Genomic DNA, 57,671 nt, shown 5'->3' on the forward strand with positions numbered 1-57,671 from the left:
AATGATAATATGTCAAAGTTAAGTGAAATATTAGGAGAACATTTTAAACAAATACCTGAAGAATTACAAACTAAATATAAGGATATAGATTTAGTTGATAGTTCAAATTATGTTGATAAAGAAAAGTTTGATACTTTAAATCAGCAACTTAAAACAGCTAATGATACTATTACTACTTTAAAGAAAGATAATAAGGACAATGAAACTTTACAAACTAAAGTAGGAGAGTATGAAACTAAAGTTAAAGATTATGAAAACAAAATAAAAGAAATGCAATTTAATTACGCATTGGAAAAAGCTTTAGGTAAAGCTGGAGCAAAGAATAGTAAGGCAGTTAAAGCTTTATTAAATAACGAAAATATAAAATTAGATGGTGAAACATTAATAGGATTAGATGAACAGCTAAAAGGCTTAAAAACATCTGATCCTTATTTATTTTCAGAAGAGCAAAAAACTAAGTTCACAGGAATAAAACCTACAGATGGAATTAAAGTATCTCAAGGATATAATCCATGGAAAAAAGATTCTTTTAATTTAACAGAGCAAGGAAAAATATTTAAAGAAAATCCAGAACAGGCTAAGCAATTGGCATCTGAAGCTGGAGTAAATATATAAGAAAAGGAAAGGTGATAAAATATGGGAACAAAATTAAGTGATGTTATAGTACCAGAATTATTTAATCCATATGTAATAAATAAAACAATGGAGAAGTCAGCACTGATACAGAGTGGAATTATAACAAATAACAGTGAATTTGATAGTCTAGCGTCACAAGCAAGTCCACTAATTAATATGCCATTTTTTGAAGATTTAACAGGAGAATCAGAGCAAATAATTGAAGATGGAGATTTAGAAGCTGCTAAGATTACTTCTAAAAAAGATGTCGCAGCAATCCTTAGAAGGGCAAAAATGTGGAGTGCAACAGATTTATCAGCAGCAATGTCAGGTAAAGATCCTATGGGAGCAATAGGACAATTAGTTTCAGGATTCTGGGCAAGAGATATGCAGAAGGAGTTAATAGCAATTCTTAATGGTATATTCAGTGCTACAAGTATGAAAGATAATTTACTTGATATATCATCTTTAGAAGGAGATAAAGCTAAATGGAGTGCTAGTGCATTTATAGATGCTCAACAAAAGCTAGGAGATGCACAAGAATTATTAACTGGTGTTATGATGCATAGTGCAGTTAAATCAGAACTTAAAAAGCAGAATTTAATTCAAACTATAAGACCTTCTGATAGTCCAGAATTTGATGTTTATCAAGATAAAAGAGTTATAGTAGATGATGGTTGCCCAGTAGATTCAAGTGGAATATATACTACTTATTTATTTGGACAAGGTGCCATTGCATTAGGTAACGGTAATCCAGTAGGATTTGTACCAACTGAAACTGATAGAGATAAGAAAAAAGGTTCAGGAGTAGATTACTTAATTAATAGAAAAACATATATTTTACATCCAAGAGGAATTAAATTTACAAATACCAAAGTTGCTAAAACAGAGGGACCAAGTAGAGCTGAATTAAAAGAAAAGACTAACTGGGAAAGAGTATATGAACCTAAGCAAATAAGAATAGTAGCATTTAAGCATAAAATATAAGAAGGTGTAATTATGCTTAAACTTGATAAATTAAAAAGTCTTTTAGGTATATCATTAGATGATAACACTAAGGATGTTTATTTAGAATTTGTATTAGATGATGTGTTTCAGATAATAAAAGATTATTGTAATATAAAAGAAGTCCCAGAAGAATTAAATAATATAGTTATAAAAATGGCTATAGATTCATATAGAAATCAGAACTTAGGGGAAGAAGAAACACCTCTAGGTTCTATTTCTTCTATAAGTGAAGGTGATATATCAATAAGTTACAGAAGTTCAGAAAATGAATTTAAAGATAATTTACTTAAGGATTATAAATCTCAACTTAATAAATATAGGAAGTTGGTGTGGTAATGCTAAATAAAGCACTTAAACAAGCTAAAAAAGTAGTAGAAAGTCTGTATGATTGTAAATGCATCATAACTGGTGGTAAAGAAAAGATTAAGGATCCTGTTACCAAAGAAACTAAATTGGTATCTAAAATGAAATATGAAAATAAGCCTTGTAAAGTATCAAAACAAACTCTGAGTAAAAATAGTCAGAGTGATACTATAAATCAAGTTGCTTATGAGCTTAAGCTTTTTTTAGGTCCAGAATTAACTATTAATCAAGGTGATACCATAACAGTTTTAAATAAATTTGGAGAAAAAGAATTATATAAAGCTGGAGAAGGATTTAAATATAATACACATCAAGAGATTATTTTAAGTAAAGAGGGTAAAGCTTAATGAGTAAATTAGGTAGCTTTGATTATTCACAGTTTAAGAATATGGCAAATAGTTTTCAAAAAGCTTTAGATGAAAGAATAATTGAAAGATGGATAAGAGAATTCCTATTAGAAATGGCTTTTAGAGCTGAAAGAAAAATAAAAAAACGTACTCCAGTTGGAGTTTATTCTAATAAAGCAGGAGGAAATTTAAGACGTAACTGGCAAGTAAGCAATGTAGAAAAAAAGGGTAATTCTTATGTGGTAGAAATATTTAATAATACTGAATATGCTTCATTTGTTGAGTATGGTCATAGGACTAGAAATCATAAAGGTTGGGTAGAGGGTAGATTTATGGCCACAATATCTATGCAAGAAATAGAGAGGCAACTACCTAAGTTTTTAGAGAATAAGCAAGTAGAATTATTAAATCAAATACTAAATGGTAGGTAACAAACATGATAACTAATGATTTGAAAATAGGGATTAATAATACTTTAGATAAAGAATTTCCTAACATAAATATATATGGTGAAGAGATAGTACAAGGTTTTGAGGAGCCTTGTTTTTTTATTAAGATTTTAGATTCAGAACAGAATAAAGAATTAAATAAAAGATACAAAAGATATATCTCATTTGATATTCATTATTTTAGTGATAAAGAAGATATAAATTCAGATTGCTTAGATATGGCTGATAAATTTTATGAATTACTTGAGTATATAGAAGTTAATGGAGATTTATATAGAACTATGAATATGAAACATGAAGTTGTAGATAGTGTTTTACATTTTTATTTGAATTTTAATTTTACTGTTATTAAGAAAGATAAGGCTGTTGATTCAGTTAAAATGCAAAAATTAACACAGGAGGTAGTAGAAAAGAATGGATGAAAATAAGTTCACTAAAGAACAAATATTAGAATCTAAACAGTTTTCTGTAATTGAAAAAGATATTTTACAAACTCTTTTAAATGAAAATGAGCAATATTCAATTGAAGAATCTAAAGAAAAATTAAAAGAGTTTAATGAAAAGGAAGTGAATTAAATGGCAGGTGGAACATGGACCAAACAAAATAAAATTAGACCAGGAGCATATATAAATTTTAGATCTAAAAAAGAAACAATATCACCTATGGGTGAAAGAGGTATTGTAACACTTCCATTAAGTTTACCATGGGGACCTGAAAAGAAGATTATTACTATACATGCTGATGATGATTTATCTTCTGTACTAGGTATAAATATAACTGATGAAAGTGTACTTTTAATAAGAGAAGCTTTTAAGAGAGCTAAAACATTATTACTTTATAGACTTAATGAAGGAAAAAAAGCTACTGCAACCTTAGATAATTTAACTGTAAATGCTAAATATACTGGAACTAAAGGAAATAACATTACTATAGTAATTCAAAAAAATATAGATGAAGCTTCAATATTTGAAGTAATAACTATGTTTGAAAATAATAAGATTGATAGGCAGTTAGTAAAGTCAATATCAGAATTAAAAGGTAATGATTATGTTGAATTTAAAGGTAGTGAATTAAAGGTAACTGCTGGATTACCACTTACAGGTGGAGAAGATGGAACAGTTACTAATCAAAATTATACAGATTATTTAGCAGCAGTTGAAGCTTATGAATGGGTTACAATGGGTATTCCAACCAAAGATGCATCTATAAAATCTATAGCTACAACCTTTATAAAAAGACTTAGAGAACAGGAAGGAAAAAAAGTACAGGTAGTTTTAGAAAATTACCCACAAGCAGATTTTGAAGGTGTTATAAGTGTTAAAAATGGTGTTTTACTAGAAAATATAGAAATAACATCAGATAAAGCAGTGGCGTTTGTAGCTGGAGCAACTGCTGGAGCTACTGTAAATCAATCTAATACTTATTCAGTTTATGATGGTGCTATTGATGTAAATACTAGATATACAAATAAAGAAATTATAGAAGCATTAAAAAATGGCGAAATAGTATTTACTATAAATAACGGTAAAGTAGTAATTGAACAGGATATAAATACTCTTAAGTCATTTAATGATATTAAATCAAAGGATTATAGAAAAAATAGAGTTATAAGAACATTAGATGAAGTAAATAATTCTATAAAATCTATATGGGATTTAAATTATATAGGTAAGGGTAATAACAATAATGATGGAAGAAATTTATTCAAAAAAGATATAATTAAACTTTTGGAAGTTTTACAGGGTAAAAATGCATTAGAGAATGTTGTACCAGAGGATGTTGTAGTTTTACAAGGAGAAGAGAAAGATTCTGTTATTGCCAATATAGGAGTTCAACCTATAGATTCTCCTGAAAAATTATATATGAATGTGGAGGTGAGATAGCATGTCTTATATGAAGTTTAGTGATACTATAAGTGGACAAGAAGCTAGAGCTTATATAACCATAGATGGAAGAAATGAAGAACTATTCTATGCAAAAAAAGTAGAAGCTAAAGTTAAGAAAAAGAAAACAGAAGGTAAGACTTTAGGTAAAAGAGGTACACAGCATAAAGCTGCTGGATGGAGTGGAGAGGGAACTCTTACAGTTCATTACGCAACATCTTTGTTCAGAGAAATTATGATTAAATATATGAAAACAGGTGTAGATACTTATTTTGATATGGCAGTAACTAATGAAGATCCAACAAGTACCATAGGTAAGCAAACAACTATATTAAAAGATTGTAATCTAGATGAAGTGCCTATGGCCTTATTAGATATTGATAAAGAAGTTTTAGAAGAAGATATGGCATTTACATTTGAAGATGTAGATTTATTAGATAAATTTAATAAACCAAAGAAATTTGGAGAATAAAAAAATAATAAAATAGTAGGAGTGAATTAATAATGGGACAATTCGAAGAGTTTTTAATAGATAGTTTTGAGGAAACAGAAGAAATAGAAAAGGAAATAACTTTAGGTGGAAAGAAAAGAAAAATGAAATTTAGACCTATAAGTGCTGAAAAGGGTGATGAAATAAGAAAGAAATGCAGAAATATTAGCTTTATAAAAGGGCAGAAAATTGCTGAAACTAACCAGGATAAATATACAGCTAATCTAATTATAGAAACAACAGTATGTCCTGATTTAAAAAATGCTGAACTTCAGGCTAACTGGGGTGTTATGGGAGCAGAAGCTCTTTTAAATGCTATGAAATCAAAAATGATGGATGGTGAGTATGCTGAATGGTCTAGTATTGTAAGTACTGTAAATGGCTATGATAAAAATATGAAGGAGTTAATGGAAGAAGCAAAAAACTAATAAAAGGAGATGATGGTGAAGCTGTCTATGCTCACTATGCTCTCCATAAACTTAAAATACTTCCTAGTACATTAGTTAAAATGTCAAGAGAGGAAAAAGCTTTTATATATGCCAGTATTGATTTAAAAGTCGAATTAGAAAGTAAATCCATGAAAAAGATAAAATATTAGTATAATATTGAGATTTTAGACAATATTTGCTATTATTAGATTTAGAAATGGGGTGTACTTTATGCATAAAAAAGCAAATTTATTTTTGACTTTAGCTATTCTAGTAGGATTTTATATTATATATGGAGTTATTAGTATAATAAAAAATATAGGAAAATATAGTGTATCAGATTATATAGTCGTTAGCATACTATATATTTTGTTAGTATTAGTAAATATATTATTCTTTAAGAAATATAAAAAATATAGTAGTGCAGAGTATATAAAGCAAGAAGAAAAGAAAAGACAAGAAAAGAATATACAAAAAGAACAAATTAAGAAAAAACTAACTAAAAAAGTAAATAATAATCCATATATGAATGAAGATGGTTATTCTAGTATTGATTCTGGACAATTAATAATTATACAAACAAATGATTTTATTTATAAGCCAAATGAAAAATGTTATTATGCTTCTAATGGAACACGATTAATAACCAAAAATGAAACAGTTGGATATACAGGTAAATCATCAGGAATAACTTTAAGAATTGCAAAAGGATTAAGCTATAGAACTGGTGGTGGAAGATCAAGACCTATAAAAGGAAATGTAAATTATTTTTTTGACGGTAGTCTATTTATAACTAATCAAAGAATTATTTTTATTTCTCCTAAAAATGGATTTGAGATACCTTTAAATAAAATAACAGCAATACAAATTGCTAAAGATGGATTAAACTTTCAAGTGAATGGAAAAAATTATTTGCTCATATTAGAAAAGCAAGAATATCCCTATACTATAATAAATATATTAATTAAAGAAAATAGAAGCTCCGGCACTCTTAAATAGAGTGCTTTTATTATGATTAAAAGAGGTGATAGTTATAGCAACAGTATCTACAGCTTTAAAAATGTTTGATGAAATGACAAGACCTCTACAACAAGTTACACAAGCTTTAAATTTAACAATAAATGCTATGGATCATTTAAATAATTCAGCAAATAGAGATATAAAAACCACTAATTCATTAAATGCGGCAAAAGGAGCAATTATAAAAGCAAATGCTGCATTTAATGAGTTGATTAATGCACAAGAAAGAGCATCAAGTTCACAAGAAAAGTTAAATAACTCATTAAATAAAGGATGTAATGTAAGTGATAATTTAATAGGTAAAGTTAAGGGATTAGTAGCTGGATATTTAGGATTTCAAGCAGTTAAAGAGGGAATTAAGGCCACAATTGGTGGAGCAATGGGGTTGCAGCAACAATTATTTACCCTTCAGGGAATTATGGGAAACAAAGAAGTTGCTACTGCATATTTTGATAATTTGCAGAAAAAGGCTAATGAAAGTGTATTTGGATTTGAGGATTTTGCAGCTAATGCTAGAAAGTTTATGCAGTTTACTAAGAATACAGATAGTCTTGATAAATTAGCAAGTTTATCAGAAAGATTAACTCTTATGGATCCTACACAGGGGCTACAAGGTGCTGGATTTGCAATGAAAGAAGCTATGAGTGGTGACTTTGTTTCTTTAAAAGAGCGTTTTGGGTTTGGTAAAGCAGATGCTGAAATTTTAAAAGCATCGAAAGATATGGGAGATTTTATTAATAAGTTTGATGAACTATTAAGCAAAAAAGGATTTACTGAACAAATGCTAGAACAATATAATCAATCAGCAGCAGCTCAATTTGATAATCTGCAATCAAATATTAAAACATCTTTAGCACAATCAGGTGAAGATGCTTTAGAAGCTTTAAGTCCATTAATTTCAGAAATTAATAATGCATTTTCTAATGGTAGTTTTCAAACATTTTTTGATGGAATATCTTTAGGATTATCTATAATAGCTAATTTAGGAGTAGGTGTAATAAATGTCTTTGAGTTTATTGGACAGGTAGCAATTAATAATTGGTCAATAATAGAACCTATATTAATAGCTGTTGCTATTTATTTTATTACATTAATAATTCCAGCTCTTTGGGATACTATAACAACTTTAGCAGCTATGGCTATTGGATGGATGATGGTGAACTGGCCAATAATGTTAGTTATAGGATCTATAGCATTATTTATATATATAATGATGCAATGTGGTGTAACAGCAGAACAAGTTGTTGGATTTATAGGTGGATGTTTTGGAGTTTTATTTGCTTTTATATATAATAAGATAGCTTTTGTGTGGAATGGATTTGCTAGTTTAGCAGAATTTTTGGCGAACGTATTTAATCATCCTTTATATTCTATGCAAGCTTTATTTGCTAACATTTGGAATAATATAGTTTCTTTTGTTGGTAGTGCATTAGATTCTATAGTAGGTATGGTTAAGAAAATACCATTTTTAAGTGATTTAATAGGAGATTTTAGTTCCAGTTCTTTAAAGATAGATATTGGACCTCCACCTGAAGATTACTGGACTGCTCCTAAAATGGAAATGAAGGATTATGGAAATGAATTTAATTATGGATATAGTAAAGGTGCTGGACTTGTAAGTGGAATAAAAGATATGTTTGGTGGTTTAGGAACAGTACCTAATCCTAATAAAATGGTAGCAAATAATGATCAAATTAATGCATGGAATGCAGCACAGGGACCAGGAACATTAGCTATGGCTCCAGATAAAAATAAATTAGGAAAACATGCCAAAGGAGCTCACGATCATCTTAAGAATATAGATGATAAAATGGATGTATCAAATGAACATCTTCAAATGCTTAGAGATTTAGCAGAGCAGGAAAGTATACAAAACTTTACAACATTATCTCCAAGTGTACAGATTACTACTGGAGATATTAAAGAAGAAGCTGATATAAGTAAGATAATATCTAAAATAGAATCTTATATGGAAGAAGAACTTGCTAATAGTGCAGAAGGGTTGTATGCATAATGGGTTATAAAATGTATTTAGGTATAAATAATGGTGAGGAAGGTTTTATAATTCCAGTACTTCCTGAAAAAATAGAGATTAGTGAAAATAGTAATAATAAAATATATAACTTAATTAATCTAGGTGATATAAATATAATAAATAAACCAAAATTAACGGAAATAAGTTTTGAAAGTTATTTTCCTAAACATAAAGGACCATATTTAAGCTCGGAACAATTATTTGAACCGAGTTTTTATATTTCCAAAATTAGAGAATGGAGAGAAAAGAAACAAAAGATAAGATTTATATTTGTAGGAGGAGCTTTAGAAGTTAACGACTTATTTACTATAGAAAATTTTAAATTAAATGAAAATGGTGGAGAAGTAGGAGATATCTATTATAATTTAGAACTTAAAAGATATCAAAAGTATGTAGCAAAAAAAGTAATTATAAAAACTAATAATAATTCAAGTAATAATAGTGTTGTTACTAAAATTACAAACAATAATATAAGGCAAAGTAGTCCTCAAACTCCTAAAATTCATACTGTTGTTGAAGGAGATACTCTTTGGCATTTAGCTAAAAAATATTTAGGAAATGGTAATAGATGGCCAGAAATCTATAACATAAACAAAGATAAAATTAAAAATCCTAATATTATTTATAATGGACAAGTTTTAAAAATTCCATAGGTGGTGACTATATGCATATTCAATTGTTATTAGATGATAAAAAAGGGAATATATTTGATATAAGTGATTTAGTAAGTGAAATAACTTGGAAAACTAAAAGAAAAGGAAAGCCTTCTAGTTTATCTATTAAACTTATAAAAGATGATTTAATTAAAATAGAAAATGGTTATGTAATTAGCTTTAAAGTAGATGGTAATAAAGTATTTTATGGTTATTTCTTTGAAAATAGTGGAGATGATGGCCAAGAAATAAAAATAACTGCATATGATCAATTGAGATATTTATTATTTCAAGATACTTATGTTTTTGAAAATAAAAAGGCAAGTAATGTAATAACTCAAATTGTAGAAGATATTAATTTAAGACTTGGAACTATTGAGGATACTTTATATACTATTCCAGCTTTTACAGAAGATAATAAAAAACTTTTAGATATAATTTATAGTGCTTTAGATAAAACCCTTACTAGCACAAAGCAGACATATGTACTATATGATGATTTCGGGTATATAACTCTTAAAAATATAAATAATATGAGACAGGAAGCGGTAATAAGTGATGATAGTAATTTAGGAAAATATGAATATAAGAATAGTATTGATTCTGAAACATATAACAGAATAAAGATAGTAAGAGATAATAAAGAAACTAAAGGAAGAGATGTTTATATAGAACAGGATAGCAGTAGTATAGCTAAATGGGGAAGACTTCAATATTATAAAAAAGTTGATGAAAAAATGAATCCAGCACAGATTAAGCAAATGATTGATTCTACTCTTAAATTAAAAAATAGAGAAAAGAAAACACTAAAGCTTAAAGATGTTATAAGTACAGATATAAACGCAGATTTAAAACTTAGAGCTGGAGCAGGAGTATATGTGGAAATAAAGGAAAAAGGGATAAATCAATTCTATTTAATAGAAGAAGCTACACATAAATTTTCTAAAGGACAACTTGTAATGGATTTTGATTTAAAGGTGGTGTGATTATGGGTATGATAGAAACTATAAAGAAGGCTGGACTGGGAGCAGTAAACGCTACTAATCCAGTTAATATTTTATTTGGAGAAGTATTAGATATAAAAGATTTTAAGATAAAGATAGATCAAAAAAGAATATTATCAAAAAAGTTTTTTATTATTCCTGAAAGTTTAACTAGGTATGAAATAGATTTTTCTCATATGCATAATTTTACTGAAGGTTTAACATCTATTTCATTAGGTAAAGTTGTAATTAGAGAAGGACTTAAATCTGGTGATAAGGTAATACTTCTTAGACTTCAGGGCGGAGATGAGTATCTTATTTTAGATAAGGTGGTGTGAAATATATGAGTGAAGTTAATATATTGCCACAGGGAGCATTATTAAATGAAGATATAAAAATAAAAGATAATTATATAGAACCTTCTAAAACATATAAGATAGATTTTGATAGTGGAAAAGTTGTAGGCTTTTGTGATAAGTTAGATGCTTTAAAACAGTCTATATATTTAATTTTGAATACAGAAAGATTTGAATACCTTATATATAGTAGTAATTATGGAAGTGAATTAAAGGGACTTATAGGAAAGGATAGAGATATTGCTGAAAGTGAATATAAAAGAAGAATTAGAGAAGCTTTAATTCAAGATGATAGAGTTAGTAATGTAGATAATTTTATATTTGAATATAACAAGGATAGTATGCTAGTAAAGTTTACTGTCTTTTCTTTTTATGGAGATTTTGATATAGAAAAGGAGGTAATGTAATGTTTGAAGGCCAAACTGAACAGGTTATTTTAATGAGGATGTTAAATAAAATACCTGATGATTTAGATAAAAGAGAAGGTTCTATTATTTATAATGCATTAGCTCCAGCAGCACAAGAAGTAGCAAGAATGTATTCAGATATGGATTATTTTTTAAAATGTACTTTTGCAAGTCCTGATATGCCACTAGAACTTTTAGATTTAAGAGTAGCAGAAGAAGGAATGAAGAGAGAAGATTCAACCTATGCAGTTAAAAAAGGATATTTTTATGACCAAGATAATAATTTAATGGATATACCTTTAAAATCAAGATTTTCTATAGGAGATTTTAATTTTATAGCTATAAAAAAGATTTCTACTGGTATTTATGAAATGCAATCAGAAAGTAAAGGAATTGAAAGTAATTTTATAACAGGATTATTAATTCCTATTGAATATATAGAAAATTTATCTATAGCTAAACTCCAGGATATTATATTTCCAGGAGAAGATTTAGAAACAAATGAAAGTCTTTTTAATAGATATATAGAACATCTTAACGAGAAAGCATTTGGTGGAAATATAGCGGACTATAAAGTTCGTACTAGAGCAATAGAAAGTGTTGGAACTGTTAAAGTTTTTCCTATATGGAATGGTGGAGGTACTGTAAAGATAATATTTCTAGATAGTGATTATAATGTGCCTACAACAGAATTAGTTAATAAAGTGCAAACAGTTTTAGATCCAGTGCAAAATAAAGGAAAAGGATTAGGACTTGCTCCAGTTGGGCATGTAGTTACTGTAAATGGTGCAAAAAATATAGATATAACTATAAATACTAAACTTCTTTTAAAGAGAGGATTAACTATTGGACAAGTACAAGAAGATATAAAAAAGATTATAAATGATTATCTTAAGGAACTTAGAAAAAAATGGGATACAGAGGATAATACAATAGTTAGAATAAGTCAAATTGAAGCAAGAATATTAAATATTGAAGGCATTGCTGATTTATTTAATACTTCAGTCAATGGGAAAGAGGAAAATTTGTCTTTAGGTCCTGAAGAAGTTCCAGTATTGAAAGAGGTGGGACTAAATGAAAAAGAAATTAATTGATTTTTTGCCACCTGAAATATCTAAAATACAAGATTTTAAAGTAGTAATGGATGTAGAAAATTATGAATTAGAAGATTTAGAAAAAGGACAAAAAAGAATTTTATATGAAAATTTTATAGATACAGCTACAGAGCAGGGAATAAAACATCAAGAAAAGCTTTTTAAAATTAGAGCTGATTTAGAAAATGAAACTTTAGAGTTTAGAAAGCTAAGAATTAAAAATAGAAAAATGGATAAGATGCCTATAACTCATAGATCTCTTGAATATAAACTTAAAACTTTATTTGGCGAAGGTAATTATAAAGTTGAGGTAATTAATAATGAATATATATTAAAGGTTGAAATAAATACTTTTGATTGGAACGCTTTTAATGAAATAGTTGATAATTTCAGATATATAATTCCTTGTAACATAATTTTAAAATCAATTTTGATAAATAAAATAAAGACGAATCTATATTATGCATGTGCAAGTTTAGGAGGAGAGGAACTTACTGTATATCCATGGAGTCCTAAAGATATAGAAAGTAAAGGTAAAGTAAATGTGGCTATAGGGAATAACACAGGAATAGATATTACTACAATTTATCCTAGAAGGGAGGACTAATTTTGGCAGAACAATTTTATACTATATTAACTGCAACAGGTAAAGCAAAAATAGCTAATGCTAATGCATTGGGTACTAAATTAAATATAACCAAATTACAGGTTGGAGACGGAGGAGGAACTTACTATAATCCAACAGAGGACCAAACAGAACTTAAACATAAAGTTTGGGAAGGAAATGTAAACTCTATTTCAGTAGACAAAGAAAACCCTAATTGGATAGTAATAGAAACATTATTACCTGGAGATATTGGCGGATTTATGATTCGTGAAGCTGGTGTTTTTGATAATGAAAATAATCTTATAGCTATAGGAAAGTATCCTGAAACATATAAACCAGTTACAAGTGAGGGTAGTCTTAAAGATTTAAAAATTAGAATGATACTAGAAGTTAGTAATGCAGCTAATGTTACTTTAAAAGTAGATCCTACAGTTATTCTTGCTACGCAGAAAGACTTACAGTTTTTACAAAATAAAATAAATGAAACAAATGAACAAGTGAAAAATATAGAACTTACAGCTGAAAAGGTTAGTATTAAGGATTCAAGCAATAATTTTTCATCTAAAAACGTAGAAGGAGCTTTGGATGAACTTTTTACATTTGCCGATAACGGTAAAAAATTGTGGGTAGACGTTATCGGAAATCCTTTAAGTAAAAGTGACAGTTTTTCTACCCTAAAAAATAAAACTAATAATATTAAAAGCAACTTTGTAACGAAGTTAGCATCTAAAGGTATTTATAAAAATTATAATGACAATCTGCAAAGTTTAGTTGATAGCATAGATAATATTAAAGCATTAAAAACTTTAAAAGGTTCATCTGGTTTAACTTCGTGGGAAACTTATAGCTCAGGTGCTAGTTGGACAGCAATGAAAAATTTAACTTTTAACATAACTACAGGATTTCAACCTAAAATGATATTAATAAATGGAGAATATAAAGGTCTTCGTTATATTTATCCTTTTAGACTTATGATTTATGTGGAACAAAATAAATATGTAAAAGTTTCTAGCTATAACAATGTAGAAAATGCAGTATTCTATTATAATGCTGACCATGAAACCCTTATAGCGGAAATTACACCTAATAGTAACGGTTTTATTTTTAAAATTACAAATGAATCTTGGCCTGCTAATTTTGAATATAAAGATGCTTTTAAAATTGACTATACAGTAGTAGGAGGTTAGGCTAATATGGATGTGAAAAAAATAGGATATAGATTAATTTACAATAAAGAAAATGGAAATATACTTAACGGCACTTTTGGAGAAATGGAGGGTACTATTCCAGATTGGTTTAGACCTAAGGAATTAGGAATCTTAGATTTACCATTTGCTTATAATGATAATAATTTTAGAGAAGCTTTAGAATATCATATAGATGTTACAAAAGTAGGAAAATCTGAATTAAAATATATTATTGTTATAACAAAATATAAAGAACATATAGAAACAGAAGAAGAAAAATTAAGAAAAGAAAATAAAAAATTAGAAAATCAAATTTTATTACAAAATGATAAAGAAGTAGGAGGTATTTTATAATGGAAGTTAATATGGTAGTTGTGGAGATAGCAGCAAGAAGAATAATGGAGAAGGGAGAAAATCCTAAAACACATAAGACATATGTTATAGATGATGTAACTAATCAAGTTTATAGAAAAGCTATAGAAAATTATATATTAGAGCATACAGAGGGAATCATATAGGTCATATATTAGAGAAATAGATGAGGACTTTAGATAGTCTTTTTTATTTCTCTTTTTATAATGTATAAAATCTAATTTATTAGTCAATTATTATAGATAGTAATAAAATTGGAGTGATTAAAGTGTATGCAATAAGAAAAAATCATATTTATAAAGCAATTAAAATTAAACCTAATAAAAGAGAAACTGCTTTATGGTGTAGGTTAGATAATAGTAATAAATATTATTTAATATCAACGAAAAATTTATTTAACAATTTTATAGATGCTTTTAATCATTTAAAAAGAAAATAATATTTAACAAGTTAAGGCGATTCAACGTCTTTGGTTAGAGGATTATATCACTCGGCAAAAGGGTTAATGTATGTCAATATGTTACCGACATACTATTCTAAAAAATAATTTTGCAGTAAATCAAATTTTCATTAAATATGCCTTAAAGTTAGTTGCATCAATATATTACATGTATTTTTAATTTTGTTAATAAAATATTACTATAGAATTACTGCAAAAACTTTCGTTTTAAAGATGAATAATAGCACTATAACTATATTTACATTAGGGTAATAACTTAACTATATAGAATATGAATTATGCAAATGAAAGTTTATATTAAATTAATTTTAAAGTAATAACTTAACTATATAGAATATGAATACACCTATCTTTGCCCATTTCACAATTTCTTGCAAAGTAATAACTTAACTATATAGAATATGAATGCGTCTTTTGCAGATAATCCAAAAGCTGTCAACGTATGTAATAACTTAACTATATAGAATATGAATTACAAATACATTTCAGCTACATCAGAATTAACTTCAGTAATAACTTAACTATATAGAATATGAATTTTTAAACAGGGGGATTAAATGAGAAAAGAAGATATGTAATAACTTAACTATATAGAATATGAATAAGAAACTAGCTACTCCACTACCTGCTTTTATTAATCGTAATAACTTAACTATATAGAATATGAATGTACGTGGAGCAAGTATTAATTTAAAAGAAATATAGTGTAATAACTTAACTATATAGAATATGAATCATTCAAAGATTTTTATATACGAACTGATTTATAAATTAGAAATTTAGCTATATAAAAGGAGTACTTAATTTTGATAACAGTTAGAAAATTAAAATTATCTATAATGGCAGATGAAGAATTAAGAATACAGCAATTAAAATGGATAAAAGATGAGCAATATAACCAATATAGAGCATTAAATAATGGAATGGCATTTTTAATAGCAGATCATATGTTAAATACAGCAGAAAGTACTAAAATTATTTATAAAAATAATGAAATTAATAAAAAAAAGAAAAAAATTTATTATATGGAAGATAAGATAAAAAAAGAAAATAATAAGCTAGAAGAAGAGAAAATTTTAAAATTTGAATCAGATATAAATAAGTTAAAACATGAGATAAAAATATTAGAAAATGAAAAAGTAGAATTAGAATTAGAAACTAAAAACTTATCAGAGCAATTTAAAAATCATTATGTGGAAGATATGTATACAAGGCTTGATGAAATTCCATTTCAATATAAAGATAATAAATCATTAGTGCAAAATAGGTTGAAAAAAGATTTTGATTTTTATCTTAATAATGGTGGAAAAAGAGGTGAAAGAAAGCCTACAGCTTATAAAAGAGATTATCCGTTATTGATTAGAGGAAGATTGCTAAATTTTTATTATAATAAAGATAATGTTTTTATTAAGTGGATTGCAGGAATAACATTTAAAGTGGAATTGGGCAATAAAATAAAAAACAATATAGAATTACGTCATACATTACATCAATGCATGAATAATGAAAAATACAAAGTATGTGATAGTTCATTACAATTTGATAATAAAAATAACATAATACTAAACTTAACAATAGATATACCTATAAATACTTCTGAAAATAATTTTATAGAAGGAAGAGTAATGGGAGTAGATTTAGGAATGAAAATTCCTGCATATGCTAGTTTTAATGATGTAGAATATTGTAGAGCATTTGGAGATATAGAAGATTTTCTTAGAGTTAGAACTCAATTGCAATCTAGAATGAGAAAATTACAGATGGCATTAACTTTAATTAAAGGGGGACATGGAAGAGGAAAGAAGTTACAAGCTCTAAATAGATTAAAGGACAAAGAAAAGGATTTTGTTAACACATATAATCATATGATTAGTAAGAGAATAATTGAATATTCAATAAAAAATTGTTGTGGTGTTATAAATTTGGAATACTTATCATTAGCAGCTAGAGAAAAAGATTTATTTTTAACTTTACAACCTCAAAAAAGTAACAGAATAAAAAGAAATTGGAGTTATTATGATTTACAAACTAAAATTGAAAATAAAGCAAAAAAATATGGAATAATAGTAAAAAAGATTGATCCATATCTTACATCACAAACTTGCCATATTTGTGGAAATTATGATGAAGGTCAACGCATTTCTCAAGAGCAGTTTGAGTGTAAAGCGTGTAATAGAAAGTTTAATGCAGATTATAATGCAAGCAAGAATATAGCTCTAAGCACAAAGTATATTAATAATATTAATGAAAGTGAATTCTTTAAGAGATATAAAAATAATTAATAATAAGGAACAATTAAATTTTTACTAATATTGAGTAGTTAAATACTACTCTTTTTTTATGCTCAATTATAGAAAGGACGTGATTATTTGGATACGGAATTATGGAAGATGGTAGTAAGTCAAGGAATATTCGCTTGTCTATTTACTTATTTACTGCTTTATGTTCTTAAGACTAACAGCAAAAGAGAAGATAAATATCAAACAACTATAGATAAGAATCAAACTATAATTCAAGATTTAGCAAATAAATTTAATGTTATAGAAAAAGTTCAGAAGGATGTAGAAGATATAAAAAATAAAATAGAAAAATAATTTTAAGGAGATGTTTTTATGGATAATATAATTAAATTTGTACCTGAACAGTTATTAATTTTAGTAGCTGCACTATATGTGATAGGAGTATTTTTAAAATCTACTCCTAAAATACAGGATTGGTTTATTCCTTGGATAATATTAATTCTAGGTATAGGTTTTAGTATATCAATTATGGGAATAAATCCTACAAGCATATTACAAGGTATTATATGTGCATTTGGAGCCATAGGAACTAACCAATTAGTAAAGCAAACAATAAATAAATAAAAATTCAGGGAGCAAATAAGCTCTCTTTTTTAATCTAAAAGGAGATGTTTTTTATGATTATAGGGAAAAGAGCAGGTCATAGTGATAATTGTATAGGAGCTGTTGGTATTGTTGATGAACACCAACAAATGAAACAATTAGACTATATTACAACACAAATATTTGAAAAATATGGACATACGGTTATTAACTGTAATAGCAATAAATATACAGCTAATGAAGAATTAGTGGAAGGTGCTAGAGAAGCAAATAGACAATATATTGATATATTCTTAAGCTTGCATATGAATGCTTCGAATGGAGAAGGTCATGGTACAGAATGTTGGGTACATAGTCCATGCTGTAGAGCTGAAAATACTGCTAAAAAATTAGTTAATAATTTATCTAAATTAGGTTTCTATAACAGAGGTGTTAAATATAATAGCAGATATTATGAAATGAGAGCTATTGATGCACCTAACATAATAGTAGAAACTTGTTTCTGTGATTCTCAAAAAGATATAGATGTTTATAATAAATATTCTTGGGAGCAATTAGGATATGCTATATGTAATGCTGTAGATCCTAATATCCCATTTGAACCACCAGCTGATAATACTAAATATTATATAGAAACAAAAATATTTAATTGTGAAAAATATGGGGTTTATCTTCCGTATGTTTTACCTTATTTTAAGGGGTTTAGTACATATGCACTTAGCTATAGTAAAAATATATGGATAATAACTCAGTATTTATCAGATGAGCAAATAGAAAAATTAAAAGTTGATTTAGGAGACTTATATTACGATACAAGAAGTGATGATAATGGTAAATGGATTATCACACAATACCTTCCATATGGAGAATGGGGTGTGTATTTACCTAGTATAATGAAATATTTTGAAGGAATTAACTGCTATTTAATGGCAGATAACAAAGAAATATGGTTTGATACTCAATGGTTAAATAAAGAAGAATGTGAAGATTTAAGGAATAGCCTAACTACATGGGTAAATGATGTTAAATCTGAATAATTAATTTATATTTAGATATAAACCCTAAAACCTCTAGAATAAAATTCTTCTAGAGGTTTTAATTATATAATTACATATATTGATAATCATCAGTGTGCAATTAAGGTTAAAGTTCCTATATCTGATTTTATAATATTATTGGTTTATAATTTAATATTTTATCTGCAATTTCTTCAGAAGATAGCTCAGTATAAAATATTAAATTAATTGGATCTGGATAAATAACATTTTCTTCTAATTTAAATATTAATTTATCAACCATATCTTCTGACCATTCATCTTTAGGATTCTTTATAGAATTTATTAATTCTATAATTTCTTCTCTATTAAGCTTTTCCATTTTAATTACAACTCCTTTTAATAAAATAATTAATCTATCTTGAATTCACCTCTTTGAAAGTGGTAATCTTTATCTAAATTATATGTAATAAAAACATATATTTATAAAAAAATTATCGTTTCATATTATTTCTATATAATGTTTATTACATTTAAAGTAACATATATAAACATTATGTTATATTTGATATGAATCTAAATAATTTCTAACATACTCAATCAGTTCTTTTTTTATCCATTCATTTTCATATAATACTCCAGCTTCTCATATTTTCTACTTAAGTATATTTATTTCAATATGTAAATTTTAACATATATAAAATGTAAATATAATACCTTAATTTCATTTATATGGTATATTGTCCAATTTATTAATATATTGTAAAATAAAAAAGAACCTATCACATTTTACTATAGGATAAGTTCTTTAAAATAAAATTATTCTCAATTATATATATTATACCATATGTTTTTTGAGATAGAAAGGATACATATGACAGCAAGAAAATTTAAAACTAATTATTTTTATGCAATCACAGAAAATGGTAGAGGGGAGCAAAGGTTGGTAAATTTGACTATCATATTTAATCAATTGGTTAAAATACCTCCTCAAGATCGTATATTAATAGAGGGTGAAGGAAATATACAATTAAAAGAAATTAAGTATAATGAAAAAATAAAAAGATGGTCATTATGCTTTTTGAGGAATAAAATAGATGCTCCATTCATAACGAAGCTAAGTGATAAAACAAATCAGGCTGAATCATTAGATGATGATGAATTTGTTGGACAAGAATGTTGTATGCTATATGATGAAAAAAGTAAAATAATAGCATTACAAAATAATAGGGCTAGTATATCCTTTACTGGAGTTTCACATTTTTTATCTGATTATATTGAAGATAAAATTAATTTATCTGCTATAGTATATAAAGATAAGTATACAGATATTTCTTATGATGAAAATATAAATTATAAAAGTGTTATAATAGGTTATACTGATATTAAAAAGATATTAGAATTAGATAATATGGAAGATGATGAAAGTATAGAATTTTTAGCAAAGATAGCTAATAATTTATCTGCAATTAATGGGAAAATAGAATTAAATGTTGGTAGAACAAAAAAATTTTTAGGAAAAGATAGTTTAAAATCAATAGTAGATTTTTTTAAAAGAAATAAAGATGTAACTAACACTATAAAAGTTAAAATGGTAGAACATGATAATGTTAGATTAATTGATTTAATTAATAATAAAGTTTATGATAATATATCAATAGAGATATCAAAAAATGATCCTAAAACTTTTAATAAAATATTAGCAGCTATGAATATACGTTTAGATGAGGCATTAATGAAGACTTTTGATAAATGCAAAAAATTCACTGAAAACTAAAAATAACTAGGAGGTAGATCTATGAAATATAAAAAATATTTTAAAAATTTTATGACTTATAATATTTTTTTAACTATTATCATTATAATTTTTTATAAACTAAATTATAATGATAAAATAATAAAATATATATTATTTAATACAAGTATAGTAAAATTTCAAGATCTACTTACTGTAATAATAACAATTTTATCTATATTTGTTGGTGCAGTGATTACTGTAGCAACAGTTTTAATTTCAATGTGTGATAAAAGAATTTTAAAACTTATAAAAAAATATAATAAAGTTAAATACTTAATATCATCTATAAAAATTGCTATATCTACTGGAATTTTAACAATTATTTTCTTGGCAATAATATATAGTAATTGTGATTTTAAAATAATATATATTAGATTATGTTTACTGTATATTTCAGGATTTCTTATATATATTTTTATTAAGAGAAGTATGTTATTAATTAATTTAGTTATTAAACTTCTAAATAATTCATTTTATAATGATGATACATTAGAACAAGAAGTAAAATTAAAAGATAAACAATAATATAAATTTATTTATTGTAATAAAAAGAACCTTAAATTAATAAGGTTCTTAAAAAATAATAGGGTGTAATCACATACTAAAACTATAAATAATCTTAATTTTTTTGCTGAGATTTTGTCAACTTTTTTGTGATTTTTTCAAATAAAGTATCCTTCAGCAACTTAGGACTTTTTTCAAACCAAAAGAAATGGATAAGATTTTATAATCTTACCCTTCTCTTTTATAGTTTAAATCAATATTCATATAATTCCCTAAAGTTAATGGTATAATAATATTAACAAACTAAATTATATTAATATTATTTTTATAAAAAGTTATAATCATTAAGTTATTCGAACATATTAATTGTTCCCCATATAAACATTCCATAAAAATTCAACCATTTATATTAATTTCATTTTTAAAAGATATATTATTAAGATCCTCAAAAAGAATCGGTCCCCCCGATTCTTTTTTTGCAAATATCTAATGAATATTTTAATATTATATATCATATTATAGTTGTAAGCATACAAACTAATAATATTGTTCTACTTATTAAATCCTAGAAAGTCGGTAGTAATATATTCCCCTGCCGACTTTTTGTTATAATTAAATAGAGGTGATTCTATGAAACTTATACAAATAGCTGAAAACAAATATAAGATTATAGATCATAAAGGAAATTTAATTATGGAGTTGGAAGGAAATTTTACAGAAGAACAGCTTCAGGAACAACTTAGAAATTATCACGAATCTTATATAATAAATAAATCATGATTAATTCCATGCTTTATTTATACATGTAATAACTTCTAATATTCAAATAGATATTTTAAATGGTTAAATAAAATATTTACAATTATTTATATTTTATGATATAATTGTAAATATACTATATTAATATTTATTTATATAAATATTTCAAAATCTAACTGTTTTTATATTAATTAAATCTTTTAAAATTTTGTAAAAATATATTACGGAAATCCTAAAAAAGAATCGGTACCCCGATTCTTTTTTACAAATAGATAATTTTCTATAAAGAAATTTATAGTAATACATTATCCTGGAGTAAAATTGCTCTAGGATATTTTTATAATACATCCTTCATATATATTGTTTTAATTTATTTTAAGTTCATAATAACTTTTTGCATGCATTAACATTCTTATCATATTTCTTAATTTTAATTATAAAAATATAATTTACATTGTGAATTTAATTTTTTTCAGTTATATCATTCTTTCCATTTTCAAATTTTTTATTTAAACTCTTATATCAAATCTTTATCGTTTCTATATAATAAATCAATAAAATTTTTCTAAAGTTATATAATAGTTTTATTTTTCAAAAGGATATTCTTAAACATATACTGCAAATTTATAGTATATTAAAAAAATTAATATTAAACAATATTTATTGGAATTATAATCCATAAATGAAGTATAATAAAAATGTAAAGTAGATAATTACTATATTAGATAAATAATAATTTGATAGGAGGATTTTAAATGAATATTGCTCTTTGGATTGCGATAGGTGCTACTTTTTTATGCGTTTTTTATGTTTTTGTTGTTAACAATAAAAACGGTAAGAAGAGATAAATTCCAATTTATCAAGTAGATTATAATTTTATATTTACACATATGTTAAAAATGTAAACTATTAATTAATATTTAATAAAAAAATTACTACTATTATATATATCTATTATACATATTTATATAGTAAATATTTTTTTAATAAAAATAATTAAAAGACACTTAGTTAAGTGTCTTTTTTAATTCCAAAAGTTTCTCTACTATTATAATAGAATTTCTATCAGTTAAAAATCCTTGCTTATATTCAGCTATCACGTATTTTTTATTGAAAAGATATATTGATAGATCTTCATCACTTTTAAAGCCCATATAAGCTCTTATCTTTAATAATACATCATCTATTGTTTTTTCACTCATTGTTTTTAAATTTAAATATTTTATGTGATCCACATTGAATAAATTACATATCAACTTGTAATAATTATACTTATAAGCAGTGTTTAGAGTTCCTTTTTCTATTTTAGCTAGTGTAGTAGTAGAAATATTTGTTTTAGAAGCTACATATTTTAAAGTCACGTTATTTTTTAATCTTAGATTTTTTAACTTTATACCTATTTTTTCTTCCAAGGTATTAAAGTTATCAACTTTAATGTTTGTATGCATGCCCTTGTGGAAACTTTTTGAATTTTTCAAAGGGGAAACAATGTACTTGTACAGAAAGTGAAAGAAATAAATATTTAAATAAGTTGTCAAAGGCTATAGTCGATAGAATGGATATATTTACAAATGTTTCTTATATAGATTTTAGTGAAATGCGGGGGAAAGCTTTAGAAGAATCTTCAGATAAAATAAAAGAAAGAGTTGAAAAAGTTAGAGAAATTCAAAAAATAAGATATAAAAATGAAAGGGTAAGTTGCAATTCTCAATTAAATCATAATCAAATTATAAAATATATAAATCTTGATTCAAAAGCAGAAGAAATATTAAAGCTCTATTGGAAAAAGTGGTCTTTAAGCAATAGAGCAATAGATAAAATTTTAAAATTATCTCAAACAATAAGTGATATGGAAGAAAGTGAAAAAATTTTTACAAAACATATATACGAAGCTTTTAATTATAGAAAATATGTAAATGGAGAAATCATGTAGAGGTAAGGGAGAAAGTGATGGATTTTTATAAGCTATGGTTTGCTAATTTAGATATATCATATAAGGTTAAAAAGGAAATATATACTAATTATTCTGAAGAAAAATGTATATTTTATGACAGAAAAAATATATATTTGAGAAAAAAAGCAGTTGACAAAAAAATAGATAACATATTAAATGATATTAATGCATCAATAAAAAATATAGTAGAAAAGGAAGATATTAAAGTAGTAGGAATAAAAGATAGTGATTATCCAAAAAACTTAAAAGAATTAGAGAATCCACCTATATATTTATTTTATAAAGGTAATATAAATATTTTAAATGAGAAAAATAATATAGCTATTGTAGGTTCTAGAAGGTGTACTTCTTATGGAGCAGAAGTGACAAAGATTGTATCAAAAAATATTTCAAATAATAATTTAAACATAGTAAGCGGAGGAGCTTTAGGTATTGATTCTATAGCTCATAAAACTGCTTTAGAAAATAAGGGTACTACCTCAATAGTTTTAGGATGTGGAATCGATGTGATTTATCCTAAGTATAACAAAAACATATTTAAAGAAGTACTAAAAGATGGCTGTATATTATCAGAATTTCCTATAGGAACTCCACCTATTAGTTATAATTTTCCTATAAGAAATAGAATAATAAGTGGACTTTCTAGGGCTATAATTATAGTGGAAGGAACTAATAAAAGTGGTTCTATGATTACTGTTAAATATGGCCTAGAACAAGGAAAAGATATTTTAGCTGTACCTGGTTCTATATTTTCTTCTATGAGTGAAGGGCCTAATAGCTTAATAAAAGATGGAGCTTTAGTTTTAGATTCTATGGAAGAGTTAAATTCTTATTTTAATTTTTCAAAGATAGGAGAAAAGAACGAAAGTATAGTGGATGGAATAAAAGAAAGAATATTAAAGTTTTTAAAGGATGGACCTATGCATATTGATGAAATAATAAGACATATTGATGTTGACACATCTGACATTTATAGGTTATTATTTGAAATGCAATTTGATAATAAGATAATTAGTTTTTCAGGTAATTATTATGGTAAGATAAATTAGTATTTTAAGGGGGTGAATACTCTGAAAAGATATTTTTCAGAGTTTTATAATGGGTCAAAATCTTGTAATAGTTGAATCACCAGCTAAAGCTAAGACAATCGGTAAGTATTTAGGCAAAAATTATGTAGTGGAAGCTTCAATGGGCCATGTAAGAGATTTACCTAAAAGTCAATTAGGTGTTGATATAGATAATAATTTTAATCCAAAATATATTACTATAAGAGGTAAAGGCGAACTTCTTGATAAATTAAAAAAGCTTGCTAAGAAAAGTGATAAGGTTTTTCTAGCAACGGACCCTGATAGGGAAGGAGAGGCAATATCTTGGCACTTAGCTTATGCTTTAAAGATTCCAGAGGATAAAAAATGTAGAATAGTATTTAATGAAATAACAAAAACTGCAGTTAAAAACTCCATAAAAGAAGCTAGAGAAATAAATACTAATTTAGTAGATGCTCAGCAAGCAAGAAGGGTATTAGACAGATTAGTAGGTTACGAAATAAGTCCACTTCTTTGGAGAAATGTTAAATGGGGTTTAAGTGCTGGTAGAGTTCAATCAGCAGCTCTTAAATTAATTTGTGATAGAGAAGAAGAAATTAATAATTTTAAACCTCAAGAATATTGGACTGTAGATTGCAAACTTAAAAAAGCAAATAAAAAATTTGATGTTAAATTAGCAACGTATAAAGGTAAAAAATTTGAAATATTTACTGAAGAGGAAGCCAATAAAACAATACAAGAATTAAAAGAAAATGATTTTGTAGTAAGTAAGGTTAAAAAAGGAGAAAAAACTAAAAATCCATTGCCACCTTTTACTACTAGTACACTTCAACAAGATGCAAGTAAGAAATTAAACTTTATGACAAAGAGAACTATGTCAATAGCTCAACAACTTTATGAAGGTGTTGAAATTAAAGGATATGGTACAGTAGGTTTAATAACTTATATGAGAACAGACTCTGTTAGAATATCAAAAGAAGCTCAGGATAAAGCAGCAGAGTTTATAAAAGAAAGTTATGGAGAAAGTTATGTACCAGAAAGCTTAAGAGTTTATAAGAGTAAGAAAAATATACAAGATGCTCATGAAGCTATAAGACCTACTTATATTGAAATAACTCCAGAAATAGCTAAAGATAATCTATCCTCAGAGCAATATAAGTTGTATTCTTTAATTTGGAAAAGATTCGTTGCAAGTCAAATGGCTTCTTGTATATTAAACACAAACTCTATTGAAATAAAAAATGGAGATTATAAACTAAGAGCAAATGGATCTACTATAAAATTTGATGGATTCATGAAAATATATGAATACACAAATGATGAAGATAAAGATGGAATTATATTGCCAGAAATAAAAGAAGAAGAAATTTTAAAAGAAGATAGTATCTTAGGAAAACAACACTTTACTCAACCACCGGCAAGATATACAGAAGCTTCCTTTGTAAAACTTCTTGAAGAAAAAGGTATAGGAAGACCAAGTACGTATGTTCCAACTATTTCAACTTTAGTAGATAGAAAATATGTACAAAGAGAAAAGAGAAATTTAATTCCAACAGAACTAGGATTTATAGTAAACAATATAGTAAGTGAATACTTTAAGCAAATAGTAGATACAGATTTTACTGCAGAGATGGAATTAAAATTAGACTTTGTAGAAGAGGGAAAAGAAAACTGGACAGAAATAGTTAAAGAATTTTTTGATCCTTTAAAAGTTTCTATTGAAAAAGCAGAAAAGGAAATATCAAAGATAATTATTGAAGATAAAGTAACAGATGTTCCTTGTGATAAATGTGGTAGAATGATGGTTATAAAACATGGGCGTTTCGGTGACTTCTTAGCTTGTCCTGGATATCCAGACTGCCAAAATACAAAGCCTATAGTTGAAGAAGTAGATGCTCCTTGTCCTTTATGTGGAGGAAAGGTAGTAGTGAAAAAAAGTAGAAAAGGTAGAAAATTTTATGGGTGCTCTAATTATCCAGAATGTACTTTTGTAAGTTGGAATGAACCAGCAAAAGAAAAATGTCCAAAATGTGGAGAAATGATGGTTTATAAATATAGCAAAACAAAAGGCAAATATTTAGAGTGTACTAATAAGGAATGTAAGAATAAGGTTGAATTAAATAACGAAAAATAAGGTGTTCTCCTATTTCAAATGTCGAAATTAATAAAAAGATAGTTGAAATAGGAGAATTATTATGTTAATATAGTCTAGTGAAATAAATAATTTTAAATATTTAAATAATTTACAATTTTCTAAAAATAATAAATTTTCAGTTACATAAAGATAAATGGTAATTTTACAAGGGGGAAGTATATGTCAACATTATTAAATAAAACAAGAATGTTAAATAAGATACTACAAAAATCAGGTACCGAAGCAGTAGCCTTTGAAGATATTTGTAAGTTATTAAGTGAAGTACTTTCTTGTAATGTGTATATAGCAAGTAGAAAAGGTAAGATTTTAGGGCATACTTTCTCAGAAAGTTTCGAATGTGAAATAATGAAGAGAAAAGTTTTAGATGATAAAAGATTTCCTGATAGCTACAATGAAAAGCTGTTAAACATACAAGAAACTATTGCTAACTTAGCTAATAAGGGATTATGTGTTTTTGAAGGAGAAGGAGAGTGCATAGTATCTGATAAAATAACTACTATAGTTCCAATAGTAGGAAACAGAGAAAGATTAGGTACTTTAATTTTAGCAAGATTTAATACTCCTTTTACAGATGATGATTTAGTTTTAGCAGAATATAGTGCTACTATAGTAGGAATGGAAATATTAAGAGCAAAACAAGATGAATTAGAAGAAGAAGCTAGAAAAAAAGCTGTAGTACAGCTTGCTATAGGAACTCTTTCATATTCAGAACTTGAAGCTGTTGAGCATATTTTCGATGAGTTAGATGGAAATGAAGGACTTTTAGTTGCATCAAAGATAGCAGATAAAGTTGGAATAACAAGATCTGTTATAGTTAATGCATTAAGAAAATTTGAAAGTGCTGGAGTTATAGAATCAAGATCTCTTGGTATGAAGGGAACTCATATAAGAATCTTAAATGAAAAACTATTAGATGAATTAAAGAAGATAAAATAGTCTAAAATAAGAAGAGAAATTAATTTCTCTTCTTATTTTTTTAAATTTATTTAAAAAAATAAAATTTGTATTGATAGAAGTAAAGGGTTATGCTATACTATCAGAGGTAATAAAATACACACATTGTCTAATTTATGAAATGGTGCCCTAAGGGAAGTTTTATAAATATGAAGACAATGGAGGAATTAACCAAATTTAGGAGGTAACACAATGTCAGTAATTTCAATGAAACAATTATTAGAAGCTGGTGTACACTTTGGACACCAAACTAGAAGATGGAACCCTAAGATGGCTCCTTACATCTTTACAGAAAGAAACGGTATATATATAATAGACCTTCAAAAAACTGTTAAAAAAGTTGAAGAAGCTTACGACTTTGTTAAAGAAGTTGCAGCAGAAGGAAAAGATATATTATTCGTAGGAACTAAAAAGCAAGCTCAAGAAGCTATAGAAGAAGAAGCTATAAGATCAAACATGCATTTCGTTAATAACAGATGGTTAGGTGGAATGTTAACTAACTTCAAAACTATAAAAACAAGAATAAAAAGATTAAATGATATTAAAGAAATGGAACAAGATGGAACATTTGACGTTCTTCCAAAGAAAGAAGTTATAAAGCTAAGAGCAGAAATGGAAAAGCTTGAAAAGAACCTTGGCGGAATAAAAGAATTAGATTCAACAAACATAGGAGCTATGTTCGTTGTTGATCCAAGAAAAGAAAAGAATGCTATATCAGAAGCTAAAATTCTTGGAATCCCTGTAGTTGCTATAGTTGATACTAACTGTGATCCAGATGAAGTTGACTATGTAATCCCAGGAAATGATGATGCAATCAGAGCGGTTAAATTAATAACTGCTAAAATAGCAGATGCTATAATTGAAGGCAGACAAGGTGAACAAATAGCTGAGTAATAATTTAGCTTAATAATAAAACTAAGGTAGATGAAGGTTTCTTCATTTACCTTTTAAATTAACAATTTAAGGAGGAATAACAATGATAAGTGCAAAATCAGTTAAGGAATTAAGAGAAAGAACTGGCGCTGGAATGATGGATTGTAAGAAGGCTTTAACAGAGGCTAATGGCGATATGGAAAAAGCTGTTGAAATATTAAGAGAAAAAGGTCTTGCTGCTGCTGCTAAAAAAGCAGGTAGAGTAGCTGCTGAAGGAATAGTTAAAACTTATGTTTCAGATGATAAGAAAGTTGCTGGAATAGTTGAGTTAAACTGTGAAACAGACTTCGTTGCTGCAAATGATGAGTTTATAGAATTTGCAAGCAAGTTAGCAGAAATGGCATCAAAGACTGATGCTAAAAATGTTGAAGAACTTATTGCTGAGAAGTTTAATGCTGAGCAAACAGTTCAAGAAGCTTTAACAGCTTTAATAGCTAAGCTTGGAGAAAACATGACAGTAAGAAGATTCCAAAAATTCGCAATCGAAAATGGAGTTGTTCAAAGCTACATACATGGTGGTGGAAGAATAGGTGTTGTTGTTGAGTTAGCATGTGATAATGCAAACGACAAAGTTGCTGAAGCTGCTAGAGAATTATGTATGCAAGTAGCTGCTGCAAATCCTTTATTCTTAAACGAAGATCAAGTTGATCAAGTTGCTATAGAAAAGGAAAAAGAAATCTACAGAGCACAAGCTTTAAATGAAGGAAAACCTGAAAAAATCGTTGAAAAAATGGTTGAAGGAAGAATTAAAAAGTACTACAAAGAAGTATGTCTTGTAGATCAAGCTTGGGTTAAAGATGGTGACAAATCAATAGCTAAGTACTTAGAAGAAGTTTCTAAGGAAGTTGGTTCTCCAGTAAGTGTTACTAGATTCGTAAGATTCGAAAGAGGAGAAGGAATAGAAAAGAAAGAAGAGAACTTTGCAGAAGAAGTTGCAAGACAAGTTCAAGGAAAATAATAATTTAACATAAGAGAACACTTAGTGTTCTCTTTTTTTGAAAAAAGACTTATCTAAAATATGAATATGGAGGTACAACAATGGAAGGGTGCAAATATAAAAGAGTAATATTAAAATTATCAGGAGAAGCTTTAGCAGGACAAAATGGTTTTGGAATAGATTTTAATGTTGCCTTAAGAATAGCTAAAGAAATAAAAGAATTAGTAGATATGGGCGTTGAAGTTGGTGCTGTTGTAGGTGGCGGTAACATATGGAGAGGTAGAAGCGGTGAAGGTATGGATAGAACCACTGCTGACTACATGGGAATGCTTGCTACATGTATAAATGCCCTTGCATTACAAGATTCTTTAGAATCTTTAGGAGTATTAACTAGAGTTCAAACAGCAATAGAGATGAAGGAAGTAGCAGAACCATTTATAAGAAGAAAAGCTATGAGACATCTTGAAAAAGGAAGAGTTGTTATATTTGCTGCAGGAACAGGTAATCCATATTTTTCAACAGATACAACAGCAGCTTTAAGAGCAGCAGAAATAGAGGCAGATGTAATACTTTTAGCTAAGAAAGTAGACGGAGTTTATGATAAGGATCCTCATAAGTATGCAGATGCAAAAAAATATGATACACTATCATATATAGAAGTTTTAGAGCAAGGTCTTCAAGTTATGGATTCAACTGCAACATCACTTTGTATGGATAATAATATTCCAATTTTAGTATTTGGTCTTGATGCAGAAGGAAACATTCAAAAAGCTATAAAAGGCGAAAAAATTGGAACTTTAGTTTGTAAAAAATAGGAGGTAAATTATGATTAAGGACGTAATGAAAAAGTGTGAAGAAAAAATGAATAAAACTTTAAGCGTTTTAGAATCTGATCTTTCAACTATGAAAGCGGGAAGAGCTAATCCAACAATGCTTGATAGAATTCAAATAGATTACTATGGAAGCATGTGCCCTTTAAATCAAGTAGCTAATATATCATCACCAGAACCAAGATTATTAGTTATAACTCCATGGGAAAAAACAATGCTAAAAGAAATAGAAAAAGCTATATTAAAATCAGATTTAGGAATAAATCCTACAAATGATGGAGCAATTATAAGATTATTAGTTCCAGAATTAACAGAAGAAACAAGAAAAACTCTTGTTAAGACAGTTAAGAAAACTGGAGAAGAAGCTAAAGTAGCTATAAGATCAATAAGAAGAGATGGAAATGATAAAATCAAAAATCTTAAAAAAGATGGAGATATATCAGAAGACGAAATAAAAAAAGCTGAAGAAGATATTCAAAAGCTAACTGATAAGTATGTAAAAGAAATTGACAAGGTTATATTAGCTAAAGAGAAAGAAATCATGTCAATATAATATTAAACCTGCTTCTTTAGCAGGTTTTTTTATAAGTAGAGTATTTTGGAGGTAACAGTTAGATGATTAGCATATTTAAATCTAACAAAGAAGAATCAAAAGGAAACAATATAGTTTTAGATAAAGAAAATATTCCAAAACATATAGCAATTATAATGGATGGAAATGGCAGATGGGCAAAAGAAAGAAATTTACCAAGAACTTTTGGCCATAAAGCAGGAGTAGAAACTATAAGAAAAATACTTAAAGAATGTGATAAAATAGGTGTAAGATATTTAACTTTATATGCTTTTTCAACAGAAAATTGGAAAAGACCTAAAGATGAAGTCTCTGCTTTAATGAAATTATTAGTAGAATATTTAAGAAAAGAATTGGAAGAATTAAATAAAAATAATGTAGTTGTAAGAAGTATTGGAGATATAAGTAAATTGCCTAAAATATGTCAGGATGAATTAATGGCTTCTTATAAAAAAACAAAAAATAATACTGGAGTAGTTTTAAATTTAGCATTAAACTATGGTGGTAGAGATGAAATAATATATGGAATAAAAAAAGCTTATGAAAAAATACAAAAGGGAGAAATCTCAATTGATGATATAGATGATACTACCTTTGGAAACTTTTTATATACTGAGGGTATACCAGATCCAGACTTAATAATTAGACCTAGTGGAGAACAAAGATTAAGTAATTTTCTTTTATGGCAATGTGCTTACTCTGAATTTTGGTATTCCACAATAAATTGGCCTGATTTTAAGGAAGAAGATCTTCATAAAGCTATCTATGATTATCAACATAGAAACAGGAGATTTGGTGGAATAAAATAAATGGAGGAATAAAAATGAAGTCTAATAGTAGGTATCTTGGAGCACTTATATTAGCTCCTCTTGTAATATTCATATTTTTAGGAGGAGTTTATCTTAAAAGTTTAACTATAGCTTTATCAGTACTTGGTTTATATGAGTTTTATAAGACTGTAAAGGTTAAAGATTATAAACCAATAGACTTTATAGGATATGTTTTATTAGTCTTATACTATGCTTTTAATAATAATTTAGAAATATTAGCCATACTTTTAATTCTAGCAACATTTATACTTTTATGTATACCGGTTTTAGACATTAAATATAATTTTATTGATATGTCATTAACTCTTTTAGGATTTATCTATGTAGGAGTATTTTTTAGTTTCATACATTTAGTAAACATAAAAGAAGGTGGACAATATCTAGTTTGGTTAATTTTTATATCTTCTTGGCTTTGCGATACAACAGCTTATTATTCAGGAAAATATTTAGGAAAGCATAAACTTTGTCCTAAAGTTAGTCCTAAAAAAACTATAGAAGGATCTATAGGTGGACTTTTAGGTAGTACTATTGCCTGTGGTATTTTTGGAATAATTTTTAACAAATATATACCTAATGTACCTATATATAATTATTTTATAATAGGAGCTATATGTGGAGTATTTTGTCAATTTGGTGACTTAGTAGCATCTTCTATAAAAAGATATGCAGGAATTAAAGATTATAGTAATTTAATATCAGGTCACGGTGGAATATTAGATAGATTCGATAGTATACTATTTTCCGCTGTGGTTATATATATGTATTTATCATATATAGTAATGATTTAAACTATTAAATAAAAAAGATAGATTTAACTAAATCTATCTTTTTTATTTAATAGTTTATTTTTGTTATTATATTAATCTTTCTACTATATAATTATATATAAAGATTTATATGTTGGAGAGAGAGTTGAAAAATTTAATTAATAAAGTATCTATAGCCTTTATAGTTTTTATAGTTTTTATAGTGTTAGGAATTACAATTCAATATTATTTTACCCCGTTTATATATATAATTATACTTTATATATTAGCTATGCCTATTTTTAATTTTTTTAAAAAGATTATTCCAAATGATAATCTTTCCGGTGCTTTAACTTTAATATTAATAAACCTTACATTATTTTTTATAATTTTTTATTTAGGAAGTGAACTTTTTGATATTGTTAAAGAGATTTTGTCTAAAGATTTAACTAATATGGACAAGTTTAAAGAGTTTATATTAAAATTTTTAAAAGAAGGAGATGTAAGTTCTATTGACTTTGATATTATAATTAAAAATAAGGATTGGCTACAAAAAGGGGCTAAGATCACTACTGAAAATATAGTGTCTTATGTTTTTTCTAATATATTTGTTTATTTTTTATTAACTGATTTAGAATATATAAAAGAGTCAATTAAAGTTATTTTGCCAAAAAGTTTTTCAAAGACTTTTATAAATACTATAAATAAATATAAAAATATTATATTTATTGAAGGATTTTTAGTGCTTATAACTACAATAGAATATCTTTTAGGATTTATTATACTAGGAATTCCTAAAAGTCTATTTTTATCATTACTTTGTGGAATTCTTGACTTACTGCCTTATGTTGGAACTATTATTGTATTTATACCTTTAATAATATACAATATTATATTAAAGGAATATTTTATTGCAATTGGTTTAGTTTTATTATATATTTTAGCACAAATAATAAGAGAAATATTAGAAACTAAATATGTTGGAAAAAATTTAGAATTACATCCTTTATTAGTTCTATTATCTATATATTTAGGACTAAAATTTTTAGGTATAATAGGCTTTGTATTAGGACCTTTATATGTTTTGTTTTTAAAAGAAATAAATTATAATACTACTTAGGAGGACTGTAAATGAAAAATATATCAATATTAGGAGGAACTGGATCTATAGGAAGTCAAACTTTAGATGTTATAGAGTTCCATAAAGATAAATATAAATTAATAGCAATATCAGCACATAAAAGTATAGAGAAAATGAAGGAAATAATAAAAAAGTTTTCTCCAAAATATATTGTTATTACAGATAAGGAAAGCTATAATAATTTAAAAGAATATTTAGAAAATAGTAAAATAGAAACAAAAATATTATATGGTATTGAAGGGCTTAAAGAAATTGCATCATTGAAAGAGGTAGATATAGTAGTTACATCTGTAGTTGGAATGATAGGTCTTCAGCCTACACTAGAGGCTATAAGAGCTGGGAAAGATATTGCTTTAGCTAATAAAGAAACTTTAGTTGTAGCAGGAGAAATTGTAATGAAAGAAGCAAAGGAAAATGGAGTTAAAATTTTACCTGTAGACTCTGAACATAGTGCTATCTTTCAATGTCTTCAAGGAAATTCTTTAGGTGAAATAGATAAAATATTATTAACTGCATCTGGAGGTCCTTTTAGAGGAAAAAATAAAGAGTTTTTAAAGAAAATTAAGTTAGAAGATGCTCTTAATCATCCTAATTGGGCTATGGGTAAGAAAATAACTATAGATTCATCTACTCTTATGAACAAGGGACTTGAAGTTATAGAAGCACATTGGTTATTTAATTGCAATTATGATGATATACAGGTGGTTGTACACCCACAATCAGTTGTTCATTCTATGATTCAATATAATGATGGAGCAGTTATAGCACAAATGGGAACTCCAGATATGAGACTACCAATTCAATATGCTTTAAATTATCCAAAAAGAGAAAAGAATATTGCAAAGAAGCTAGATTTTTATAATTTATCTTCTCTTACCTTTGAAAAACCGGATATGGAAACTTTTCCTTGTTTAAAACTAGCTTATAAAGCAGGGAAAATAGGTAAGTTAATGCCAACTATATTAAATGGAGCAAATGAAGCTTTAGTAGATCTTTTCTTAAATGAAAAAATAGATTATGTAAAAATACCAGAAATAATAGAAGAATGTATGAATAAATTTGATTATAATAAAGAGGTTACAGTAGAAAATATAATAAGTATGGATAAAGAGGTTAGAGAATATATTTACAATAATTACAAATAGGGAGGAAAAGTATGTACATTGTATGGGCTATACTAGCTTTTAGTTTACTAATAATAGTTCACGAATTTGGTCATTTTATTTTAGCAAAAATTAATGGGGTTAAAGTATTAGAGTTTTCTATTGGAATGGGACCTAAAGTTTTTGGGATAAAAAGAAAAGAAACAGAATACTGTTTAAAAGCTCTTCCAATAGGTGGATATGTTAAAATGTACGGAGAGGAAGAAGATGTAAATGATAGTGGATCTTTTTCTAGTAAATCTCCTCTTCAAAGAATATCTATAATAGCAGCAGGAGCTATTATGAATATATTATTAGCTCTTTTATGCTTCGGTATTTACACTTCTCAAACAGGAATAGCTTTAACTACTATTAAGGAAGTATTACCAGATTCACCTGCTCAAGCGGCAGGATTAAAGCCAGGAGATGAAATTTTAAAAGCTGGAAAAACCAAAATATTAACTAAAAATGATTTAATTGTAGCTTTAGCAGAATCTAAAGGTGATCCTATAGATATTAAGTATAAAGGTGCTGAAGGAATTAAGGAGTCAATTGTTACTCCTAAATTGGATAATGATGGAAGATATTTAATAGGAATAACTAATGACTTTATAGAAAAACCTACATTTATTCAATGTGTAAAAAATAGTTTTTTAGAAGGAGTATCTATGGTTAAACAAACCTATGGAGCTTTAAAAACTATAATAACAGGAAAAGCAAATCTTAAAAAAGATGTAGGTGGTCCAGTAACTATAGTTAAGATGTCAGGGCAAATTGCAAAGGCAGGATTTTTACCATTAGTATGGTTTACTGCATTTTTAAGTACTCAACTTGCAGTATTTAACTTACTTCCATTCCCTGCTTTAGATGGAGGATGGATAGTTATATTATTAATTGAAATGATTTCAGGAAGAAAGGTTCCAGAAAAGGCAGTTCAATTTGTAAATACTTTAGGCTTTATGGCTCTTATGGCTCTTATGGTTTTAGTAACAGTAAAGGATATTTTATTTCCTATTAAGTTTTAGGAGGACATATGAATAGAAGATTAACAAGAAAGATAAAAATTAAGGATATATATATTGGTGGAGATTCTAGAGTAACTGTTCAATCAATGACTAATACAGATACTAAAGATGTAGAAGCTACAGTATCTCAAATAAATGCATTAGAAGAGGCTGGCTGTGATATTGTAAGATGCACAGTTCCAGATATGGAAGCTGCAAAAGCTATAAAAGAAATAGTAAAGAGAGTAAATATTCCAGTAGTTGCAGATATTCACTTTGATTATAGATTAGCTTTAGAATCAATAAAAAATGGGATTTCAGCTCTTAGAATAAATCCAGGAAATATAGGTAGTGAGGAAAGAGTAAGATCTGTAGCAGAAGAAGCTAAAAAAAATAACATACCAATTAGAATAGGTGTAAATTCTGGTTCTTTAGAAAAAGATATATTAAAAAAATATGGCAAACCTACTCCAGAGGCTTTAGTTGAAAGTGCCTTAAGACATGTAAATATATTAGAGAAAGTAGGTTTTTATGATATAGTTATATCAATAAAATCTTCAGATGTTATAAATATGATAGAAAGTTATAGATTAATATCAAAGAAAGTAGACTATCCTCTTCATTTAGGGGTTACAGAGGCTGGAACTGTATGGAGAGGAACTATAAAATCAAGTATTGGTATAGGAGCTTTACTTTCAGAAGGTATAGGAGACACTATTAGAGTTTCATTAACAGGAGACCCTGTAGAGGAGATAAAGGTTGGAAGAGAAATATTAAAAACCTTTGGGTATATTAAAGGTGGTATAGAATTTGTTTCTTGTCCTACCTGCGGAAGAACAAAAATAGATCTTATAAAAATAGCCAAAGAAGTAGAGGATAAATTATCTTCTTGCCAAAAGAATATAAAAGTCGCTATAATGGGATGTATAGTAAATGGACCAGGAGAAGCTAGAGAAGCAGATATTGGAATAGCCGGTGGTAATGGAGAAGGACTTATATTTAAAAAAGGTGAAGTGATTAAAAAAGTTAAAGAAGAAAATTTAATAGAAGAACTATTAAAAGAAATAGACAAAATGTAAAAAGCGACTAAGTCGCTTTTTTATTGTCTAATAATAAGATAAAATAATACACTTAAAGCTTTAAATATATATAACTTCTTTTTAGTATGTTTTACTTAAAGTAAATAAAGGAGGAGGTTGAATTTGGGTTCAGAAGCTTTAAAATTAATTACAAAAGAAATAAATAAAAACGAAGATTTATCTTTAAAAGAGGTAAAGTTTTCAAGATTTCAATATTTGAAGAAAAATAATTTACTAAAAGTTATTTTAAGATCAGGTGAAGATATAAGTAATGAGGAAGAAAACTTTATAAAAACTGTAATAAAAAATGTTTTGAACTTAGAAATAGATATACAACTTCTTTGTTATAAGAATATTTCTCAAATAAGTTTAGAGGAAATAATAAAAAAGTATTGGATGGATGTAGTAGGAGAGCTTATAAGAAAATTTCCAGTGGCTAAAGATTTTCTTTTAAATTCTAATAAAACCATAGAAGAAAATAGTTTAGTCTTAAGTTATGGAAATGACTTTATATGTAAGCACTTTAAGCAAAAATCCTTAGATACTTTCATAAAGAATATATTATATGATGTTTTTGGAATAAAGACCTTAGTTAAAATTAATTTTGATAAATCTTTAGTATTTAAAGATTATAATAAATCAAAAGAAGTAGAAAATAACAATATTATAAAGAATGCTTTAAAAGAAATTAAGGTTTCAAATAATAGCAATACTATTTCTTCAGAAAACAAAAAGCAGGAAAAACCAAAAAATAATAAAAAATATGACTCAAATAAACCTAATAGATTTAGAGTTGAAGCTGGAGAGAAAAATGAAAATACAATTCTTGGTCGTCAAATTACAGATCAAGTTATAAAAATTACAGATATAGATGAAACATCAGGTTATGTAGCTATAGCTGGAGATATTTTTAAAACAGATATCATAGAAACTAAAACAGGAAGAGTTATATTAACCTTTGCAATAACAGATTATACAAGTTCTATTAAAGTTAAAGTATTCTTAAAACCTAAGGATGTTGAAGAGGTATTAGAAAAGGTTAAAAAAGGTCTCTACTGTAAAGTAAGAGGGGAAGCTATAATGGACCCTTATGAAAGAGAAGTAGTTATTATGGGTAGAGATATAAATAAATTAGTAAAAATAGAAAAAATGGATATGAGTGAAGAAAAGAGAGTTGAGCTTCATTTACATACAGCTATGAGCAGTATGGATGGAATGACTCCAGCTGGTAAATTAATTGAAAGAGCAGCAAAGTGGGGGCATCCAGCAGTAGCTATTACAGACCATGGAGTAGTTCAGGCATTTCCAGAAGCACAGGATGCAGCTAAAAAGCATGGGATTAAGGTAATTTATGGTGTGGAAGGATATTTAGTAGATAATGGAACTCCTATAGTTTTACATGAAAATGGGGGAGATATTAATTCAACCTTTGTTGTTTTTGACCTTGAAACTACAGGATTTTCTAGTAAAAATAATAAAATTATTGAAATTGGAGCAGTTAAAATTAAGGATGGAGAAATAGTAGATAACTTTAGCTATTTTGTTAATCCAGAAGTTTCAATACCTTATAAAATAACAGAGCTTACAGGAATTAATGATGATATGGTAAAAGATGCAGAAACTATAGAAAAAGTTTTACCAAAATTTATGGATTTTATAGGAGATTCTATTGTAGTTGCTCATAATGCAGGTTTTGATACAGCTTTTATTAAAAAAAATTGTAATGATTTAAATATAGAATTTAAAAATCCTATAATGGATACAGTACCACTTGCAAGGTTTTTATATCCAGAACTTAAAAAGGTTAAATTAAATATAGTTGCAAAACATTTAGGTATTTCCTTAGAAAATCATCATAGAGCAGTTGATGATGCTAAAGCTACAGCAGATATACTTCTTGTATGCTTTAAAAAATTAGAAGAAGAGATGAATATAAAAACATTAAAAAATTTAAATGAAGTGTATTTAAATAATGTAGATATAAAAAAGCAACCAATGTATCATATAATAATTTTAGCTAAAAATCAGGTAGGACTTAAAAACTTATATAAATTAGTTTCGAAATCTCATCTTGAATATTTTTTTAAAAAACCAAGACTTCCAAAGTCTTTGATTGAAGAACATAGAGAAGGGCTTATAATAGGATCTGCCTGTGAAGCTGGGCAGGTTTTTAGAGCGGTTTTAGATGGAAAAAGTAATGAAGAACTAAATAAAATATCTAATTTTTATGACTATTTAGAAATTCAGCCTATAGAAAATAATAAGTTTTTATTAGAAAAGGGAATGGTTAAAGATGTATTTGAACTTGAAGAAATAAATAAAAAAATATACGACTTAGGAAAAGAAAATAATAAGCCAGTAGTTGCTACTTGTGATGTTCACTTTATGGATCCTAAGGATGAGGTTTTTAGAAGAATAATAATGGCAGGTCAAGGATTTAATGATGCAGATAATCAACCTCCATTGTATTTTAGAACTACAGAAGAAATGCTTAAAGAATTTAGTTATTTAGGAGAAGATATTGCAAAGGAAGTTGTAATTTATAATACTCAAAAGATTGCAGAAGAGGTTGAAGCTGTAAAGCCAATACCAGATGAAACTTATCCACCTAAAATAGATGGGGCAGAGGAAGATATTAAAAATATGACTTTAGAAAAAGTTCATAGTATATATGGAGAAAATTTACCAGAAGTTGTACAAAAAAGATTAGATAAAGAGCTTAATTCAATAATAAATAATGGCTATGCCGTTCTTTATCTTATAGCTCAAAAATTAGTTGCGAAGTCTTTAGAAGATGGATACTTGGTAGGATCTAGAGGATCTGTTGGTTCATCTTTTGTAGCTACTATGTCTGATATAACAGAGGTTAATGGACTTCCTCCTCATTATGTTTGTCCTAATTGTAAACATAGCGAATTTTTTTTAGATGGTTCTGTAAGTTCAGGAGCTGACCTTGAAAATAAGAAATGTCCAAAATGTGGAGCGGAATATATAAGAGATGGTCATGATATTCCCTTTGAAACTTTTTTAGGCTTTGAAGGAGATAAGGAGCCAGATATAGACCTTAACTTTTCGGGAGAGTATCAGGCAGTAGTTCACAAATATACAGAGGTTCTTTTCGGAAAAGGTTTTGTGTTTAAAGCTGGAACTATAGGTACTGTTGCAGAAAAGACTGCCTATGGATTTGTAAAGAAGTATCTTCAAGAAAGAAATATGGTGGTGTCTCAGGCTGAGATAGATAGATTAACTATAGGATGTACTGGAATAAAAAGAACAACAGGTCAACACCCTGGAGGTATAATGGTTGTACCTCGAGATAATGAGATATTTAATTTTACTCCAATACAGCATCCAGCAGATGATAACGACACTGATATAATAACTACTCACTTTGATTATCATTCAATTAGTGGTAGATTATTAAAATTAGATATACTAGGACACGATGATCCTACAGTTTTAAGAATGCTTCAGGATTTAACAGGAGTAGACCCTAAAACAATTCCACTTAATGATAAAAAGGTATTGAGTCTTTTTACTTGCCCAGATGCTTTAGGAGTTACTAAAGAAGAATTAGGATGTGAAGTTGGAAGTTATGGATTACCTGAATTTGGTACGAAATTTGTAAGACAAATGCTTATAGATACAAACCCTCAAACTTTTTCAGACCTTGTAAGAATTTCTGGGTTATCTCATGGTACTGACGTTTGGCTTAATAATGCTCAGTATTATATAAAAGAAGGATATACAACTCTTAAAGACTGTATTGCAACAAGAGATGATATTATGATTTATTTAATTCATAAAGGGGTTCCGCCTAAAACAGCCTTTAATATAATGGAAAAGGTTAGAAAGGGAAAGGGGGTTTCCGAAGAATTTGAAAAAATAATGAGAGAAAACAATGTTCCAGACTGGTATATAGAATCCTGTAAAAAAATAAAATATATGTTTCCTAAAGGTCATGCTGTTGCATATGTTATGATGGCAGTTAGAATTGCTTACTTTAAGGTATATTACCCTGAGGCGTATTATACAACTTATTTTACAGTAAGAGCAGATGATTTTGATGCAGACTTAATCTGTAAAGGTGAGGGAGCTATAAAGGCTAAGATGGAAGAATTATATTCCCTGGGAAATAATGTAACTCAAAAAGATAAGGGACTTTTAACAATCCTTGAACTTTCATATGAAATGTATAAAAGAGGAATTAAATTTTTAAAAGTAGATTTGTATAAATCCTGTGCAACTAAATTTAAAATAGAAAAAGAAGGTATAAGACCTCCTATAAATGCTCTTCAAGGTGTTGGAGATAATGCTGCAAAGAGTATTGTAGAATGTAGAAAAGATGGAGAGTTTATATCAAAGGAAGATTTAAGAATTAGAGCTAAAGTATCAAAAACAGTTATAGAAACTCTAACAAATCATGGATGTTTAGAAGGAATGCAAGAAACTAATCAATTAAGTTTATTTGGATAAATAGTTCTTGTATTACATTAATTACTGTGTTAATATAAAACTAGAAGTTTATTTATAGCAAATTTAAAGGAGCGGGCAAAAAACCTGCTCTTTCTATTTGTAAACGCAACTAAATAGTTGCGTTTTTGCTTAATTAAAAATCATTAGGGTATACTAAGTTTATTATATGATTTTTAAAAAAATTTAATAAGGAGTGATTACAAGTGAAAAAAGATGTACTCGTGAGTAAGTTAAACGAACTAATTAAACCTATTGTTTGCCAACTTAACTATGAATTGTATCACTTAGAGTATGTAAAAGAAAATAATGAATTTTATTTAAGGATATATATCGATAAAGAAGAAGGATTTATATCTTTAACTGATTGTGAAACAGTAAGTAGAGCTATTAGTGAAATACTAGATACAGAAGATCCAATAAAAGATCCTTATTATCTTGAAGTGTGTTCACCAGGCTTAAATAGAGCATTACATACAGATGAGCACTATAAAAAATACATAGGCTCAGAAGTTTTAGTTAGATTTATAAAAAGCTTAAATGGTAAGAAAAATGTAAAAGGATTCATTGAAAAGATAGATGAAGAAGCGCTATATGTAAAAGAGTTAGATAGTGAAGAAATAGTAAGAATTCCAAAAGACAAGATTAAATCAGTAAATCTTGAAGGGGAGCTATAATTTAGAGGAGGGTAAAAATCATGAATGAAGAGTTTATAGGTGCTTTAAAGGAAATAGTAAAGGAAAAGGGAATAAGTGAAGATTTACTTTTTGTAACTATTGAAGATGCACTTGTAGCAGCTTATAAGAAAAACTATGCTAATACTGGCTCAAATGCTCAAAATGTTAGAGTAAGCATGAATAGAGAAACAGGAGAAATACATGTCTTTTCACAAAAAGTTGTTGTGGATGACGTATATGATGATGTAACAGAAATTTCAATAGAAGAAGCTAATGAAATAAGTCCTAGATACAAAGTTGATGATATTGTAGAGCTTGAAGTTACACCAAGAAACTTTGGAAGAGTTGCAGCTCAATTAGCAAAGCAAGTTGTTATCCAAAGAATAAAAGAAGCTGAAAGAAATATAATATATAATGAATTTATAGAAAAAGAATTTGACATAATAACAGGTACAGTAATAAGAAAAGATAAAGGTAATGTTTTTGTAGACCTTGGAAGAATTGAAGCTATTTTAGGACCTAATGAGCAAATGAAAGGTGAAGATTATAACTTTAACGAAAAGTTGAAACTTTATATAGTTGAAGTTAAAAACACATCAAAAGGAGCTCAAGTTTTAGTTTCAAGAACTCATCCAGGATTAGTTAAAAGATTATTTGAACTAGAAGTTCCAGAAATATTTGAAGGCATAGTTGAAATAAAGAGTATAGCAAGAGAAGCAGGATCAAGAACTAAGATAGCTGTTTATTCAAATGATGAATCTGTAGATCCTATGGGAGCTTGTGTTGGTCCTAAAGGTGTTAGAGTTCAAAATATAGTAAATGAGCTTAAAAATGAAAAAATTGATATAATAAAGTGGAGCAAACTTCCAGAAGAATATATTGCTAACGCTTTAAGTCCTGCTAAAGCTTTAGATGTAGAAGTTGATGAAGAAAATAAATCTGCAAAAGTTGTAGTAGATGATAATCAATTATCATTAGCAATAGGAAAAGAAGGTCAAAATGTTAGATTAGCAGCAAAATTAACTGGTTGGAAAATAGACATAAAGAGCAAATCACAAGCAGAAAAAGCTTTAGAAGAAGCTTCTTTTGAAGAAATAGAAATTATTGAAACAGTTGAAACTGTTGAAGAATAATACATGATTAGAGGAGGTGGAGTTTATGAAACCTAGAAAAATTCCTTTAAGAATGTGCAATGGATGTATGGAGATGAAACCTAAAAAAGAACTTATAAGAATAGTTAAAAGTCCTGAAGGTGAAGTTTCTTTAGACCTTACTGGTAAAAAATCAGGAAGAGGAGCATATATCTGTAGAGATTTAGAGTGTTTAGAGAAGGCTTTTAAAGCTAAAAGACTAAACAAAAACTTAGAAACAAATATCAGCGAAGAAATATATGAAAGATTAAGGAATGAAATTTGTAATGAATAATAAATTTTATAGTTTTTTAGGATTAGTAAAAAGATCAGGTAATCTTTTAGAAGGTTATAATCGCTGTGAAGAAAACTTAAACAAAAAAAGGATTTACTTGTTTATATTCTCAAAAGAATTGTCTTTAAAATCTAAGGATAAATTTCTTAAAATTTGTAAAGATAAAGAAATACCATATATTGATGAGCTTAGTAAAGAAGAACTTGGATTAAGTTTAGGAAGAAAAGAAATTAATATTTTAGGTGTTACAGATAAAAATATGGCGGAAAAATTAATCAAAAACAGTGAGAGTGTTTAAAAGTAAATTCCTTATTGAATATAATTCGGGGGTGAATATATGTCTAAAATAAGAGTATACGAATTAGCTAAGGAATTAGGCATATCAAGCAAAGACTTGATAACAATATTAATGGATGAATTTAGCATTGAAGTTAAAAACCACATGAGTGTAATTGAAGACGAAGATGCAGAGCTTATAAAGGAATTATTAGGCGGAAATTCAAGTGAAGATAAGACTATAGTAGATGAGTATGAAGAAATAGTTGCAGAAGAAGTTAACCAAGGAGGAAAAAAGAAAAAGAAGAGAAAACAATCCTCTAATGGTTCACAAGAAGATGGATTACAAGAAGGAGAAGTAATTGAAATTGGAGAAACTATAACTGTTAAAGATTTAGCTGAAAAATTAAAACAGCCAAATACAGAAGTTATAAAGACTTTAATGTTCAATGGTGTAATGGCAGCTTTAAATCAAGAGATAGACTTTGATACTGCAGAAAAAGTAGCAGAAAAGTTTGGAATTTTAGTAGCGCCATTAGAAGAAGACGATACTTTAGAAGATTTTGAAGAAGAAATTGTAGAAGGAGAAACTTTAGAAAAGAGACCTCCTATAATTACTGTAATGGGTCACGTTGACCATGGTAAAACTTCATTACTTGATGCTATAAGAAAAGAAAAAGTAACAGAATCAGAAGCTGGTGGAATAACTCAGCATATAGGTGCTTATACTGTTACATTAAATGGAGAAAAGATAACTTTCTTAGATACTCCAGGTCATGAAGCTTTTACAGCAATGAGAGCTCGTGGTGCTCAAGTTACAGATATAGTTATATTAGTTGTTGCAGCAGATGATGGAATAATGCCTCAAACTGTTGAAGCTATTAACCACTGTAAAGCAGCGAAAGTTCCGATGATAGTTGCAATAAATAAAATAGATAGACCAGGAGCAAATCCAGATAGAGTTAAGCAAGAGTTAACAGAACATGGATTAGTTGCAGAAGACTGGGGTGGAGATATTATTTGTGTTCCAGTTTCAGCTAAAACTAATGAAGGAATAGATACCTTATTAGAAATGGTTCTTTTAACTTCAGAAATGTTAGAGTTAAAAGCAAATCCAGCTAGAAAAGCTAAAGGAACTGTTGTTGAAGCTAAGCTTGATAAAGGAAGAGGAGCAGTTGCTTCATTATTAGTACAAAACGGAACTCTTCATAAGGGAGATTCAATAGTAGTTGGATCAACTTATGGTAGAATAAGAGCTATGTTTGATGATGATGGTAAAAAGATAAAAAGTGCTGGTCCATCAATTCCTGTAGAGATTCTTGGATTATCAGAAGTTCCAGCTGCTGGAGATAGATTTGTAGTAGTTAAAGACGAAAAAACTGCAAGACAAATGGCTGAAAGCAGAAAAGAAAAAACAAGACAAGAAAAATTAAATGCATCTCACAGGGTTTCATTAGAAGATTTATATAATCAAATAAAAGAAGGTAAAGTTAAAGAATTAGCTATAATAGTTAAAGCAGATGTTCAAGGTTCTGTTGAGGCTATAAGATCTTCTTTAGAAAAGCTTTCAACTGATGATGTTAAAGTAAGAGTTATACATGGTGCTGTAGGTGCTGTTACAGAAACAGATATAACATTAGCAACTGCTTCAAATGCAATTGTAATAGGATTTAACGTAAGACCAGATGGTAATGCAATTGCAGCTGCTGAAAAAGAAGGCGTTGATGTTAAAACTTATAGAATTATATATGATGCAATTGAAGATGTTAAATCAGCTATGATAGGTATGCTTGAGCCTGATTACAAGGAAGTTGTACTTGGAAGTGCAGAGGTAAGACAGGTATACAAAATATCAAATGTTGGAACAATTGCAGGTTGTTATGTTTTAAATGGTAAATTAACAAGAAATGCAGATGTAAGAATAATAAGAGATGGAATAGTAATTTTTGATACAAAACTTTCATCATTAAAGAGATTTAAAGATGATGTAAAAGAAGTTAATTCAGGTTATGAATGTGGATTAAGCTTAGAAAAGTTTAATGACATTAAAGAAGGCGACATAATAGAAGGCTATGTTATGGAAGCCGTAGAAAGAAAAGAACTATAAAGAGGTGATATAATGCCTAACTATAGAGGTGGAAGAATTAACGAAGAAGTTAAAAAAGAGATAAGTGATATTATAAGAAATGATATCAAGGATCCAAGATTAACTGCTATGATAAGTATTACTCAAGTAAGTGTTACTAAAGATTTAAGATATGCTAAGGTTTTTGTAAGTATCTTTGGAAAAAATGAAGAAGAGAAAGAAAATTCATTTTTAGCACTTAAAAAATCTAGTGGATTTATTAGAAGAGAAATTGGTCATAGAATAAATTTAAGATATACTCCAGAAATTATTTTTGAGCTTGATAACTCAATAGAGCATGGTATGCATATAGATGCTCTAATAGAGAAAACTAAGGAGAAATAAAATGGAGCTTAATAAAATTGCAGATATAATTAAAGAAAAAGAGAATATAGGTATAACTTATCATGTTTCCCCAGATGGTGATTCAATAGGAAGTTCTCTAGCTTTACTGCAGTGTTTAAGGAAGATTGGAAAAAAAGCTTATATATTATCAAGGGATTCAGTTCCTGATAATATGAGCTTTCTTCCTTATAGCAATGAAATAAATTTAGATTTATTTATTCCTTTAGATAATATGGATTGTGTTATTGTTTTAGATTGTGGAAATTGGGAAAGAATCTCTGCAGATCTTAAAGACTTTAAAGGTGATATAATAAATATTGACCATCATATATCAAATGATAAATATGGCAAATATAATTATATAGATTGTAATGCAGCAGCAACAGCTGAGATAGTATATGATCTTATAGAATGTTTAGAAGTAAAATGTACAGAGGATATGGCAAAATGCATGTATGTATCCTTAGTAACAGATACAGGATCTTTCAGACATTCAAATACCACAGAGAAAACCCATTTTATTGCAGGAAAATTAATAGGTTTAGGACTTAATACTTCTAAAATACACAGTAATCTTTTTGATAATAAACCTTTTGAAAAATTAAAATTAATTGGAGAGGTTTTAACTAATATGGAACTTTTAATAAATAATAAAGTTGCAGTTTTAGAAATAAAAAAAGATACTGTAGAAAGACTTAATCTAAATCTTCAAGATACATCTGATGTAGTTTCTTTTGGATTACAAATAAAAGGTGTTGAAGTGGCAGTACTGCTTAAGGAAACAGATGAAGGAATAAAGGGAAGTTTAAGATCTAAAAATGAAGTAGATGTAAGAAAAGTGTGTGAAGTTTTTGGTGGTGGCGGACATATAAAAGCCTCAGGTCTTAAAATAAAAGATAAAAGCATAGAAAAAGCAAAAGAATTAATATTAGAAGAATTAAAAAAAGAGTTGATATAGATGAATGGAGTAATAAATGTATTTAAAAATACAGGAATGACCTCCTTTGATGTGGTAAGTAAAATAAGAAAACTTTCAAAGATAAAGAAAGTTGGTCACACAGGAACCCTTGATCCAGAAGCTTCAGGGGTTCTACCTGTATGTTTAGGAAAAGCAACAAAAATAATAGATTATATAATGAGTAATGAGAAAACCTATGAGGTAACTTTAAAGCTTGGTGTAGTTACTGATACCTATGATTTAGAAGGTAAAGTTATAAGAGAAGGTGATTCTTCTACTTTAAAGGAAGAAGAAATCCTCTCAGTTATAAATACATTTAAAGGAGAAATAGATCAAATTCCTCCTATGTATTCCGCTTTAAAGGTTAATGGTAAAAAACTTTATGAACTTGCAAGACAAGGAATTGAGGTGGAAAGAGAACCTCGTAAAATAACTATTTATGATATTTATGATGTAGATATATCAAATCCATTTATAGTTATGAAAGTAAGATGCTCTAAGGGAACTTATATAAGAAGCTTATGTTATGATATTGGTGAAAAGTTAGAATGTGGAGCTGTTATGACTAAACTATGCAGAACAGAAAATGGTCCTTTTAAAGAATCTAATAGCATCAATATAGAAGATTTAACAGAAGAAACTATAAAAGAAAATATAATAACTATAGAGGAAGCTTTAAAGGCTTTTCCAAAGGTTATTGTAGATTCTAAATTTACTAAACTTTTAATAAATGGAGTAAAAGTTGGTGATAGCCGTTTATTAAAAGAGAAAATTCCAAATAATACAATATATAGAGTTTATGATGATAAATTAAATTTTATAGGATTAGGAAAGAAAGATGAATTAGGGTTTAAGATAGTTACGCTATTGTATGAATAAGAGGTAGAAAAATGATAGTAATTAACGAAGACTTTAATAAAAAACTAGATAAAAATACATTTATAGCCTTAGGTAGTTTTGATGGAATACATTTAGGTCATTTATCTCTTATAAATAAGGTGGTTTCTTTAGCAAAAGAAAAAGACTTTTATAGTATGGTTTTTACCTTTAAAAATCATCCACTTTCATTAATAGATAAAAATAAAGTTCCAAAGCTTATTATGAATAATAATTATAAACTTGATATTTTAGATAGTTTAGATGTTGATATAGCTTGCTTAAGAACCTTTGACAAAAGTCTTATGGAGTTATCACCAGAAGATTTTATACTTATGTTAATAGAAAAATACAATATGAAAGGCGTAGTAGTAGGTTTTAATTATAGATTTGGCTATAAAAATTTAGGAGATATTACCTTACTTAAAAGATTAAGTGAAAAGTATAACTTTAAATTAGTAGTTATAGACGCTTTCAAATATAATAGTGAAGTAGTAAGTAGTACAAGGATTAGAGAAGCTTTAAAAGATGGAAAAGTTGAAGAAGCAATGAAAATGCTTTCAAAACCTTATATGGTTCAAGGAAAAGTTGTAATGGGAAGACAGATAGGTAGAGAGATAGGTTTTCCAACAGCAAACCTAGAACTTGATGATAGATATTTAATACCTAAAATAGGAGTTTATTATACTAATATAAAATGGAATAATGAAATTTTTAAAGGTATAACATCAATAGGGCATAATCCTACTGTTGAAGGTAAAAAATTAACTATAGAAACCTATATATTAAATTTTAATAAAAATATTTATAATGATGAATTAAAATTATATTTTATTGAAAGAATAAGAGATGAAAAGAAGTTCAATTCTATAGAAGATCTAAAAATACAACTTATTAAGGATAAAAATGTAGCAAAAGAAAGAAAAATAATGATAAATATATAAAAATAGATTTACAATTAAAAAGTCATTTGTTATAATACGGTTGTGAACCTTATTCTAAGATAAAAGCTTCACCATCTTTTTTCTTGGAGTTAGGCGATAATATTTTGGAGGTGTAAACACATGGATAAAGCAAGAAAAGAAGAAATAATCAAAACTTATGGAAGACATGAAGGAGATACTGGATCAGCAGAGGTTCAAATAGCTCTTTTAACAGAAAGAATCAAATCATTAACTGAGCACTTTAAGACTCATAAGAAAGACCACCACTCAAGAAGAGGTCTTTTAATGATGGTTGGACAAAGAAAGGGTCTTCTAAACTACTTATACAAGCAAGATATCGAAAGATACAGAGCTATAATTAAAAAATTAGGTATAAGAGGTTAATATATAGAGCGGTTAATCCCGCTCTATTATTTTAAAATATTTAATGTAAAAGTTTTATGGTTAAAACGAAGGGAGGTATAACCCATGAATAAAAGTCACAGTGTAAATATAGCAGGTAGAGAAATGAAAGTAGAACTTGGAAACATAGGAATGCTTTCTAATGCAGCTATTTTTATGAGTTATGGGGATACAGTTATATTAACTAATACCAATGCATCTGAAAGTCCAAGAGACGGAATCGACTTTTTCCCACTAAGTGTGGAATATGAAGAAAGATTATATGCCGTAGGTAAAATACCAGGAGGATTTATCAAAAGAGAGGGTAAACCTTCAGAAAAAGCAATTCTTAATGGAAGAGCTATAGATAGGCCTTTAAGACCGCTATTTCCAAAGGGATATAGAAATGACGTACAGGTAGTATGTACTGTTGTATCTGTAGAAAAGGATAATCTTCCAGAAATTCTAGCTATTAATGCTGCATCAACAGCATTATGCCTATCAAGTATTCCATTCACAACACCAGTAGCAGCTGTTCAAGTAGGAATAGTAAATGGAGAGTTCGTAATAAATCCAACATCAAAAGAAAGAGAAGAAAGTACTTTAGCTTTAACTGTTTGTGCAACTAAAGATAGAGTAATGATGATAGAAGCTGGCGGAGACGAAATAGAAGAAGAAAAAATGATAGAAGCTATAGAATTTGGATTTGAGGCATGTAAAAAAATAGTAGCTTTCCAAGAGGAAGTTATGGCTAAATTCGGAAAAGAAAAAGTAGAGCCTGTCTTATATAAAGTAGATGAAGAGATAGAAAAAGAAGTTAGAGAATTTTCTTTTGATATGATAAAAGATGCTATGTACATTACTGATAGAGACGAAAGAAATGCAGCTATGGATATAGTAAAGGAAAAAATATCAGAAGAATTTAGTGAAAAGTATCCAGATAATCAATCAGATGTAAATGATGTTGTTTATAGAACACAAAAAGAAATTGTTAGAAATATGTTATTAAAAGATCACAGAAGACCAGATGGTAGAGCTTTTGATGAAGTTAGACCAATAAGCTGTGAAGTTGGAATATTACCAAGAACTCATGGAACAGGATTATTTACAAGAGGCTTAACTCAAGTTATGACTGTTGCAACACTTGGAGCTATAGGTGATGTTCAAATCTTAGATGGAATTGGTGAAGAAGAATCAAAAAGATATATGCACCATTATAATTTCCCAGCATACAGCGTTGGAGAAGTTAAGCCATTAAGAGGACCAGGAAGAAGAGAAATAGGTCATGGAGCTTTAGCAGAGAGAGCTTTAGAGCCACTTATACCTTCAGAGGAAGAATTTCCATATACTATTAGACTAGTATCAGAGGTTTTAAGTTCTAATGGATCAACTTCTCAAGCATCAGTTTGTGGATCTACTTTAGCTTTATTAGATGCAGGAGTTCCAATTAAAAGACCAGCAGCAGGTATTGCTATGGGACTTATAACTTCAGAAGATTTATCAGAAGAAGAAGTTTTAACAGATATACAAGGTATAGAAGACTTCTTTGGAGATATGGACTTTAAAGTTGCAGGAACAGAAAAAGGTATAACTTCAATTCAAGTTGATACAAAAATTGCTGGATTATCAGATAACTGTATAAGAAATGCAATTCATGGTGCAAGAAAGGCTAGATTATTTATCTTAGAAAAGATAAAAGAATGTATACCAGCACCAAGAGAAGAAGTTTCACTTTATGCGCCTAAAACTTCTACATTACAAATAGATCCAGAGAAAATTAGAGATGTCATTGGAGCTGGTGGTAAGGTTATAAATAAGATTATAGCTGATACAGGAGTTAAGATAGACATAAAAGATGATGGAAAGATATTTGTAAGTTCACCAGATCATGAAGGTGTAAATGAAGCTATTAAAATAATAGAAGGTTTAACTAAAGAAGTTAAAGTTGGAGAAATTTATCTTGGTAAAGTAATAAAAATTGCTCAATTTGGTGCTTTTGTTGAAATATTACCAAATAAAGAGGGATTAGTTCATATATCTAAATTAGATGTAAATAGAGTAAATAAAGTTGAAGATATTGTATCTGTAGGAGATGAAATATTAGTAAAGGTTACTGATATAGATAATCAAGGAAGAATAAATCTTTCAAGAAAAGATGCGATTATAGATAAAGAAGAAAAGAAAACTGAAGAATAAGCTTAAAAGGGCAACTAATAATTGCCTTTTTATTTTAATAATTTTAAGCTATGAAATTTTAGTATAAAATTATTTAAATTTGAGCAGTATAAGTTTTAGAATAGTAAAAATTAGCTACATATAATATTAATAATTAAGAATCCTTAATTATTAATATTTATATAAAAAAGTATATTATAAATCATTTTAATCAAAGGAATCTCCTTTGATTTTTTTATATTAATATTGTAATATAAATTTATTATACTTATATTTAAAAAGGAAGTGATTGATTATATGTATAATTTAATAACCCTTCCTAATGGCTTAAGAATAGTTACAGAATATATAGAACATGTTAATTCTGTAAGTGTAGGCTTATTAGTTGAAAATGGTTCTAGAAATGAAAATGAAAAAAATAATGGTATTTCACATTTTATAGAACATATGTTTTTTAAAGGAACTAAAAATCGTTCTTCAAAGAGAATTGCAGAAGAAATAGAAAATGTAGGTGGGCAAATAAATGCATATACAAGTAAAGAGTCTACCTGTTACTATTTAAAGACTTTAAATACACATTTAGACTTAGCCCTAGATATATTATCAGATATGATGTTTAATAGTAACTTTCATGAAGAAGAAATAAAGAAAGAACAAAGTGTAGTTATAGAAGAAATTAATATGGGAGAAGATAGTCCTGAGGAAGTTTTAACAGATCTTCATGGAAAAGCTACCTTTAGAGATAATTCTTTAGCTTTACCTATATTAGGAACTAAAGATACAGTAAAATCTTTCAATCATAATAAAATTGTAAGTTATGTAAAAAGTAAATATACTCCTAAAAATACAGTGTTGTCTATATGTGGTAAATTTGATTCTAAAGAGCTTAATGAATTAATTAATAAATATTTTAAAAATTGGACTGTAAAAGATGATAAAGAAGTAATCTATGATACTCCAGAAATTTACAATGACTTTTTGTTTAAAGAAAAAAATATTGAGCAGCTTAATATAAGTTTAGGATTAAAAGGTATGCCTATAGGAGATAAGAAAAATTATGGTCTTATACTTTTAGCAAATATCTTAGGTGGAGGAGCTTCATCTGTATTATTTCAAAAAATTAGAGAAGAAATGGGAATGTGTTATTCAATATATTTATATCCACTGTCTTATAAAAATGTAGGTACATTAAACATATATGTAGGATTAAGTCCTGAGTCTTCAGAAAAAGCTATAATAGCTATAAAAAATGAACTTTCTAATTTTTCTAAAAAAGGAATAACTAAAGAGCAATTAGAAATAAATAAAGAAAAATTAAAAGCTAATTATATATTAGGGTTAGAAAGTACAAGTAGTAGAATGTTTAGTAATGGAAAAGCAGTTTTATTTTTAAATAGGTTAAATAAGCCAGAAGATATAATAAAAAAAATAGATAGCATTGATATGGACTTAATAGAAGATATACTAGATAATTCTATTAAACCAGGAATTTTAAATGGTGCTTTTGTAGGTAAAAAAATAGATTATGAAAAATTATCTATTTTAGCTCAAAAAGATACTTATGTTTAGCTAATATATACTTAATTTAATAAATTTCAAATCAATATTTAAAACTGTATATTTACTAAAAACTATAATATTAAAATATACTTTACTTTATATAATAATTATAATTTTGGAAAGAGAATAAACTATCTCTCCTTATCATAAAATTTATGGTAAGGAGGGATTTCTATGGAGTTAGATGGAAACTGCAGACTTTTAAGTGATCTTGAAAGATGTGAAGTATTCAACATAAATGATGGAGATAAGTATAACTCTTTAGGGAGTAATGATATACTAATAGATGACAACGGTAATTTAAGGTATTTAATAATAAATGTTAATTCAGCTAAGTTTAGTTTGTTTTCTAGCAATGAGTTTTTAGAAATACCTTGGGATAACGTAAAAAAAATAGGAACAAAAGCAATAGTACTTGATATAGATGATGATCAAGTAAAAAGAACAAAGCTATAAAGGAAGTGAGAATTTGAAGATTATCGTTCAAAAATTTGGAGGAACTTCTGTTTCTACAATTGAAAAAAGAAATTTTGTAATAGAAAAGGTTGAAAATGCCATAAAGGAAGGATATTCTCCTGTAGTAGTTGTGTCTGCAATGGGAAGAAAAGGAGAACCTTATGCAACAGATACACTATTATCTTTAATTAATGATGATTTCAAAGCGTTAAATAAACAAGCTGCCGATTTACTTATGGGTTGTGGTGAGATAATAAGTTCTGTTGTAATGTCAGAAAATTTAAGTAAAAGAGGGATAAAAGCAATACCTTTAACTGGGGGACAGGCAGGTATTATAACAAATTCTAATTTTTCAGAGGCAGATGTAGTAAAAACAGATACAGCTAGATTGATGAATTTATTAAAAGAAGGCTATGTACCAGTAGTTACAGGATTTCAGGGAGTAGATGAAGAAGGCTATTTAACTACTCTAGGAAGAGGTGGAAGTGATACTTCAGCAGCTATATTAGGAGTAGCATTAAATGCAGAAGAGATTCAAATATTTACAGATGTTGATGGAATAATGACTGCTGACCCTAGAATTGTAGAAGATGCTGCTTTAATAGATGAAATAAGCTATAATGAAGTTTTCCAATTTGCAGATCAAGGAGCTAAAGTAATACATCCAAGGGCAGTAGATGTAGCTATGAAGGGAAATATTCCTTTAGTTATAAAAAATACTCTATCAAATTGTAGAGGAACTATTATAAATAATCTTGGAGATAAGACTGGTAAGAGAATAATAACTGGAATAACTCATATGGCTAATAGAATTCAAGTAAGAATTATTAAAGATAATAATAAGGGTAATTGTAATTATAAATTAATTTTACAAACCTTAGCAGAAAATAATATAAGTTTAGATCTTATAAACATATTCCCTGATAAAAAATTCTTTACTATAGATAGTAAAGATAAAAGTAATCTAATAAACATATTAGATTGCTTATCAATAAAATATGACTTAGTAGAAGATTGTAGTAAAGTTTCTATAATAGGTTCTGGAATGAAAGGTATACCTGGTGTTATGGCTAGAATAATTAGTACATTAGATAACGAAAAAATAGAAGTGCTTCAAACAGCAGATTCTCATATGACTATTTGGTGTTTAATACATTCAGACAAAGTAAGAGATGCTATAAAAATACTTCATAAAGTATTCATGCAAAACTAAGAATAATATTCTCTCCTAAGTGCAAACTATAAAATATTGGAGGGAATATTATGAATAGAGAAGATTATAAAGAAGATAAAAAAGAACAAGTTCAAGTAAAAAAAGAGGTAAATTCATCAATCAATAATGAAAAAATAGAATCTATAAAAGAGATGGGAACCACTTCTTTAGTAGATAAAAATGAAAAAGTATATGTTTTACCTATTATAGGGCAAATAGAAGGTCATGGAGTTTTGCCGCCGCAAAGTAAGACTACAAAGTATGAACATGTAATACCTCAACTTATTGAAATTGAACAAAAGGATTCTGTAGAAGGAGTTTTTATAATATTAAATACTGTAGGAGGAGATGTTGAGGCTGGGTTAGCTATAGCAGAGATGGTAAGAAGTCTAAGTAAGCCTACAGTATCTTTGGTTATAGGTGGGGGACATTCAATAGGAGTTCCTCTAGCTACTTCTTCTGATTACTCCTTCATATCTCCATCAGCAACAATGATTGTTCATCCTATAAGAATGAATGGATTAGTAATAGGGGTTCCACAAACCTTTAAATATTTTCAAAAAATGCAAGAGCGAATTAATGACTTTATAGTGAGAACTTCTAATATAAACATTGAAACATTAAGAAGCTTGATGCTTCAAACAGATGAACTATTAAATGATATGGGAACTATATTAATTGGGAAAGAAGCAGTAGATATAGGTCTTATAGATGAAGTTGGTGGAGTTAAAGAATCTTTAAAAAAATTAGATGAATTAATAGAAAAAAATAAGTCGTAGGTTATAACCTACGACTTATTTATGCTATAATAAAGGAGTTTGTACTTTGACGTAGAATTTATAAAGCGAGGTGAGATTTTTGGCAAGAAAAAGACAAAGTAGAAGAAGTAATACAAAAAAGAAAACAGATATAAAGGGAGTTTTATATATAGTAGTAGCAATACTTTTAGCTATAAGTTTATATAGTGATTCTGTAGGATATCTTTCTTATTTTTCAAAAAAAATATTTGTTTCTTTAATAGGAATAGGAGCTTTTGTGCTGCCTATTTATCTTGTATACATTGCAATTATATATATAAGAAATAAAGGAAAATTTGCATTAACTAATGGATTTATATTGGGAACCATAATATTTTTAAATACTCTATTATTTGTACAAACACTATCCTTTGATAATTATTATGATTCTTCTAGTATAACCAATTCTCTAAGTACTATAATAAATTCTGGAAAAGTATTTCATGGTGGAATAATTGGATATTTAATTACTTATCCTATCCATAAGTTAGTAGGTAGTTTAGGAACGTATATAATCATTATAGCGGTATATATTATATGTGCTATGGTAATTTTTGATATCTCTTTAGGAGATATAATTGATATGATTAAAGAAGGAAGAGAGCATGGAATAAAACTTTCCAAAACAAATGATAAAAATGAAGGAACTATAATTATGGAAAAACAATCTCCTTTAATAGAAATTAAAGATGAAAATTCTAAAAAGGAAGATGAGATAAAAGGTATAAATAAAAAAATAAAAATTCTTGATTTTATGAAAAATTCTGTAGTAGAAAATACTACTAGTAATAAGGAAGAAATATACTCTAAAGAACCTGAAATAGAGGTTATAGAATATGATTCTAAGTCAAATAAAAAGCAATCTTTAGATAATGAAGTTAAAGAATGTGTAAATAAAGAGTTATCAGAAAAACTTAAAGATAATAAAATACAAGAAGAATATATTTATCCAACATCAGATCTTTTAAATACTAATAGCAGTTTAAATATGAAAAAAGAAGATAAAAAGGATCTTTTATCAAGTGCAAATAAACTTGAAGAAACCTTAAGTTCCTTTGGAGTAGAAGCAAAGGTTACTCAGGTTACTAAAGGACCATCTGTTACAAGATTTGAACTTCAACCTAGTGCAGGAGTTAAGGTAAGTAAAATAGTGAATCTTTCTGATGATATAGCTTTAAGCTTAGCTGCAAATGGAGTTAGAATAGAAGCTCCTATACCAGGAAAATCAGCAGTAGGTATAGAGGTTCCTAATAAAGATTTATGTTCAGTATTTTTAAAAGAAGTTATAGACAGTGACGAGTTTTTAAATTCTCATAAAAATTTAGCTTTTGCAATAGGAAAGGATATAGGAGGAAAGTGTGTTGTTGGGGATTTAAGTAAGATGCCTCATATGCTTATTGCAGGGGCTACAGGTTCTGGTAAAAGTGTATGTATAAATACTATAATAATAAGCTTACTATATAAGTATTCTCCAAATGAAGTAAAACTTTTAATGGTAGATCCAAAGGTTGTTGAATTAAATGTATACAATGGAATTCCTCATCTTTTAATTCCAGTGGTAACGGATCCTAAAAAAGCAGCAGCGGCTTTAAATTGGGCTGTGAATGAAATGACTAGAAGATATAAACTCTTTGCAGATAATGGTGTTAAAAATATAGAATCTTATAATAATATGTTTGATAAGGGAATAATAGAAGAAAAACTTCCTTGGATTGTTATTATAGTAGATGAGCTTGCAGATTTAATGATGGTTTGTCCTCATGATGTAGAAGATTATATAGGAAGATTAGCTCAAATGGCAAGAGCTGCAGGAATGCATTTAGTTATAGCAACTCAAAGACCTTCTGTAGATGTAATAACTGGAGTTATAAAAGCTAATATACCATCAAGAATTTCCTTTGCTGTATCTAGCCAAGTTGATTCAAGAACTATACTAGATTCATCTGGCGCTGAAAAACTTTTAGGTAAAGGGGATATGCTTTTCTATCCAGTAGGAGAATCAAAACCTTTA

62 protein-coding genes and 1 CRISPR repeat array (1 of these 63 only partly in view) are annotated in these 57,671 nt (G+C 27.6%); of the genes, 60 read left to right on the plus strand and 2 right to left on the minus strand.

Features of this window, described 5'->3' with window-relative positions:
* The first annotated feature begins 9 nt into the window (after positions 1-9).
* The 26 genes from BUA70_RS04755 (at position 10) to BUA70_RS04865 (ending at position 18,638) form a co-directional block, all read left to right on the plus strand.
* Positions 10-615, plus strand: coding sequence for a phage scaffolding protein (locus tag BUA70_RS04755; protein WP_072894002.1), 606 nt, complete (start codon positions 10-12; stop codon positions 613-615).
* A gap of 21 nt (positions 616-636) precedes the next feature.
* A complete protein-coding gene (locus tag BUA70_RS04760; protein WP_072894005.1) occupies positions 637-1,602 on the plus strand; it encodes a major capsid protein in 966 nt (321 codons plus the stop codon).
* Positions 1,603-1,614: 12 nt separating this feature from the next.
* The gene (locus BUA70_RS04765) at positions 1,615-1,959 is read left to right on the plus strand and encodes a phage head-tail connector protein (RefSeq protein ID WP_072894008.1); all 345 of its coding nucleotides are present in this window, start codon (positions 1,615-1,617) and stop codon (positions 1,957-1,959) included.
* A complete protein-coding gene (locus BUA70_RS04770; RefSeq protein WP_072894011.1) occupies positions 1,959-2,333 on the plus strand; it encodes a hypothetical protein in 375 nt (124 codons plus the stop codon). The genes BUA70_RS04765 and BUA70_RS04770 overlap by 1 nt, the downstream gene beginning before the upstream one ends.
* Positions 2,333-2,764: an HK97 gp10 family phage protein gene (locus BUA70_RS04775; protein ID WP_072894014.1), complete on the plus strand. Its 432-nt coding sequence runs from the start codon at positions 2,333-2,335 to the stop codon at positions 2,762-2,764. The genes BUA70_RS04770 and BUA70_RS04775 overlap by 1 nt, the downstream gene beginning before the upstream one ends.
* Before the next feature lie 5 nt (positions 2,765-2,769).
* Positions 2,770-3,204 carry a phage tail terminator family protein gene (locus tag BUA70_RS04780; protein WP_072894017.1) on the plus strand — a complete coding sequence of 145 codons (435 nt, stop codon included), beginning with the start codon at positions 2,770-2,772 and terminating at the stop codon, positions 3,202-3,204.
* On the plus strand, positions 3,197-3,358 hold the full coding sequence (locus BUA70_RS13140) for a hypothetical protein (protein WP_172607481.1): 162 nt from the start codon (positions 3,197-3,199) through the stop codon (positions 3,356-3,358). The genes BUA70_RS04780 and BUA70_RS13140 overlap by 8 nt, the downstream gene beginning before the upstream one ends.
* Positions 3,359-4,666, plus strand: coding sequence for a phage tail sheath family protein (locus tag BUA70_RS04785; RefSeq protein ID WP_072894020.1), 1,308 nt, complete (start codon positions 3,359-3,361; stop codon positions 4,664-4,666). It begins immediately after the preceding gene.
* 1 nt (position 4,667) lies between these two features.
* Positions 4,668-5,138: a phage tail tube protein gene (locus BUA70_RS04790; protein ID WP_072894023.1), complete on the plus strand. Its 471-nt coding sequence runs from the start codon at positions 4,668-4,670 to the stop codon at positions 5,136-5,138.
* 32 nt (positions 5,139-5,170) lie between these two features.
* Positions 5,171-5,584 (plus strand): phage tail assembly chaperone, encoded by a 414-nt coding sequence (locus BUA70_RS04795; protein WP_072894026.1) that lies wholly within the window; start codon positions 5,171-5,173, stop codon positions 5,582-5,584.
* 231 nt (positions 5,585-5,815) lie between these two features.
* Complete coding sequence (locus BUA70_RS04800; protein ID WP_072894029.1) at positions 5,816-6,583, plus strand: PH domain-containing protein; 768 nt, start codon at positions 5,816-5,818, stop codon at positions 6,581-6,583.
* A 25-nt stretch (positions 6,584-6,608) separates the two neighbouring features.
* Positions 6,609-8,618, plus strand: a complete 2,010-nt coding sequence (locus BUA70_RS04805) for a phage tail family protein (protein ID WP_242977322.1) — start codon at positions 6,609-6,611, stop codon at positions 8,616-8,618.
* Entirely contained in the window at positions 8,618-9,292 is a 675-nt protein-coding gene (locus tag BUA70_RS04810) for a LysM peptidoglycan-binding domain-containing protein (RefSeq protein WP_072894032.1), read from the plus strand. Before BUA70_RS04805 ends, BUA70_RS04810 begins: the two co-directional genes overlap by 1 nt.
* An 11-nt stretch (positions 9,293-9,303) precedes the next feature.
* Positions 9,304-10,278: an XkdQ/YqbQ family protein gene (locus tag BUA70_RS04815; RefSeq protein ID WP_072894035.1), complete on the plus strand. Its 975-nt coding sequence runs from the start codon at positions 9,304-9,306 to the stop codon at positions 10,276-10,278.
* Positions 10,279-10,280: 2 nt separating this feature from the next.
* A complete protein-coding gene (locus tag BUA70_RS04820) occupies positions 10,281-10,613 on the plus strand; it encodes a DUF2577 domain-containing protein (protein WP_072894037.1) in 333 nt (110 codons plus the stop codon).
* Between the two features lie 5 nt (positions 10,614-10,618).
* On the plus strand, positions 10,619-11,038 hold the full coding sequence (locus tag BUA70_RS04825) for a DUF2634 domain-containing protein (protein WP_072894040.1): 420 nt from the start codon (positions 10,619-10,621) through the stop codon (positions 11,036-11,038).
* Positions 11,038-12,132 (plus strand): baseplate J/gp47 family protein, encoded by a 1,095-nt coding sequence (locus tag BUA70_RS04830; RefSeq protein WP_072894043.1) that lies wholly within the window; start codon positions 11,038-11,040, stop codon positions 12,130-12,132. Before BUA70_RS04825 ends, BUA70_RS04830 begins: the two co-directional genes overlap by 1 nt.
* Positions 12,113-12,739 (plus strand): putative phage tail protein, encoded by a 627-nt coding sequence (locus BUA70_RS04835; protein ID WP_072894045.1) that lies wholly within the window; start codon positions 12,113-12,115, stop codon positions 12,737-12,739. The genes BUA70_RS04830 and BUA70_RS04835 overlap by 20 nt, the downstream gene beginning before the upstream one ends.
* A gap of 2 nt (positions 12,740-12,741) precedes the next feature.
* Entirely contained in the window at positions 12,742-13,926 is a 1,185-nt protein-coding gene (locus tag BUA70_RS04840) for a phage tail protein (protein WP_072894048.1), read from the plus strand.
* 6 nt (positions 13,927-13,932) lie between these two features.
* Entirely contained in the window at positions 13,933-14,280 is a 348-nt protein-coding gene (locus BUA70_RS04845) for a hypothetical protein (protein WP_072894051.1), read from the plus strand.
* The gene (locus BUA70_RS13145) at positions 14,280-14,444 is read left to right on the plus strand and encodes a hypothetical protein (RefSeq protein WP_172607480.1); all 165 of its coding nucleotides are present in this window, start codon (positions 14,280-14,282) and stop codon (positions 14,442-14,444) included. The genes BUA70_RS04845 and BUA70_RS13145 overlap by 1 nt, the downstream gene beginning before the upstream one ends.
* Before the next feature lie 122 nt (positions 14,445-14,566).
* Positions 14,567-14,737, plus strand: a complete 171-nt coding sequence (locus tag BUA70_RS13045; protein ID WP_159429642.1) for a hypothetical protein — start codon at positions 14,567-14,569, stop codon at positions 14,735-14,737.
* A 269-nt stretch (positions 14,738-15,006) separates the two neighbouring features.
* Positions 15,007-15,493: a CRISPR direct-repeat array (repeat unit 29 nt; unit sequence GTAATAACTTAACTATATAGAATATGAAT).
* A gap of 71 nt (positions 15,494-15,564) precedes the next feature.
* Positions 15,565-17,040, plus strand: coding sequence for an RNA-guided endonuclease TnpB family protein (locus BUA70_RS04850; RefSeq protein WP_072894053.1), 1,476 nt, complete (start codon positions 15,565-15,567; stop codon positions 17,038-17,040).
* A gap of 87 nt (positions 17,041-17,127) precedes the next feature.
* Positions 17,128-17,352 (plus strand): BhlA/UviB family holin-like peptide, encoded by a 225-nt coding sequence (locus tag BUA70_RS04855; RefSeq protein WP_072894056.1) that lies wholly within the window; start codon positions 17,128-17,130, stop codon positions 17,350-17,352.
* An 18-nt stretch (positions 17,353-17,370) separates the two neighbouring features.
* Positions 17,371-17,622, plus strand: a complete 252-nt coding sequence (locus BUA70_RS04860) for a phage holin family protein (RefSeq protein ID WP_072894059.1) — start codon at positions 17,371-17,373, stop codon at positions 17,620-17,622.
* Between the two features lie 53 nt (positions 17,623-17,675).
* Positions 17,676-18,638: an N-acetylmuramoyl-L-alanine amidase gene (locus tag BUA70_RS04865; RefSeq protein ID WP_072894063.1), complete on the plus strand. Its 963-nt coding sequence runs from the start codon at positions 17,676-17,678 to the stop codon at positions 18,636-18,638.
* Positions 18,639-18,765: 127 nt separating this feature from the next.
* Here the strand turns inward: BUA70_RS04865 and BUA70_RS04870 are convergent, their stop codons facing one another.
* Complete coding sequence (locus tag BUA70_RS04870; protein ID WP_072894067.1) at positions 18,766-18,978, minus strand: hypothetical protein; 213 nt, start codon at positions 18,976-18,978, stop codon at positions 18,766-18,768.
* Between the two features lie 492 nt (positions 18,979-19,470).
* On the opposite strand from BUA70_RS04870, the gene BUA70_RS04875 reads away from it, so the two are divergent.
* The 3 genes from BUA70_RS04875 (at position 19,471) to BUA70_RS13050 (ending at position 21,678) form a co-directional block, all read left to right on the plus strand.
* Positions 19,471-20,373: a DUF6731 family protein gene (locus BUA70_RS04875; protein ID WP_072894070.1), complete on the plus strand. Its 903-nt coding sequence runs from the start codon at positions 19,471-19,473 to the stop codon at positions 20,371-20,373.
* Positions 20,374-20,394: 21 nt separating this feature from the next.
* On the plus strand, positions 20,395-20,919 hold the full coding sequence (locus BUA70_RS04880; protein ID WP_072894074.1) for a hypothetical protein: 525 nt from the start codon (positions 20,395-20,397) through the stop codon (positions 20,917-20,919).
* Between the two features lie 609 nt (positions 20,920-21,528).
* The gene (locus tag BUA70_RS13050; protein ID WP_159429643.1) at positions 21,529-21,678 is read left to right on the plus strand and encodes a hypothetical protein; all 150 of its coding nucleotides are present in this window, start codon (positions 21,529-21,531) and stop codon (positions 21,676-21,678) included.
* Positions 21,679-22,664: 986 nt separating this feature from the next.
* Here the strand turns inward: BUA70_RS13050 and BUA70_RS04885 are convergent.
* Positions 22,665-23,105, minus strand: a complete 441-nt coding sequence (locus BUA70_RS04885) for a helix-turn-helix domain-containing protein (RefSeq protein WP_072894077.1) — start codon at positions 23,103-23,105, stop codon at positions 22,665-22,667.
* Between the two features lie 17 nt (positions 23,106-23,122).
* Here BUA70_RS04885 and BUA70_RS04890 point away from each other — a divergent pair, with 17 nt between their 5' ends.
* From BUA70_RS04890 to BUA70_RS05040, 31 genes are all read left to right on the plus strand, one after another.
* Positions 23,123-23,590 carry a magnesium chelatase subunit ChlI family protein gene (locus tag BUA70_RS04890; RefSeq protein WP_072894080.1) on the plus strand — a complete coding sequence of 156 codons (468 nt, stop codon included), beginning with the start codon at positions 23,123-23,125 and terminating at the stop codon, positions 23,588-23,590.
* A 17-nt stretch (positions 23,591-23,607) separates the two neighbouring features.
* Positions 23,608-24,660 carry a DNA-processing protein DprA gene (gene dprA / locus BUA70_RS04895; protein WP_072894082.1) on the plus strand — a complete coding sequence of 351 codons (1,053 nt, stop codon included), beginning with the start codon at positions 23,608-23,610 and terminating at the stop codon, positions 24,658-24,660.
* A gap of 49 nt (positions 24,661-24,709) precedes the next feature.
* A complete protein-coding gene (gene topA, locus BUA70_RS04900) occupies positions 24,710-26,791 on the plus strand; it encodes a type I DNA topoisomerase (protein ID WP_072894084.1) in 2,082 nt (693 codons plus the stop codon).
* Between the two features lie 180 nt (positions 26,792-26,971).
* A complete protein-coding gene (gene codY, locus BUA70_RS04905) occupies positions 26,972-27,748 on the plus strand; it encodes a GTP-sensing pleiotropic transcriptional regulator CodY (protein WP_072894087.1) in 777 nt (258 codons plus the stop codon).
* Positions 27,749-27,958: 210 nt separating this feature from the next.
* On the plus strand, positions 27,959-28,660 hold the full coding sequence (rpsB, locus tag BUA70_RS04910; protein ID WP_072894090.1) for a 30S ribosomal protein S2: 702 nt from the start codon (positions 27,959-27,961) through the stop codon (positions 28,658-28,660).
* A gap of 82 nt (positions 28,661-28,742) precedes the next feature.
* Positions 28,743-29,657: a translation elongation factor Ts gene (gene tsf, locus BUA70_RS04915; protein ID WP_072894092.1), complete on the plus strand. Its 915-nt coding sequence runs from the start codon at positions 28,743-28,745 to the stop codon at positions 29,655-29,657.
* Positions 29,658-29,737: 80 nt separating this feature from the next.
* Positions 29,738-30,451, plus strand: coding sequence for a UMP kinase (gene pyrH, locus BUA70_RS04920; RefSeq protein ID WP_072894093.1), 714 nt, complete (start codon positions 29,738-29,740; stop codon positions 30,449-30,451).
* Between the two features lie 10 nt (positions 30,452-30,461).
* Positions 30,462-31,019, plus strand: a complete 558-nt coding sequence (gene frr / locus BUA70_RS04925) for a ribosome recycling factor (RefSeq protein WP_072894095.1) — start codon at positions 30,462-30,464, stop codon at positions 31,017-31,019.
* Positions 31,020-31,081: 62 nt separating this feature from the next.
* The gene (locus BUA70_RS04930; RefSeq protein ID WP_072894097.1) at positions 31,082-31,846 is read left to right on the plus strand and encodes an undecaprenyl pyrophosphate synthase; all 765 of its coding nucleotides are present in this window, start codon (positions 31,082-31,084) and stop codon (positions 31,844-31,846) included.
* A gap of 14 nt (positions 31,847-31,860) precedes the next feature.
* The gene (locus BUA70_RS04935; protein ID WP_072894100.1) at positions 31,861-32,655 is read left to right on the plus strand and encodes a phosphatidate cytidylyltransferase; all 795 of its coding nucleotides are present in this window, start codon (positions 31,861-31,863) and stop codon (positions 32,653-32,655) included.
* A 124-nt stretch (positions 32,656-32,779) separates the two neighbouring features.
* Positions 32,780-33,733, plus strand: a complete 954-nt coding sequence (locus BUA70_RS04940) for an AI-2E family transporter (RefSeq protein WP_072894103.1) — start codon at positions 32,780-32,782, stop codon at positions 33,731-33,733.
* Positions 33,734-33,744: 11 nt separating this feature from the next.
* The gene (gene dxr / locus BUA70_RS04945; RefSeq protein ID WP_072894106.1) at positions 33,745-34,899 is read left to right on the plus strand and encodes a 1-deoxy-D-xylulose-5-phosphate reductoisomerase; all 1,155 of its coding nucleotides are present in this window, start codon (positions 33,745-33,747) and stop codon (positions 34,897-34,899) included.
* Between the two features lie 11 nt (positions 34,900-34,910).
* Positions 34,911-35,921, plus strand: coding sequence for an RIP metalloprotease RseP (gene rseP / locus BUA70_RS04950; protein WP_072894109.1), 1,011 nt, complete (start codon positions 34,911-34,913; stop codon positions 35,919-35,921).
* Between the two features lie 8 nt (positions 35,922-35,929).
* Entirely contained in the window at positions 35,930-36,979 is a 1,050-nt protein-coding gene (ispG, locus tag BUA70_RS04955) for a flavodoxin-dependent (E)-4-hydroxy-3-methylbut-2-enyl-diphosphate synthase (RefSeq protein ID WP_072894111.1), read from the plus strand.
* A gap of 123 nt (positions 36,980-37,102) precedes the next feature.
* Positions 37,103-41,455, plus strand: coding sequence for a PolC-type DNA polymerase III (locus tag BUA70_RS04960; RefSeq protein WP_072894113.1), 4,353 nt, complete (start codon positions 37,103-37,105; stop codon positions 41,453-41,455).
* Positions 41,456-41,658: 203 nt separating this feature from the next.
* On the plus strand, positions 41,659-42,129 hold the full coding sequence (gene rimP / locus BUA70_RS04965) for a ribosome maturation factor RimP (protein ID WP_072894115.1): 471 nt from the start codon (positions 41,659-41,661) through the stop codon (positions 42,127-42,129).
* Positions 42,130-42,149: 20 nt separating this feature from the next.
* Positions 42,150-43,262 (plus strand): transcription termination factor NusA, encoded by a 1,113-nt coding sequence (gene nusA, locus BUA70_RS04970; RefSeq protein WP_072894117.1) that lies wholly within the window; start codon positions 42,150-42,152, stop codon positions 43,260-43,262.
* Positions 43,263-43,287: 25 nt separating this feature from the next.
* On the plus strand, positions 43,288-43,554 hold the full coding sequence (gene rnpM / locus BUA70_RS04975; protein ID WP_072894119.1) for an RNase P modulator RnpM: 267 nt from the start codon (positions 43,288-43,290) through the stop codon (positions 43,552-43,554).
* Positions 43,547-43,852, plus strand: coding sequence for a ribosomal L7Ae/L30e/S12e/Gadd45 family protein (locus BUA70_RS04980; protein WP_072894122.1), 306 nt, complete (start codon positions 43,547-43,549; stop codon positions 43,850-43,852). The genes rnpM and BUA70_RS04980 overlap by 8 nt, the downstream gene beginning before the upstream one ends.
* A 39-nt stretch (positions 43,853-43,891) precedes the next feature.
* Complete coding sequence (infB, locus tag BUA70_RS04985) at positions 43,892-45,937, plus strand: translation initiation factor IF-2 (RefSeq protein ID WP_072894124.1); 2,046 nt, start codon at positions 43,892-43,894, stop codon at positions 45,935-45,937.
* A 12-nt stretch (positions 45,938-45,949) separates the two neighbouring features.
* Positions 45,950-46,300 (plus strand): 30S ribosome-binding factor RbfA, encoded by a 351-nt coding sequence (rbfA, locus tag BUA70_RS04990; protein WP_072894125.1) that lies wholly within the window; start codon positions 45,950-45,952, stop codon positions 46,298-46,300.
* Between the two features lies 1 nt (position 46,301).
* Positions 46,302-47,258, plus strand: a complete 957-nt coding sequence (locus tag BUA70_RS04995) for a DHH family phosphoesterase (protein ID WP_072894127.1) — start codon at positions 46,302-46,304, stop codon at positions 47,256-47,258.
* Positions 47,259-48,137 carry a tRNA pseudouridine(55) synthase TruB gene (gene truB / locus BUA70_RS05000; protein ID WP_072894130.1) on the plus strand — a complete coding sequence of 293 codons (879 nt, stop codon included), beginning with the start codon at positions 47,259-47,261 and terminating at the stop codon, positions 48,135-48,137.
* An 11-nt stretch (positions 48,138-48,148) separates the two neighbouring features.
* Positions 48,149-49,078 (plus strand): bifunctional riboflavin kinase/FAD synthetase, encoded by a 930-nt coding sequence (locus tag BUA70_RS05005; protein WP_072894133.1) that lies wholly within the window; start codon positions 48,149-48,151, stop codon positions 49,076-49,078.
* 120 nt (positions 49,079-49,198) lie between these two features.
* Positions 49,199-49,462 carry a 30S ribosomal protein S15 gene (gene rpsO, locus BUA70_RS05010; RefSeq protein WP_072894136.1) on the plus strand — a complete coding sequence of 88 codons (264 nt, stop codon included), beginning with the start codon at positions 49,199-49,201 and terminating at the stop codon, positions 49,460-49,462.
* 84 nt (positions 49,463-49,546) lie between these two features.
* Positions 49,547-51,655, plus strand: coding sequence for a polyribonucleotide nucleotidyltransferase (locus BUA70_RS05015; protein WP_072894139.1), 2,109 nt, complete (start codon positions 49,547-49,549; stop codon positions 51,653-51,655).
* Positions 51,656-51,931: 276 nt separating this feature from the next.
* Entirely contained in the window at positions 51,932-53,203 is a 1,272-nt protein-coding gene (locus BUA70_RS05020; RefSeq protein WP_072894142.1) for a M16 family metallopeptidase, read from the plus strand.
* A 165-nt stretch (positions 53,204-53,368) separates the two neighbouring features.
* Positions 53,369-53,650 (plus strand): YlmC/YmxH family sporulation protein, encoded by a 282-nt coding sequence (locus BUA70_RS05025; protein ID WP_072894145.1) that lies wholly within the window; start codon positions 53,369-53,371, stop codon positions 53,648-53,650.
* A 13-nt stretch (positions 53,651-53,663) separates the two neighbouring features.
* Entirely contained in the window at positions 53,664-54,863 is a 1,200-nt protein-coding gene (gene dapG, locus BUA70_RS05030; protein ID WP_072894148.1) for an aspartate kinase, read from the plus strand.
* A gap of 152 nt (positions 54,864-55,015) precedes the next feature.
* Positions 55,016-55,642 (plus strand): ClpP family protease, encoded by a 627-nt coding sequence (locus BUA70_RS05035; protein ID WP_242977342.1) that lies wholly within the window; start codon positions 55,016-55,018, stop codon positions 55,640-55,642.
* A gap of 79 nt (positions 55,643-55,721) precedes the next feature.
* Positions 55,722-57,671: the 5' portion of an FtsK/SpoIIIE family DNA translocase gene (locus BUA70_RS05040; RefSeq protein WP_242977321.1), read on the plus strand. It continues 354 nt past the right edge of the window; 1,950 of the gene's 2,304 nt are visible here — the first part of the coding sequence; it begins with the start codon at positions 55,722-55,724; its stop codon lies beyond the right edge, outside the window.

This window comes from Clostridium fallax, assembly GCF_900129365.1.
Classification (GTDB): Bacteria; Bacillota; Clostridia; order Clostridiales; family Clostridiaceae; genus Clostridium_AH; species Clostridium_AH fallax.

Coding starts and splice junctions, on each gene's coding strand:
- BUA70_RS04755 (WP_072894002.1), top strand. CDS start 10: ATGTCAAAGTTAAGTGAAATATTAGGAGAACATTTTAAACAAATACCT.
- BUA70_RS04760 (WP_072894005.1), top strand. CDS start 637: ATGGGAACAAAATTAAGTGATGTTATAGTACCAGAATTATTTAATCCA.
- BUA70_RS04765 (WP_072894008.1), top strand. CDS start 1,615: ATGCTTAAACTTGATAAATTAAAAAGTCTTTTAGGTATATCATTAGAT.
- BUA70_RS04770 (WP_072894011.1), top strand. CDS start 1,959: ATGCTAAATAAAGCACTTAAACAAGCTAAAAAAGTAGTAGAAAGTCTG.
- BUA70_RS04775 (WP_072894014.1), top strand. CDS start 2,333: ATGAGTAAATTAGGTAGCTTTGATTATTCACAGTTTAAGAATATGGCA.
- BUA70_RS04780 (WP_072894017.1), top strand. CDS start 2,770: ATGATAACTAATGATTTGAAAATAGGGATTAATAATACTTTAGATAAA.
- BUA70_RS13140 (WP_172607481.1), top strand. CDS start 3,197: ATGGATGAAAATAAGTTCACTAAAGAACAAATATTAGAATCTAAACAG.
- BUA70_RS04785 (WP_072894020.1), top strand. CDS start 3,359: ATGGCAGGTGGAACATGGACCAAACAAAATAAAATTAGACCAGGAGCA.
- BUA70_RS04790 (WP_072894023.1), top strand. CDS start 4,668: ATGTCTTATATGAAGTTTAGTGATACTATAAGTGGACAAGAAGCTAGA.
- BUA70_RS04795 (WP_072894026.1), top strand. CDS start 5,171: ATGGGACAATTCGAAGAGTTTTTAATAGATAGTTTTGAGGAAACAGAA.
- BUA70_RS04800 (WP_072894029.1), top strand. CDS start 5,816: ATGCATAAAAAAGCAAATTTATTTTTGACTTTAGCTATTCTAGTAGGA.
- BUA70_RS04810 (WP_072894032.1), top strand. CDS start 8,618: ATGGGTTATAAAATGTATTTAGGTATAAATAATGGTGAGGAAGGTTTT.
- BUA70_RS04815 (WP_072894035.1), top strand. CDS start 9,304: ATGCATATTCAATTGTTATTAGATGATAAAAAAGGGAATATATTTGAT.
- BUA70_RS04820 (WP_072894037.1), top strand. CDS start 10,281: ATGGGTATGATAGAAACTATAAAGAAGGCTGGACTGGGAGCAGTAAAC.
- BUA70_RS04825 (WP_072894040.1), top strand. CDS start 10,619: ATGAGTGAAGTTAATATATTGCCACAGGGAGCATTATTAAATGAAGAT.
- BUA70_RS04830 (WP_072894043.1), top strand. CDS start 11,038: ATGTTTGAAGGCCAAACTGAACAGGTTATTTTAATGAGGATGTTAAAT.
- BUA70_RS04835 (WP_072894045.1), top strand. CDS start 12,113: ATGAAAAAGAAATTAATTGATTTTTTGCCACCTGAAATATCTAAAATA.
- BUA70_RS04845 (WP_072894051.1), top strand. CDS start 13,933: ATGGATGTGAAAAAAATAGGATATAGATTAATTTACAATAAAGAAAAT.
- BUA70_RS13145 (WP_172607480.1), top strand. CDS start 14,280: ATGGAAGTTAATATGGTAGTTGTGGAGATAGCAGCAAGAAGAATAATG.
- BUA70_RS04860 (WP_072894059.1), top strand. CDS start 17,371: ATGGATAATATAATTAAATTTGTACCTGAACAGTTATTAATTTTAGTA.
- BUA70_RS04865 (WP_072894063.1), top strand. CDS start 17,676: ATGATTATAGGGAAAAGAGCAGGTCATAGTGATAATTGTATAGGAGCT.
- BUA70_RS04870 (WP_072894067.1), bottom strand. CDS start 18,978: ATGGAAAAGCTTAATAGAGAAGAAATTATAGAATTAATAAATTCTATA.
- BUA70_RS04875 (WP_072894070.1), top strand. CDS start 19,471: ATGACAGCAAGAAAATTTAAAACTAATTATTTTTATGCAATCACAGAA.
- BUA70_RS04880 (WP_072894074.1), top strand. CDS start 20,395: ATGAAATATAAAAAATATTTTAAAAATTTTATGACTTATAATATTTTT.
- BUA70_RS13050 (WP_159429643.1), top strand. CDS start 21,529: ATGAAACTTATACAAATAGCTGAAAACAAATATAAGATTATAGATCAT.
- BUA70_RS04885 (WP_072894077.1), bottom strand. CDS start 23,105: ATGCATACAAACATTAAAGTTGATAACTTTAATACCTTGGAAGAAAAA.
- dprA (WP_072894082.1), top strand. CDS start 23,608: ATGGATTTTTATAAGCTATGGTTTGCTAATTTAGATATATCATATAAG.
- topA (WP_072894084.1), top strand. CDS start 24,710: ATGGGTCAAAATCTTGTAATAGTTGAATCACCAGCTAAAGCTAAGACA.
- codY (WP_072894087.1), top strand. CDS start 26,972: ATGTCAACATTATTAAATAAAACAAGAATGTTAAATAAGATACTACAA.
- rpsB (WP_072894090.1), top strand. CDS start 27,959: ATGTCAGTAATTTCAATGAAACAATTATTAGAAGCTGGTGTACACTTT.
- tsf (WP_072894092.1), top strand. CDS start 28,743: ATGATAAGTGCAAAATCAGTTAAGGAATTAAGAGAAAGAACTGGCGCT.
- pyrH (WP_072894093.1), top strand. CDS start 29,738: ATGGAAGGGTGCAAATATAAAAGAGTAATATTAAAATTATCAGGAGAA.
- frr (WP_072894095.1), top strand. CDS start 30,462: ATGATTAAGGACGTAATGAAAAAGTGTGAAGAAAAAATGAATAAAACT.
- BUA70_RS04930 (WP_072894097.1), top strand. CDS start 31,082: ATGATTAGCATATTTAAATCTAACAAAGAAGAATCAAAAGGAAACAAT.
- BUA70_RS04935 (WP_072894100.1), top strand. CDS start 31,861: ATGAAGTCTAATAGTAGGTATCTTGGAGCACTTATATTAGCTCCTCTT.
- dxr (WP_072894106.1), top strand. CDS start 33,745: ATGAAAAATATATCAATATTAGGAGGAACTGGATCTATAGGAAGTCAA.
- rseP (WP_072894109.1), top strand. CDS start 34,911: ATGTACATTGTATGGGCTATACTAGCTTTTAGTTTACTAATAATAGTT.
- ispG (WP_072894111.1), top strand. CDS start 35,930: ATGAATAGAAGATTAACAAGAAAGATAAAAATTAAGGATATATATATT.
- nusA (WP_072894117.1), top strand. CDS start 42,150: ATGAATGAAGAGTTTATAGGTGCTTTAAAGGAAATAGTAAAGGAAAAG.
- rnpM (WP_072894119.1), top strand. CDS start 43,288: ATGAAACCTAGAAAAATTCCTTTAAGAATGTGCAATGGATGTATGGAG.
- BUA70_RS04980 (WP_072894122.1), top strand. CDS start 43,547: ATGAATAATAAATTTTATAGTTTTTTAGGATTAGTAAAAAGATCAGGT.
- infB (WP_072894124.1), top strand. CDS start 43,892: ATGTCTAAAATAAGAGTATACGAATTAGCTAAGGAATTAGGCATATCA.
- rbfA (WP_072894125.1), top strand. CDS start 45,950: ATGCCTAACTATAGAGGTGGAAGAATTAACGAAGAAGTTAAAAAAGAG.
- BUA70_RS04995 (WP_072894127.1), top strand. CDS start 46,302: ATGGAGCTTAATAAAATTGCAGATATAATTAAAGAAAAAGAGAATATA.
- truB (WP_072894130.1), top strand. CDS start 47,259: ATGAATGGAGTAATAAATGTATTTAAAAATACAGGAATGACCTCCTTT.
- BUA70_RS05005 (WP_072894133.1), top strand. CDS start 48,149: ATGATAGTAATTAACGAAGACTTTAATAAAAAACTAGATAAAAATACA.
- rpsO (WP_072894136.1), top strand. CDS start 49,199: ATGGATAAAGCAAGAAAAGAAGAAATAATCAAAACTTATGGAAGACAT.
- BUA70_RS05015 (WP_072894139.1), top strand. CDS start 49,547: ATGAATAAAAGTCACAGTGTAAATATAGCAGGTAGAGAAATGAAAGTA.
- BUA70_RS05020 (WP_072894142.1), top strand. CDS start 51,932: ATGTATAATTTAATAACCCTTCCTAATGGCTTAAGAATAGTTACAGAA.
- BUA70_RS05025 (WP_072894145.1), top strand. CDS start 53,369: ATGGAGTTAGATGGAAACTGCAGACTTTTAAGTGATCTTGAAAGATGT.
- BUA70_RS05035 (WP_242977342.1), top strand. CDS start 55,016: ATGGGAACCACTTCTTTAGTAGATAAAAATGAAAAAGTATATGTTTTA.